The sequence below is a fragment of the Candidatus Poriferisodalis multihospitum genome (assembly GCF_028283155.1).
GTDB classification, from domain to species: domain Bacteria; phylum Actinomycetota; class Acidimicrobiia; order Acidimicrobiales; family Poriferisodalaceae; genus Poriferisodalis; species Poriferisodalis multihospitum.
Genome location: NZ_JAPYOK010000120.1, coordinates 65,894 through 123,564, shown reverse-complemented (window position 1 = coordinate 123,564; position 57,671 = coordinate 65,894). Strand labels below are relative to the sequence as shown.

Genomic DNA, 57,671 nt, shown 5'->3' with positions numbered 1-57,671 from the left:
GTCTGGCGCTTGTGGATCTCGACGTAGGCGAGGCGAATCTGCTGCAGCGCACCTTGCAGCGTGTCGCCGGCCGGCAGCTGGTCGGCGAGGTTGTCCACCAGCAGGCCCAGGGCGTCGATCGGGAGACGTGCCTCAGCCAGATCGGGAGGGTCACGCCGCAGATGCAAGGCCGCAAGCTCGAACAGCCCCATCATGTGGTTCTGCACGATCTCGGCCGCGGGCACCGAGACGAGCTGCTCCTGGGCCTCGCGCAGCTGCTCCTGCATTGCGGCGAGCTCTTCGGGATCGAACGGCTCGCCAGTGCGCGGATCGATCGGGAGCCCGGTCTCGGGGTCGATGTCGAGTTCGCCGGCGAAGGCGCCGCCCTCTCCTTCATCGGCCGGGGGCGGTGGGCCGCTCGGCGGCTCGTCGGCGCTCTCGCGAGGTACCCGATGCTCGCCCTCGGGTGTCCACAACGTGCTCATCGCTGACCTCCCCGCCCCGATTGGCTGTGCTGGCACACGCCGATGCTGCCGTGGCTGTGCTGGCTTTCTCCAGCGCTGTTACCCTACGGCCCCTACAACAGGAACAAGCGGGGTCTGACCCCCACCGGACCGCCCCAGGGCGCGTTCTGGTACCGGGCTCGCACAGGATGCCGCGTGGACGAGGAGCGTCCTTTGGACAAGCGAGTACGGCCATAGCACGCGCAAGTGACGGTGACGCCCGGATCAACGAGGACATCAGGGTCCGCGAGGTCCGCTTGGTCGCACCCGACGGCGAGCAGATCGGCATCAAGTCGGTTCCCGAAGCGCTGCAAATCGCCCGCAACATGGACTTGGACCTCGTCGAGGTGGCGCCCAACGCCGCCCCGCCGGTCTGCCGGATCATGGATTACGGCAAGTACAAGTACGAGGCGGCACAACGGGCGAAGGAATCGCGACGCAAGGCGACTCATGCCGGCCTGAAGGAGATGAAGTACCGGCCCAAGATCGGGACTGGCGACTTCGGCACCAAGACGGCCAAGGTCTGCAAGTTCCTCGAGGACGGCCACAAGGTCAAGGTCACCGTCATGTTTCGGGGACGTGAGGTCTTCCATCCCGAGCTCGGCGGCCAGATCCTCGAGCGGGTTGCGGAAGCGGTTGCCGATGTCGGCAAGGTCGACCAGTTTCCCCGCCTCGACGGGCGCAACATGACGATGTTGCTGAGTCCTGACCGCGTTTCACGTCAGCGTCGCAAGGCCGCAGATCCGCCCAACGACTGAGCCAGGGCGACTGGGCCCCTGAGACACGGCGGCCCGAGAGGCTGAGCGTTCGCCGCGCCGCCTACGGCCACGCAACCAACCCGGCTGTTTCGGATGTGCCGGGCCATTCAGATCGAGCCACCACAAGCAAGGCAGCAACACCATGCCCAAGATGAAAACCCACAGCGGCGCCAAGAAGCGCTTCAAGACCACCGGCTCCGGCAAGCTCGTGCGCCGCAAGCGCAACCGGAATCACCTGTTGGAGAAGAAGTCGTCGGCGCGCAAGCGACGGCTGGCACTCGAAGGCGAAGTGTCGGCGGCCGACGCCAAGCGCGTCAACCGGATGCTCGGCCGCTGAGCGGCACCGCTCGAGACACGACCCGCGGACGAGACGATCCGCAGACAAGCGAGGACAGATCAACGTGGCACGAGTCAAGCGATCCGTAGCCAGCCGCACCCGTCGCAAGGCGACGCTCGGCAAGGCGAAGGGCTACTACGGCAACAAGAGCAGGTCATTCCGGGCCGCCAACGAGCAGGTCATGCACAGCGGGCAGTACGCGTTCCGCGATCGCCGGGCCCGCAAGGGTGAGTTCCGGCGCCTGTGGATCCAGCGCATCAATGCTGCTGCTCGCCAGAACGGCACCACTTACAGCCGTCTCATCCACGGGCTGGATGTTGCGGGCGTCGCCGTCGACCGCAAGAACCTGGCAGATCTCGCCGTGAGCGATCCTGCAGCATTCACTGCGATCGCTGAGCGCGCCGAGGCCGCCCTGACTGAAGCAGCAGCCTGAGCGCACATTCCGGCCCACAGCCGCCGTCAAAAGCCGCTCTGTCGCGGCTGTCGCGCCTGGTGCGCGACCGGCGCCAGCGCGATGCCTCTGGCCTGGCTGTTGTGGAAGGGCCTCGGGCGGTGGACGGAGCGCTGGCCAGCGGGGCAACGCTCGAAGCTGTGTTCGCCCGCCCGGAGCTCATCAGTCGCTACGCGCCGGAAGGTGCGCCCGCTGATCATCCCGACGCCCAGCGCTTGGGCGCCGGTTACCGGCAGCAGATCGGAGCGATCCATCCGGTGCCGGCAGACGTGCTCGACCCGCTCGCCGACGCCATGAATCCCCAAGGTGTGCTTGCCATAGCGCGATTCGCCGACGCACCTCTCGATGAGGCGGCGACGGCAGAGCGGGTGGTTGTGCTCGAAGCAGTACGTGACCCTGGCAACGCTGGCGCCGTCGTACGAAGTGCTGTCGCTGTCGGGTTCGGCGCGGTCATCGCCACGCACGGTTCGACCGATCTGTGGAGCCCGAAAGCGCTGCGCGGTGCGGCGGGGCTCACGTTTGGGCCGCTGGTGTGCCGCGGGCACTCGACCGCCGAGGTGCTCAGCGCGCTGTCCGATGCTGGCCACGTGCGCGTGCGAGCAACGCCCGACGGCGACGTCGGTGTGGACCGGCTGCCGAGCGCTGAACGCATGACGCTCGTGGTGGGCAACGAGGCACATGGGCCGTCGACTGAGGCGGTCGGGGGCACCGACGTGGCTGTCTCCATTCCCATGCAGCGCCCGGTTGATTCGCTCAACGTGGCCGTGGCCGCTGCCGTGCTGATGTACACGATGAGAGAAGCGGCCGGTAATTCCTGACCATTCGGACCTGTTGCGTCGTACCCTGCCTGCCGTGAACGGCCCGGCCACCGACACCCCCGCTGGGGCATCGCCCGAAGCGCTGCTCGCCAGCATCGACGCTGCGCGTGGCCAGGGATTGGCCGCGGTCGCTGCTGCAGCGACCAGCGACGAGCTGACACAGGTCGAATCAACGCTGTTCGGGCGCAAAGCTGCGCTCGGGCAGATCAAGCAAGGCTTGGGCTCGCTGCCGCCTGACCAGCGAGCCGCGGTCGGGCGAGCGCTCAACGAAGCGCAGCAGGACCTGCGAGCGGCGCACGCGGAGGCCGCCGACGAGCTCGCCGCCTCGGCACGCCGGGAGCAGTTGCAGCGCGAGTGGCTCGACCTCACCGAGACGCCGCCGGGGCCCGAGCGCGGCCACCTGCACCTGGTCACCCAGACCACCGAACGCCTCGAGGACGTGTTCGTCGGCATGGGCTTCACGGTTTCCGAAGGCCCCCAAGCCGAGACCGACTGGTACAACTTCGAGGCGCTCAACCTGCCGGCGGCGCACCCTGCGCGCTCCATGTGGGACACGCTCTACCTGGACCTCGGCGAGCGCACCGAACTCGGCGACGGCGAGGGCGGCGAAGCGTCCAACGTGGTACTGCGCACGCACACCTCGCCGGTGCAGATCCGGGTGATGGAAGTGCAGCAGCCGCCGATCTACACGATCTGCCCGGGGCGCGTGTTCCGGCGCGACACCGCGGATGCCAGCCATATGCCGGTCTTCCACCAGATCGAGGGTCTTGTGGTCGACCGGGGCATCTCGTTCGCTGACCTTGCGGGCACGCTGGAAGAATTCACCTCGGCCTATTTCGGCAAGGCGATCTCGTCGCGGCTGCGCCCCTCGTACTTCCCGTTCACCGAGCCGTCTGCCGAGTTCGACATCACCTGCGTGATCTGCGAGGGCGCCGGCTGCCAAACCTGCCAGCGCACGGGCTGGATCGAGCTAGGCGGTTGCGGCATGGTGCATCCCAATGTGCTCGCGAACTGCGGCATCGATTTCGAGGAATGGACGGGCTTTGCCTTCGGCTTCGGCATCGACCGTCTCGCGTTGATGCGCCACGGCATCGACGACCTGCGCGACATGTACACCAACGACATCCGCTTCCTCGGCCAGTTCTGATGCCCGCGGATCTGCTTGGGTATGGGGGACAGCCCCAATGAAGGTGCTGCTGAACTGGCTGCGCGAGTTCGCGCCCATCGAGGGCGACCCCGCTGAGCTGGCCGATCACTTGAGCGACCTCGGCATGGCTGTCGAGGAGATGCGCGTGCTGCCGTCGCTCGACGGTGTCGTCGTTGCCCGCGTGGCCGGCCTGCGGCCTCACCCGGAGGCCGACCGCATCCAGTTGGTGGACGTCGAGTTGCCCGGATCACCGGGTGAGGGAACGGATGGCGCGCTGCAGGTGTGCTGCGGCGCGTTCAACATGTCGGTCGGCGACTTGGTGCCGCTCGCCACCGTCGGCACGACCATGCCGGACGGCATGCAGATCGGTGAGCGCCGCATGCGCGGCCAGCTCTCTCAGGGCATGTGCTGCTCCGCCGCGGAACTTGAGCTGGGAGCCGATGCCGAGGGCATCATGATCCTGCCCAGCGAATTTGAGCTCGGCGCTCCGCTCATGTCGCAGCTCGGCCTGGCCGGTGACGTGCTGTACGACCTGGAGGTCAACCCGAACCGTCCCGACGCCATGTCGGCGGCCGGGGTGGCTCGTGACCTGGCGGCCCGGCTCGGAGTGCCCTTCCGTATCCCCGCGCCGGTCGTCAGCGAGACCGGCGAGGACATCTCGACGGTCGCATCGGTGGAGATCATCGACGCCGATCTGTGCGGCCGGTTCGGTGTGCGCGTCATCCGGGACGTGTCCATCGGCCAGTCGCCGCTGTGGATGCAGGCCCGGCTGACGCTGTGCGGGATGCGCCCGATCAACTCCGTGGTTGACGTCTCGAACTACGTGATGCTGGAGCTGGGCACGCCGAACCACACGTACGACCTGGCGCTTGTGCCCGGCGGTCACCTGGGGACGAGGCGCTCGGCGGGTGGAGAGCGTCTCGTCACGCTCGACGGCAGCGAACGCGAGATGCTCCGGGGCGACGGTCTGATCGTCGACCGCGACGACCGGCCTATCGGCATCTCGGGAGTGATGGGCGGCGAGAACACCGAGATCGGCGACAGCACCACGGCGGTGCTGCTCGAGCTCGCGTGGTGGGATCGCCTGTCCATCAGCCGCACCTCCCAGCGGCTTGGCCTGCGTTCAGAAGCCTCGATGCGCTTCGAGCGCGGCACCGACCATGAGCTCGTGCCGATCGCATTGGACCGGTTCTGCGAACTGCTGGACCGGGTGACCCCCGGCGGCGTGTCGGTGTGCCGCGGCCGGCTCGACGGTCGCGGCGATCTGCCCCCGACCACCCGGGTCCGTGTGCGCCCGGCCCGCATGAGCCACCTGCTGGGGCGGTCATTCAGCGCCGATGAGCTGCGCGGTCTGCTCGATCCCATCGGTCTGCAGTGCACTGTGGCCGATGACGGCGCGCTGGAAGTGACCATTCCCAGTTTCCGACCGGACGTGGTCACCGAGACCGACGTAGCCGAGGAGGTTGCCCGCCACTACGGGTACCAGCGACTGGGCCGCACCGTCCCGCGTTCACCCGAGCCGGGTCGACTGACGCCCGCCCAACGATTGCGTCGCGAGCTGCGGCGTGTGCTGGTGGGGGCGGGCCTGTCCGAAGCCATGCCCAACCCGTTCCTGGCTCCCGATGCTGTGCGCCAGGCCGGGATCGACGGCGCAGAACCAGTACGACTCCTGAACCCGCTCGCGACCGAGGAATCCGTCCTTCGGCCGTCGCTGCTCCCCGGCCTGGTTGCCGCAGCTGCGTACAACTCCTCCCATCGCAACGACTCCGTGTCGCTGTTCGAGATCGGTGTCGTGTTCGGCCCCCCGACGGCGGGAGGCGGCGACGTTGCTGCCGCAGACACCACTGCCGCCGCGGTACTGCCCACCGAGACAGAGCACCTCGGCGCCATCTGGGCGGGCGGCGAAGCGGCCGACGCAGTGCATCTGACTGAGCTCATCGCAACGGCATTCGGTTTCCACCTCTCGCTCACGAACGCGAACGACCTTGACGGCATGCACCCCGTGCGCGCCGCTCAGGTGTTGCTGGACGGGCAGCCTGTCGGCGTCGTCGGCGAGGTCGACCCGGTGGTCTGCGAGCGCCACGGTCTCTCGCAACGCTGCGCCTGGCTCCAGGTGAACGTGGAACCCCTGCTCGCGGCGGCATCCGCCTCCGCCGAGCGGCCCTACCAACTGGTCTCCACCTACCCGTCCAGCGACATCGATTTGGCATTCGCCGTGCCGGACGGCGTCCAAGCGTCACAGGTGCGCAGCACGCTGCTCGCTTCAGGCGGCGACGAACTGCGCTCCGTCGAACTCTTCGACATCTATCGAGGCGACCAGATGGACCTAGGCACTCGCTCGCTGGCCTATCGCCTGCGGCTGCAAGCCGACGATCGCACGCTCACCGACGAGCAGGTAGCCGACATCCGCCAACGCTGCATCGACGCCGTTGAGCACGCCCACAGCGCAGTGCTGCGCTGAGGCATCGAATGCACCGTATCGCTCCCGTCGAATGTGGACGGAACGGCCTCAATAGCCCAAGTCGAGGTACACGGGGCCGACCAGTGGCGCGCCCGCAACGCGCAGCGCCACGTTGGCGGTGACCCGCTCGGCCAGCAGCACGAGGCCCATCTCGGGCGTGTTGCCGATGTGGGGCGTGATGAGGCAGTTCGGCAGGCTCCACAGCGGGTGGCCGTCAGGGAGTGGTTCGGGATCTGTGACATCCAGCGCGGCGCCGCCGATCTGGCCGGCTTGAAGCGCTTCGACGAGATCCTCCGTGACGATGTGCCCGCCGCGTGCCACGTTCACGATCCAGGCGTGATCGGGCAGCGCCGCCAGTTCGGCCGATCCGATGATGCCTGCGGTGTCGGGCGTCAGCGCCAGCGCAAGAAACAGCACATCGGTGCACGGCAGCACCTGTGGCAATTCATCCGGTCCGACGACGCGCGCGGCCCCGCTCATGGTTGTCGGGCGGTTGCGCACCACGGCTACGTCGCATCCGAACGGCTCGAGCAGGCGCAGCAGCGACTCGGTGATGCCGCCGCCGCCCAGCACGGTCACCGACGCGCCGAGCAGGTTGCGGCCTTCGGGGGCTGTCCAATCTGATGCGCGGGCGTAGGTGGCCATGCCCCGCATGCCGGCCAGCGCCAGCATCAGCGCGTGCTCCGCGACGGGCTCCGCGTACACACCCTTGCCGCAGTACCACTCGACGGCAGGTCGTGCGGTCACGATGTCGACGACGGGTTCGATGCCCGCGTAGGGCAGCTGCACCCATTCGATGCCGGGATTGGCGTCCACCAGTTCCCCGATCAGGTGCGCCTGGGTGGGCTCGGCCCACACAAGCGCCGATGCTTCGTCCGGCGTGCAGACCGTGCCGCCGCCCCGCGCCACCGCCTCGGCCAACACCGGGCGCCGCCAGCAGTCGGGCTCGACGGCGACTAGCACGCTCATCGTGCCGCCTTCGTGACGCACCGCGGCAGACGCACCGTCTCAGGCCCGCTCAGCGGATGTCGGCCGCGAGGCCGCCGTCGGCGCAGATGATTTCGCCGGTCACGAAGCTGGCTTCGTCACTGCACAGGTACAGGCAGGCATTGGCGATGTCAGCGGGCTCGCCGAGCCGACCCAGCGGCGTCTCGCGTTCGCGCCCGCGCACCCATTCGTCGCTGTGGGTCATGAATGCCGTCATGGGCGTGCGGATGTACCCCGGGGCGACAGCATTCACCCGGACGCCGTACCGGTCGAGTTCTAGTGCCGCGCAGCGGCTGAGCATCCACACGCCTGCCTTGGATACGCAATAGTCCGCCCCGCCGGGCAGTGCCATCAAGCCGGCCACCGAGGCGATGTTCACAATGGCGCCACCGCCGCTGTCCCGCATTCGGCGCGCAACCGACTGGTTGGTGAGCATGACCCCGGTCAGGTTCACATCGAGCACCCGCTGCCACGACTCGAGCGACTTGTGGAGCAGCCACTGGTCGCCCCCCTGCCAGGAGTCCTGGCCGACTTGGTCGGGGATCTCACGGCTGACGTAGTCGGCATGGGAGATGCCTGCGGCGGCGACACAGGCGTCGAGGCGGCCGAACGCGGCGACCGCGGCATCGGCCATGGCCTCGTTCTGTTCAGGATCGGCCGTGTTCACTTGCGTCCAAGTCGCCTGGCGGCCGCGACCGGTGATCTCGGCGGCGACCGCCTCGGCCCGATCCGGATTCAGGTCGGCCACCACTACCGATGCCCCTTCCTCGGAGAAGCGCAGTGCGCAGGCCCGGCCGATGCCCGATGCGCCGCCGGTGATCACCGCGACCTTGCCGCCCATTCGACTCATCGCGCTAGCTCAGCGGCCGGCGGCCATGACGCCGCCGTCAGGGAAGATGATCTCGCCGGTCACGAAGCTGGCGTCGTCGCTGCACAGGTACAGGCAGGCGTTGGCGATGTCGTCGGGCTCGCCGAGCCGACCCAACGGCGTCTCGCGTTCTCGCGCCTGCACCCACCGCTCGTTGCCCAGCACGGCGCCGCTCATGGACGTCTGGATGTATCCGGGACCCACGGCGTTGACGCGGATGCTGTATCGACTGAGCTCGAGGGCCGCGCAGCGAGTGAGCATCCAGACGCCGGCCTTCGAGACGCAGTAGTCCGAACTGCCCTTGAGCACGTTGGTGCCTGCAATCGACGAGATGTTGACGATGGCGCCCCCATCGTTGTCGCGCATCTTGCGGGCCACGGCCTGGTTCGTGAGCATCACGCCGGTCAGGTTCACGTCGAGCACCCGCTGCCACGATTCCAGCGACTTGTCGATGAAGAACATGTCGCCGCGATCGAAGCGATCCTGCCCAGCCTGGTCTTCGATCTCGCGGCTCACGTAGCCCGAGTGTGAGATCCCCGCCGCCGCGACGCACGCATCGATGCGCCCGAAGGTGTCCACCGCGGCGTCAGCCATCGCGTCGTTCTGCTCCTGCTGCGAGGTGTCGACCTGCACAGCGATGGCGTCGCTGCCGAGCGCGTTGATCTCGTCGACGACGCTTGCCGCACGGTCGGGATTGAGGTCGGCCACCACGATCGACGCGCCCTCGGACGTGAAACGCAGCCCGCATGCTCGCCCGATGCCCGATGCCCCGCCGGTGATCACCGCCACCTTGCCCTCCATCCGACCTGCTGTGTCGCTTGACGCCGCTCCATGCGGCGCTGTGCTTCCTGACGCCATATCCCCTCCACGTGCACTCGAGTGGTCAGTAACGCTGACCGTGAGAGATCATGCCTTACCGGTGTGGCTCAAGTCGGTTGAGGCAGTTGATCAACCCGGGTTGCTCACGCGCGACTTGAGGCTCTCCCGTCGCCCGCGGATGAGCCGCCAGGTGACCCGCTCATGTTTGGGCGAGATGCCCATGGCCTGGCGGATGATGCGTTCATCGACATCTTCGGGTGCCGGGGAGAATCCGATCTCGGTGGCCATCCGGACACCGTTGCGGGCGAAGAACGACGACGCGATGCGCTCGAACTGAGCCAGCACCTCCATCTCGGGCTCCAGCTCGCTGGTCACCGAGCACAGGTAGGCGAAGTTCTTGATGAACAGCATTAGCTCCTTGGGAATGCGTGCGCCGTTCGCCAGCAGCCCCGAGATGAGCGCCCGGAACTCGGCAGTGAACTCGTCTTCGGTGAGCTCGAGTGGGTCGAAACCGGGCCGATCCAAGCGCAGATCGGCAATGACTCGCTCGGGGTTGCTGCCAGGCCCGAACGCACCCAGATCGATCATGCCGGCGATCTGCGACTGCAGGTCGCCTGTGAGCAAGCCCACCACATATCGCAGGAAAGCAACCCGCTTGGGCCCTTCGAGCCGGCCGGTGATGCCGAAATCGACGAGTCCGATCACGGGCGGCTGGCCCGGCGGCGTGCCTTCGGTATCGATGAACACGTTCCCGGCGTGGAAGTCGCCGTGGAAGACACCGGTCATGCACGCACCGTGCAGCAGCGCATCGTTCATCTGGCGGAAGATGGCAGCAGCTTCGCCGTCGGCAAGATCCTCCGAACGGAGCTCGCTCAGCGGGCGGCCTGCTACCGGGCTCATCACGATCACTCGCTCGGTCACGCCGGCGAGCACCGGTTCGGGTACCTGCCAGCGGCCGGTGGTCGTAGCCCGCAGCGCGCGGTCGACTTCGAAGAGGTTCGCCACCTCGACTCGGAAGTCGAGCTCTTCGGTGATGGTCTCTGCGAACAGCTCCACGAGCGCCGGCGGATTGGCCAGCGCCGTGATCGGGATGCGACCCACGAGCTTCGGCGCGAGCCATGCCAGTACCGCGAGGTCGCGCTCGACGCGCCGTCGGATGCCAGGTCGCTGCACCTTCACCATGACCGGTGTGCCGTCCGGCAGCCGCGCCGCGTGGACCTGCGCAATCGACGCGGCAGCCGTCGCCTCGGTGTCGAATTCGGAGAACTGCGAATCGATGTCGCCCAGCTCAGCCTCGACGACGTCGCGGATCGCGGTCCATGACTCGGCTGGCACCTGGTCGCGGCACAGGCGGCACTCGGCCACAAGCGCATCGGGGAATACCCCCTCGCCGGCCGCGATCAGCTGTGCCAGCTTGATGTACGCGGGACCGAGCTTGGTGGCCGCCAGCCGCAGCCGCCGGTAGATCCGCTCCCGCCTCTCGTCGGGATCGAGTCGCCGGTCCAGCAATCGTCCGGCGTAGACGGCCCAGCCAATACGAGCAGCCGTGACTGCAAGGCGAAATACAGGAGGGAACTTCGGGCGCGCGATCAGCTCGGGCACGCCGTCGTGGATCGCCCGGCGGATCGGCGCGATCGAGGCGAGATAGCGGTCGCGCTCGGCGGATGTTCCGAGATCTGTCTCGACATCGGCGGGCGGCAGCGTCCCGGCCGGCACGCGTTCGGCCAGCGGCGGCGCATTCAATCGCAGGTGCATGCGAGACGGCCCCCAGATGCCCAACGAGAGCGGCTTCCACTGCACCGGTTCGCTCAGCTCGAAGCTCTCGACACGCTCAATGAACACGCGCAGCGCCTCCTGTAACTCCGCCCGCGCCAGGAATGCGCCCAGGCAGTGGTGTGCGCCGCTGCCGAACGCAAGATGGGGATGCTCGCGGGGGACAAGCGGGTTGAACTCGTAGGAGTCGAAGCTGTGCCGGTCTGGGTGGTCCTCGTGAGCGACTTCCTCACCGTTGTGGGCAGGTGCCGCAGCGTCGGTTACTGCGTGAGCCGGGCAACCGCCGCTGAGGCTGGCGGCGTGCAGGCCGATCATCACAACAGTGCCGGCCGGGAACAGCAGGTCGTTCACGACGACATCGGTGGTGGCGATGCGCATCGCCGTGCGCACAGCCCCGATGTAGCGCAGCGATTCCTCCACATAGGCGGGGATCCGGTCCGGATCGGCCCGCAGCGCTGCATACTGCTCCGGCCTATCGGCCAGCACCGCCAAGGTGGCACCGAGTTGGTTGCGCGTCGTGTCGGTGCCGGCGATCAGCAACGCCTCGACCATGCCGATGAGTTCGTCTTCGCTCAGCCGGTCGCCCTCGTCAGACACGCCAATCAGCTCAGTGAGCAGATCGTCGGCCGGCTCGGCCCGCCGGCGCTCGATCAGGTCGACCACGTATGCGCCGAGTTCGGCCTGGGCTGTCGCGATGTCGCCGAGCCTGCTCACGACGGCCTCGGCGTCTCCGTCGAAGAGCCCGAAGATGGTCTCGGCCCATCGGCCGAACCGGCCCCAGTCGTCATCGGTCACGCCCAGCAGGCGGCAGATGACCGGTACCGGATAGGGGTCGCACAGCTCCGAGACGATCTCGCCCCCCCCGCCGGCCAACAGCGGTTCGAGCAGTCTCGTCGCGTGCGTGGCCATGAAGGGTCGCAGCCGGTCTGCGGCGGCAGGCGTGAAGGCACGGCCGAAGAGCCGTCTCAGGCGGCGGTGATCGTCTCCTTCCAGCGACAGCACGTTCGGCCGTGCTCGCATGGCCTCGCCGCCGGTGCTCACGGGTGCGTCCCGGCGGGCGCGCGCCATCAGCGCGTTGAAGTTCACCGTCGTACGCCGCGCACTGTCCGTCCCGCCGCTGTCTCGCCCATTGCCGTCGAACCCTGTGCCATCGAGCATGGCGACGCCCGCGAGCATCGAGATCCATGCAGGATCGCGCAGGATTGTCCGGGCCTCGTCGTAACCATGGACGAACAGCCCGAACGGGGTGCCCACGATCCAGTCGCCAGTGCGGCCGAGTTCACGGCTCATTGCCACCAGATCAGCAAACTCGCCGATCGCGAAGTCGGCGAAGGGAACGGCTCCTTCGTCGTCGACCGAGCGGGCCGATGCTTGCTGCGATCCAGGCGCTGTAGCAGTGCTGCTCACAACCCCTATCTCATCATGCACGCCGCCTGGTTCCACCGCGCACTGCCTCGCCACGGGCCCGCCGTCACGACAGACTGACGCCGTGCAGCAATTCCGCCGGTTGACGGCGATGAGCGCCGTCGCGGTGGTCTTGGTGGGCTGCTCGGTCCAGGAATCCACCCGCAGCGGCGGTCTCATCGCGCCAGCCGGCCCTGCCGTGACAGCGACATCGGCTGCGCCGGCGGTGGTGACAGTGGTCGGCGAGTCGATCAACGCGCCTGCCGCGTCATCTCGCGGACTCGTCGAGACGCTCGTGTTGCCGTCTGATCCCGATCCAGTTGCAGACGCTGGAGGGGTGCTTGCCGCCGCCGATCCGCCGGCGGGCTTCGGCGAGGGAGTGCTAGGCGTGACCGGTCCGGCAGGCTCGCGGGTATGGCCGGTCATCGTCGCGGACACCCCGCAATCTCGGCAACGCGGGCTGATGGGTGTGGCCGACTTCGCAGCGCTCGGGGGATACGCCGCCATGGTGTTCATCTTTGAAGGAGACACCTCGGGCGCGTTCTGGATGCGCGACACGCCACTGCCGTTGCGGATCACATTCGTCTCCGCGAACGGTTCTGTGATCTCAGGGACCGACATGGTGCCGTGCCTGGCACCGACGCCATCCAACGAGTGCAAGCGCTATCACCCTGCAGGCCCGTATCGCATCGCGATCGAGCATCCGCTCGGTCCGGCTTTCGACATCGGTCTCGCCGCGGCCGAGTTCGTCGAAGTGACCGTCGAGTAGTGCCGGGGCATGTACGCATGACACACGTGTGGCAGCAACCGGATCGCGCCGCCGGCCAACTACGCTGCGATGCCGCGGCCGATTCGTGCGCCACTGCGCAGCCGACATGACAGGAGTTGGATCGGGACCATGCTGAGATTTGCCGAGGAAATACTGCTCCTGCTGCTGCGAGACGACGACGGCAAGCTGATCCACGTGCCCGAGCGCACGCTGGACCGGGTGATCGCTGGCTCTGTGCTCATGGATCTGGCGATGGAGAATCGGATTGACACCGATCTCGAGAAGCTCATGCTGATCGACTCGACGCCGATCGGCGACGGCCTGCTGGATCCCACGCTGGCCCATGTCGCCGGTCAGCAGGCCGAGAGCGATTCGCGTTACTGGGTGGAGTTCGTGGCCTCGCGAGCTGAGGGCATCCGCGAAGAGGCATTCGCCCGTCTCGTCGACAGGGGCATCCTCGAGCGCAAGGACGACCGCCACCTGTGGGTGTTCCGGTCTCGCCGCTACCCGATGGTCGACGGCAAGGCCGAGCGCGAGGTGAAGCTGCGCATCATGGGCGTGCTGTTCAGCGACGAGATCCCCAGCCCGCGCGACGTCGTGATCATCGCGCTGGTGGATGCGTGCGGCATCTTCGGCGAGCTGCTGTCCAAGTCGGAGCTGGAGCAGGCAGCGCCGCGCATCGAGCAGGTGCGCAAGCTGGACCTGATCGGCCAGGCCATGACCTCAGCCATCCGAGACATCGAGATGTGGCTGGCCAGCTCCACGGTCAGCCGCTTCATGCTCTAGGCGCATCGATCAGCGCGCCCGGCGTGGGCGCACGATCGGCTCAGCCGTCTTCGAGGGTCTCGCTGCCGCGGTACATGGCCTGTCGCCGGACGCCGCTGACGTAGGTCTGCACAGCATCGTCCGCCGGTGTGCGCTCGGGGTCCCAACGTCCCCAGTGGATGAGCTGGTCCAGCGGATGGCGGTAGCGAGATTCGGCACGGCGGTGCGGCCAGCCAATGGGAACAGTGGCGATCGGCACCAGCGGCTCGGGCACGCCGAGCAGTTCACGCAGCTCCCGAGCGGTGGTGTCCTCGCCGCCGCCGCTCAGCCACGCGGTCGTCAAGCCGTACGCGGCGGCCGCCAGGTGCATGTTCTGCGCGGCGGCACCCACCGATGCCAGCAGGATCTTCTCGTTGTTGGCGGCGTACTCGTCGCTCCAGCCGTCGTGGTCGCTGACCGGATACGAGTCGACCCAGCGGGGGTCGCAGAACAGCAGCACGATGGCCAGCGAGTGGTGCAGCCAGTGCTTCTTGTGGACGTGCGGGAAGCCCCGGCAGTGCTCCACCAGCCGGTCAGCCTGCCGCACGAACACATCGGACACGGCCAGCACGTCGGCTCGCTCCGCAGCGACCACGAAGTGCCACGGCTGCGTATTCGCGCCCGACGGCGCCCACCGTCCGGCCTCGCAGACGCCGCGCAGCACCTCGGTGGGCAACGGCTCAGGCGGTGGCTCGAAGCTGCGCACCGATCGCCGCAGCCGGAGCACGTCCATCAGCGCATCGAAGCGCGAGGCCGTCAGATCGTTGTTGCTCGGAACATGCTCCTCCATGCCCGAAAGCTACCTGTGGACCAGATGCGCATCGCCAGTGACGGCCGTGAGCAACTTGTGCAAGTGCCCCCTTCTAGAGTCGCGATATGGCGTCAGACCTGATGGAACCGGAGCGGATCCCGCTCCCCGAACTCGACGCCGCGTTCGCCGCGATCATGAGCGAGATCGTGGCCACCGGCGTGGCGCCTCACTACGCCGAACTGGCCGGCACTCTGGGTATCGCGCCGATACGCGCCAAGGCACTCGTCAAGCGCGTGATCGACCTCACGCCGGGCTGGTTGCATCCGGGCACCGACTACATCGCGTCGTTCCCGCCGTTCAACAACCAGCCCACTCAGTACCGGGTGAGCATTGATGGTGAGCAGCGCTGGTTCGCGCAGTGCGCTTTCGAGGCGTTGGCGATCCGCTGGCTGGTGCCGGGGCAGATCGTCACGGTGGATGCACCGTGCTTGCTGGGCGGCGATCCCTTGCGGATCGTGATGCGCGACGAGGAGATCCTCTCGGTCGACCCACCCACCATGGTCGGTTACACACGCAGCGTGGTCGGTGGCGATGTAGCCACCCGGCCCTTCCGCTGAGCGGGCATGAACCTCTTCCGGTCGGAAGAGCACGCCCGCGACTGGGAGGAATACGACCCCGCCATGGCGCACTTGGTGCGGCCCGTGGAGTGGTGGGCCGACACGTTTTCCGCGCCGATGTTCCGGGAGCGCGGCCGCAGCGATTTCATCTCATGGGTCACGAGCCCCGAGGCCTCGGGGACGTTCGCCGAGCTGCGCGAGCGGATGGCGCCGCCTCGCCCTGACGTGCGTGCCACCACTGCGGCGGCGATCGCGCTGAGCAACGTCGAGGTCAGCGTGGTTGACGGCGCGTCGCCCGACGACCGCAGCGTCGAGCAGCAGCTCTTCGGGCAATGGCCCGCCGCGGTGCCGGTGGAGATCGCCCGCCACTGGCGCAACACCGCCAGAGCGATGATCGTGGCCATACCGGCAGAGCCGCTGTCAGATGTCGACCAGCAACTGTGGACCGAAACTCGAAGGTCAGCGGTACGCGACATCCAGGCTGCCACTGGATGGCTCGCCCGGGCCGACGTAGGAGCCGGCGATGTGCGCCTTACTCATCGGCTGGCGCAGATGGGCTGGCAGGGCCAGGTGGCCGATCAGCCCGCGTGGACGGCCATGGAGCAGTCCGCCCGAGCGATCCTCAAGTGCCGTGCGTTGGCTGAGCTCACGTGAGCAGCAGCTGGCCCGCCAGCAAGAGCACCGCGTTCAACGTTGCCTGCGCGCCCGCGGTTGCGTGCTCAGGGAGGATCGATTCGGCTTCGTTGTGCGATAGCCCATCGGCGCACGGAATGAACAGCATCCCGGCAGGCGCAACCGTGGACACGTAGCAAGCGTCGTGGCCGGCCCCTGAGGTGATGTCGACCGGCTCGAGGCCCGCCGCGAATGCGCCTTCCCGCACCGCATCGACCACAGCGGGATCGAACACGATCGGCGGCGAGTACCAGATCGGGGTGATCTGCGGGCGGGGGAGCGAACGGCTGGGTTGGTCGACGCCGCTCGATGCGGCGCTGGGCCGGTTGACGCCGCTCGATGCGGCGCTGGGCTGCGGTCCGAACGCAGTACTTTCGGCGAACGCCAGCAGCTCGTCGTGCATGGCTTCCAGCTCTGCAGCATCAGGATGGCGCAGGTCGACGGTCAGCGATACAGATCCGGCCACGGTGTTGCGTGAACCGGTGCCGACCGTGAGCGTGCCAACGGTGGCGCGTCCCTCCGGTGCGCGGCGAGCCGCGATCTCGTCGGCCTCGCACACGAGCCGTGCGGCGGCCACCATCGCATCGGCGCGGTGTTCCATCGGCGTGCTGCCAGCGTGCGCGGACTGTCCGTCGATCGACACGTCGTACCAGCGAATGCCCTGGACCCCGGTCACTGCGCCGAGCGTCACGTCGGCGGCCTCCAGGATCGGGCCCTGTTCGATATGCGGCTCGATGTAGTGCCCGATCGACCGGCGGCCTGCTCCGTCAGGAGCTCCGCACGGCTCGTCGCCCGCATAACCGATGCGCTCCAGCTCGCCGCCGAGCGTGGTGCCGTCTACCCCTGGTGCGGCAAGCCCCTCGTCCAGGCTGAACGCTCCGGCATAGACCCCGGAACCGATCATCGCAGGCGGGAAGCGCGCTCCTTCCTCGTTGGTCCACGAGACCACCTCGACGGGTGCCGCAGTGCTGATGTCATGGTCGTGGAGCACCCGTAGCACCTCGAGGCCCACCATCACGCCGTAGGCGCCGTCGTACTTGCCGCCCGTGGGCTGGCTGTCGAGGTGGCTGCCGACCACCACCGGTGCCCGCTGCGAATCGGTGCCCTCGCGGCGTGCGAACAAGTTGCCCATCTGGTCGACATGGACCGTGCAGCCCAGCTTCTGCACCCATGCCACGAACTGGTCGCGCCCCGCCCGGTCCTCGTCGGTCAGCGCCACCCGGGCGACACCGCCAGCGGCAGTAGCGCCGATCTCTGCCAGGGAATGGAGCGTCTCCCACAGACGCTCGCCGTTCACCGGGTACTGGCTCGTGCTCACCGCTGTCACCTCCGTCGCTCAGTTGAGCGGGCGCGCGGAAGGGGGTAGCGGGTACGGGAGTGCCGTATGACCCATGAGGGCCTCGTCGACTGCCGCGGCGCACGCTCTGCCCTCGGCTATTGCCCACACGATGAGGCTCTGCCCTCGGCCCATGTCGCCGCACACCCAGACACCGTCGACGCTCGTGTGGTAGCGGTCGTCGCGCACGACGTTGGAGCGCGCATCGGTCTCCACGCCGAGCTGAGCCAGCAAGCCCTCCTGCTGCGGCCCGAGGAATCCCATGGCCAGCAACACCAGCTCGCACTCGAGCTCGAACTCGGTGCCTTCGACCTTGGCGAACCGGCCGTCGCTGAACACCACCTCGTGTGCCCGCAGCGCTCGCACCGCACCGGTGTCGTCGCTCAAGAACTCTTCGGTGTTCACCGAGTAGACGCGGTTGCCGCCTTCCTCGTGCGCCGAGGATGTCCGGTAGATCATCGGGTAGGTCGGCCAAGGGTTGGCGGAGTCCCGCTCGTCGGGCGGCCGCGGCAAGATCTCGAATTGATGCACCGACGCGGCGCCTTGGCGGTGTGCGGTGCCCAGGCAGTCCGCACCGGTATCGCCGCCGCCGATGATCACCACGCGCTTGCCCGTTGCGTTGATCGGCACGTCGGCCGGGTCGAGGTCTCCTTCTTGGGCCTTGTTGGCCCACGGCAGGTACTCCATCGCCTGGTGGATGCCGTCGAGCTCTCGACCGGGGATCGGCAGATCGCGCCACGCCGTTGCGCCACCGGCCAGTACCAGTGCGTCGAAATCGGCCTGCAGATCTGCCACGCCGATGTCCACACCGACCTCGACGCCCGTGCGGAACTTCGTACCCTCGGCGCTCATCTGGTCGAGCCGCCGCTCGATGTGGCGCTTTTCCATCTTGAACTCGGGGATCCCGTACCGGAGCAAGCCGCCGAGCCGATCGGCACGCTCGAACACTGTGACGTCGTGGCCGGCACGGGTCAGTTGTTGCGCCGCAGCCAGACCGGCAGGCCCTGAACCCACCACAGCCACGCTGCGGCCAGTGCGCACGGAGGGCAGTTCAGGCCGGACCCAGCCCATCTCGAAGGCCTTGTCGATGATCGCGACCTCGACCTGCTTGATGGTGACCGGGTCGGCGTTGATGCCCAGCACGCACGCGCCCTCGCACGGCGCCGGGCAGAGCCGGCCGGTGAACTCAGGGAAGTTGTTGGTGGCGTGCAGTCGCTCGATCGCGTCATGCCAGCGATCGCGGTACACGAGATCGTTCCAGTCAGGGATGATGTTGCCCAGCGGGCAGCCCGAGTTGCAGAACGGCACGCCGCAGTCCATGCAGCGACTGGCCTGGGTGCGCAAGTCTTCGTCGGCGAATGGCTCGTAGACCTCACGCCAATCGCGCAGGCGCACCGGTACCGGGCGCCGGGTCGGCAGCTCCCGGTCGTGCCGCATGAATCCTCGGATATCACCCATGCGCAGCCTCAGTGCTTGCTTTCGAGGCGGCTGCGCCGAGCGAGCGGACGCGGTTCTCAGCCATGCGCAGCCGCCATGACTGCCTCGTCGGGGTCTTGGCCGAGCTCGGCTGCCGCTGCCCGCGCTTCGAGCACGCGCCGGTAGTCCTTCGGCATCACTTTGCGGAAGCTGCGCACCTCGCTGTGCCAGCGACCCAAGATGCGTCCCGCCGGAGCCGAATCGGTCTCGGCGAGGTGATGGCGCAGCACTGCGCGAACCGTCTCGGCGTCGGCATCGTCGAGCTGGGGTTCGAGGTCGACCATCTCGGCGTTCAGGTTCCGCCAGAAGACGTCGTCGGGGTCGTACACGAATGCCGCCCCGCCGGACATACCCGCGCCGAAGTTGCGACCGACGGCGCCGAGCACCACCACCATGCCGCCCGTCATGTACTCGCAGGCGTGGTCGCCCACCCCTTCCACGACGGCGGTCGCTCCGGAGTTGCGCACGCAGAAGCGTTCGCCGACCGTTCCGCGGATGTACGCCTCGCCGCCGGTTGCGCCGTACAGGATGACGTTCCCGGCAATGATGTTGTCCTCGGCCACAAAACTCGGGTGCGTGTCCCTCGAGGGTCGTACCACCAAGCGCCCGCCCGACAGCCCCTTGCCGAGGTAGTCGTTGGCGTCGCCGTAGAGCCGCATCGTGAGACCACGCGGCACGAATGCGCCGAAGCTCTGTCCGGCCGACCCGTTGAACGTGAAATCGACCGTGTCGTCGGGCAGGCCGTCGCCGCCGTGGGCGGCGGTGATGCGGTGACCGAGCATGGTGCCGACGGTCCGGTTCACGTTGCTGATCGGCAGCTCTGCCCGCACCAGTTCACGGCGCCGGATTGCGGGTGCCGCCAACTCGATGAGCTGCTGGTCAAGCGCCTGCTCCAAGCCGTGGTCCTGACTCTGGGAGCAGTAGCGATCCTGTGGCCATGGTGTCTCGGGCTCCGCCAGGATCGGTGACAGGTTCAGCCCGTGCGCCTTCCAATGGGCAACCGCCGCGGTCGTGTCGAGCCGGTCCACCCGCCCGATGGCCTCCGGCAGCGATCGGAGGCCCAGCATTGCCAGGTACTCGCGGACCTCCTGGGCGATGTACTCGAAATAGTTCACGACGAATTCGGGCCGGCCGCCGAAACGCTTGCGCAGCTCGCGGTTCTGAGTGGCAACTCCCACGGGGCATGTGTCGAGATGGCAGACGCGCATCATGATGCAGCCCGAGACCACCAGCGGCGCGGTGGCGAAGCCGTATTCCTCGGCGCCCAGCAGTGCCGCCACGATCACGTCGCGGCCGGTCTTCAACTGCCCGTCGGTCTGCACCACGATGCGGTCCCGCAGCCCGTTCAGCAGCAGTGTCTGCTGCGTCTCGGCAAGGCCGAGCTCCCACGGCGCGCCCGCGTGCTTCAGCGACGTCAGCGGCGACGCCCCGGTGCCGCCGTCGTGGCCGGAGATCAGCACCACATCGGCCTTCGCCTTCGACACGCCGGCGGCCACCGTGCCCACGCCCACTTCGGCCACCAGCTTCACGTGGACGCGTGCGGCAGGGTTGGAGTTCTTGAGATCGTGGATGAGCTGCTTGAGGTCCTCGATCGAGTAGATGTCGTGGTGGGGCGGCGGGCTGATGAGCCCGACACCGGGCGTCGAGTGGCGGGTCTTGGCGATCCACGGCCAGACCTTGGGCCCCGGAAGCTGGCCGCCCTCGCCGGGCTTGGCGCCCTGGGCCATCTTGATCTGCAGATCGTCGGCGTTGGTGAGGTACTCCGAGGTCACGCCGAAGCGTCCTGAGGCCACCTGCTTGATGGCAGAGCGCCGCAGATCGCCGTTGGGGTCCGGCACGTAGCGCTCGGGGTCCTCGCCGCCCTCGCCGGTGTTGGACTTGCCGCCGATGCGGTTCATGGCGATGGCCAGCGTCTCGTGTGCTTCCGCCGAGATCGAGCCGTAGCTCATCGCTCCAGTGGAGAACCGCTTCACGATCTCAGCAACCGGTTCGACCTCGTCGATCGGGATCGGTCCGCCGGGTGCCGGACGCAGTTCGAAGAGGCCCCGCAATGTCGCCAGCTCGGTGGACTGATCATCCACCAGCTGCGTGTACTCCTTGAAGATCTCGTAGCGGCCGGCGCGCGTGGAGTGCTGCAGCTTGTAGACGGTCTCGGGGTTGAACAGGTGGTACTCGCCCTCGCGCCGCCACTGGTACTCGCCGCCCGCCCACAGATCGCGGTGCGCGGCCTCGGTGGGGTTGTCGAGGTACGCGAACCGGTGGCGCTCAGCGACCTCGGCGGCGAGCACGTCGAGACCCACGCCGTCGAGCTTCGATGTCGTCCCGCTGAAGTAGCGATCGATGAGATCCGCTCCGAGGCCCACGGCTTCGAACACCTGCGCCCCGGTGTAGCTGGCCACCGTTGAGATGCCCATCTTGGACATCACCTTGAGCACTCCTTTGGTGCATGCCTTGATGTAGTTGCGCTTTGCGGTGCGCTCGTCGACCTCGGTGATGACGCCGCTGCGCACCATGTCATCGATCGACTCGAAGGCCAGGTACGGGTTGACGGCGCTCGCTCCGTAACCCAGCAGCAAAGCCATGTGGTGCACCTCGCGTGCATCGCCGCATTCGGTCACGAGGCCCACCATGGTGCGGGTCTTGTTGCGTACCAAGTGATGGTGCACGGCGCCCGTCAGCAGCAGCGAGGGAATCGGCGCGTGCTGCTCGTCGCTGTAGCGGTCAGACAGGATGATGATCCGGGAGCCGCCGGCGATGGCTTCGTCGACCTGTTCGCACACGTTCGCAAGTGCCCGTTCCATGCCCGCACCGCCCTCGACCACGGGGTACAGCCCATCGACCGCGAACGGTCGGAAGCGGCCGGCATCGACATCGGGCTGGGCTGCACTGTCCGATGCCGCGCCATTGGCCTGCACGGGCGCTTGCTGCATGTCCTCGTCGATGTAGGCGATCTTGGCGAGATCCTCGTTCGACAGGATCGGGTAGGGCAGCACGATCTGACGGCACGAATCCGGGCCGGGCTGCAGCAGGTTGCCTTCCGGGCCGATCTTGGCCTTGGTGGAGGTCACCAGTTCCTCACGGATCGCATCCAGCGGTGGATTGGTGACCTGCGCGAACAGCTGGCTGAAGTAGTCGAACAGCAGTCTGGGCCGCTTCGACAGCACGGCGATCGGCGTATCGGTGCCCATCGACCCGATCGGCTCGATGCCGGCGCGAGCCATGGGTGCCACCAGAATCCGCAGTTCCTCGGTGGTGTAGCCGAAAGTGCGCTGGCGCAGCGTCACCGAGGAATGCTGAGGAGTCAGGCTGAAGCGCGGCGGCAGGTCCTCCAGGTGTGCCAGCCCATCGGCGAGCCAATCGCCATACGGCTCCGCGCTCACGAGGTCATGCTTGATCTCGTCGTCGCCCACGATGCGGCCCTGCGAGGTGTCCACCAGGAACATGCGTCCCGGCTGTAGGCGACCCTTGCGGATGATGCGGGTTTGATCGATGTCAGCGACGCCGACCTCGGACGCCATCACAACCAGGCCGTCGGCGGTGACCCAATAGCGGGAGGGCCGCAATCCATTCCTGTCGAGCACTGCGCCCACGACGGTGCCGTCGGTGAAGGCGATGCTGGCCGGACCGTCCCACGGTTCCATCAACGAGGCGTGGAATTCGTAGAAGTCGTGCTTGTCCTGGGGCATGCGGGCATGGTTCTCCCATGCCTCGGGGATCATCATCAGCACGGCATGGGGGAGACTCCGCCCGCCGAGATGGAGCAGTTCGAGGACTTCATCGAAGCTGGCGGTGTCCGACGCGCCCGGCGTGCAGACCGGGTAGGTGCGCTCAAGCTGGTTGCGTCCATCAGGGTCAGCGAACACCGGGGTCGACAGCGTGCCCTCGCGCGCACGCATCCAGTTGCGATTGCCCATGACGGTGTTGATTTCGCCATTGTGGGCGAGCATGCGATACGGGTGCGCGAGCGGCCACGAGGGGAACGTGTTCGTGCTGAAGCGCGAGTGCAGCAGGGCGAGCGTTGACTCCATGCGGGGGTCACCCAGGTCGGGATAGAACTCTGCGAACTGGCTGCAGGTCAGCATTCCCTTGTAGATGAGGGTCCGGCACGACAGCGACGGGAAGTAGGGCGGGGGATCGATCTCGTGCTCGGTGCGCTTACGGGCGATGTACACCTGCCGTTCGAGCGCCAGCCCTTCGAGCAAGCCGCGCGAATTGGCGGTCGGGGTGGCCACGAACAGCATCCGGAACACCGGCATGGGATCGGTGGCGAATTTGCCCAGCGAGGAAGGATCGGTGGGGACGTCGCGCCAGCCGAGCACCTCGAGACCTTCGTCGACCATGATCGCTTCGATCGACGCAGCGGCCGCGTCGGGATCGGCGCGGGGCAGGAACGCCGTGCCGACCGCATAGCGACCGGCTGGCGGGAGCTCGAAGTCGCAAACCTCGCGCAGGAACCGGTCGGGCACCCCGATGGTGATGCCGATGCCGTCGCCGACGTTGGCCTCGGCGCCCGTGGCGCTGCGATGGTCGAGGTTGACTAGGCACTGCAGTGCCTGATCGATGACCGCGCGGCTCGGTACTCCGGACATGTCGGCCACGAAGCCCACGCCGCACGCGTCATGCTCGAAGGCAGGGTCGTAGAGGCCTTGTGCGGGTGGCGGCGTCGAGAAGGGGCCGGTGCGTATCGCAGGACGATCTTCGGCACGTGGCGCAGTCGCCGTGTCAGCGGCCGCAGTGTCATTGATGTGCATCGGCGACGTCCCGGTGGGCTGATTGGATTCCCATGTCGGAACCCGGCGGCTGTAGGGACGTCGTTGGCCCTGGAAGCGAGCAGTTTACCGGCGCTGTGGCGAACGGAGACCGCGCGCCTCGTGGATTCATTTGAAATGAATAATTTTGCAATACAATGCATATTCGGGCGGTGAACCTGCTACAGTGGGCATCGATCTGAGAGATAGGCACGCCGCCATGAACACCGATTCCGCACCGGCCTCGCCGGTGCGCATGGACACAGGGCCGGCCGCGCAGGTGCGTGTCGGCATCGTGGGCGCGTCCGGCTACACCGGCGCGGAGCTGCTGCGACTGGCGGCAGCTCACCCGTCGTTTGACGTGGTCGCCGTCACCGGCGACACGCAGGCGGGTGCTGCGGTCCGCGACCTGTACCCCAGCTTGGCGGCCGACTACGGCGATCTTCGCTACTGCGCATACGACCCCGAGATCTTCGTCGGGCTCGACGTGGTGTTCCTGGGCCTGCCGCACATGGCTAGCGCGCCTGTCGTTGCCGACCTGTACAAGCGTGTCGGCTGCGTGGTCGACCTGGGTTCGGACTTCCGGCTGACCGACCCGGAGCTGTACCCGCAGTGGTACGGCGCAGCACATCCGATGCCGGAGCTGCTGGGCGAATTGCCCTACGGGCTTCCCGAGCTCGGCCGTGAGGCACTGCGCGGCGCCGCGGGCGTCGCCGTGCCGGGGTGCTACCCAACGGCTGCTGCCTTGGCCTTGGCGCCGTTCGCCCGCGGCGGCCACATCTCGACGAGCGGGGTCGTGATCGATGCCGCGTCAGGGGTCAGCGGCGCGGGCCGGGCGCCCAAGCCCAACACGACGTTCTCCAGCGTCGACGAAGACTTCGTGGCCTATGGCTTGCTGGACCACCGTCACACGCCGGAGATCGAGCAGGCAACCGGATGCCAGGTGCTGTTCACGCCGCACTTGGCGCCGATGGTGCGCGGCATTCTGGCGACCTGCTACGCCCGACCGTCAGAAGGTCTGTCGACCGATGACGCGCTCGGCGTGCTGGCAGATTTCTATGCGGACGAGCCGTTCGTGGTGGTGCATCGTGACGCCCCCCATACCAAGGCAACGCTCGGTGCGAACACATGCCATCTGAGTGCCAGGGTGGATCCCCGAACTGGCTGGCTGGTCGTGCTCAGCGCAATCGACAACCTGGTCAAGGGTGCGTCCGGCGGGGCGGTGCAGTGCGCCAACATCGCACTCGGACTCCCCGAGACAGCCGGCCTGCCGACGACAGGACTGATGCCATGATTGCCGGCGGCGATCATCGGGATCAGGCCCAGCCCGCCGGAGGCGATCATCCGGAGCCAGCTCGGCCGGAGGACGACCTTCACGCCCAGCAGGTCGAGCGTGCCGAGTTGCTCGTCGAGATGCTGCCGTACATCAGCCGATGGCGGGGCAAGGTGGTGGTTGTCAAGTTCGGCGGCAATGCGATGGTCGACACTGCGCTCACTGACGGCTTCGCCGCCGACATGGTGCTGCTGCGCCAGATCGGCTTGGCGCCGGTCGTCGTTCACGGCGGCGGCCCGCAAATCGGCGATCTCATGGCGCGCCTCGGCAAGACCTCGGAGTTCCGCGACGGATTGAGGGTCACTGACGCGGAAACGCTGGATATCGCACGCATGGTGCTGGTCGGCAAGGTCAACCGCGACATCGTCGGCGCCATCAACGTGCACGGGCCGCTGGCCGTGGGCATCTCCGGCGAGGACGGCCGGGTCATTACCGCCACCGCCCGGAACCCTGATCTGGGATTCGTGGGCGAGGTCACCGATGTGAACACCGACCTGCTGGAGCGCCTGCTCGCCGAGGGGTTGATCCCGGTGATCTCCACGATCGGCGCCGATGCCAAGGGGCAGGCATACAACATCAACGCGGACACGGTGGCCGGCGCGGTGGCCGCGGCTCTCGAAGCCGAGAAGGTCGTGTACCTCACCGACGTGGCGGGACTGCTCGACGATGTCGACAACCCGGATTCACTCGTGCAGCGGACGACGGCCGACTCGCTGGCTGCCCGGCTGGCCAGCGGCACGATCGCAGGCGGGATGATCCCCAAGATCGAAGCCTGCATCAGCGCCGTGCGCAATGGCGTCAACAGCGCACACCTGCTCGATGGCCGCGTTCCGCACGTTGTGCTCGTCGAGCTGTTCACCGATGCCGGTGTCGGAACGATGATCACCCGCGACCGGCCGACAGCCCTGCAAACCGGCCACTAGCCCTGACCGCTGAGTAGCCCCAAACCTAAGTACCCGAAACGCAGAGAGCGAGCCACGATCTCATGACACAGACAACCACGGCAACAGGTGCAACGAACGGGCTGTCGCCCCACGCGGCGGCCATGGGTGCCGCAGAGCTGGGGCACTGCCCGCTCATGCCGACCTACGGGCCGCCACCGGTCCAGTTCGTACGCGGCAGCGGTTGCGAGCTGTACGACCGCGACGGCAAGCGCTACCTGGACTTCCTGGCGGGACTGGCGGTGACGTCGCTCGGCCACTCCCACCCTGCGGTCGCCGACGCGCTCAATGAGCAGGCGCGCACGCTGCTGCACGTGTCGAATCTGTTCGGCACCGAACCGCAGGTCGAGGTTGCCCAGACCATCGACCGGCTGCAGGGCGGCGGCGGGCAGGTTTTCTTCTGCAACAGCGGCGCCGAGTCGCTCGAGGGGGCGATCAAGCTGGCGCGCAAGCACGGCGGCCGCGGCTGCTACGTCGTGGTCAGTGCGCTGCGTTCGTTCCATGGGCGCACGCTGGCAACCCTGCACGCCACAGGACAGCCCGAGAAGCACGAGACCTTCCAACCGCTGCCCGAGGGTTTTCGTCACGTGCCCTACAACGACGCGGAAGCACTGGAGGCGGCGCTGGATCCCAGCTGCTGTGCGGTGCTGCTTGAGGTTGTCCAGGGCGAGGGCGGCGTGAACGTCGCCGACAGCGCCTACTTGCATCGCGTCCGTGAGATCTGCGACGAGCGCGGCATGGTGTTCATCGTCGACGAGGTGCAGACCGGCTTGGCGCGCACGGGCGAGTGGTTTGCCTGGCACCACCACTTCGACCCGGCCGGAGGACCGACCGGCGCTGTTCGACCTGACATCGTGACCATGGCCAAGGCGCTGGGCAACGGTGTGCCGATCGGTGCAGTTTGGGCGCGTCGCGAGGTCGCCGCCGCGTTCCAGCCGGGCGATCACGCGACCACCTTTGGCGGGCAGCCGCTGGCCGCGAGCGCTGCGCGCGCAGTGCTGCGCACTATGGAGGCGATCGGTGCGCCAGCGGTGGCTGCTGCCCGTGGCGAGGAGCTCGCCGGCAAGCTCATGGGCGTTCCCGGCGTTGTCGACACTCGCGGCCTCGGCCTGCTCATTGCGGCCGAGCTCGATACCGATGCCGCCGGTCGCAGCGGTCCCGAAGTCGCTGCTGCGTGTCTCGAAGCCGGCCTCGTGATCAACGGGATCACGCCGACGGCCGTGCGTTTCGCGCCGCCGCTCGTGGTGTCCAGCGAGCAGATCGACGAGGGCCTCGCAATCTTCGCAAGCGTGCTCGCCAGCAACGGGAAGCTGGGCTGATGCGCCACTTCCTGGAAGTCGATGATCTGTCGGCCGACGAGCTGCAGTGGGTGCTCGACATGTCGTCGCGCGCCCCGGAAGCGGCGCCGCCAGTCCTGCAGGGCAGCGGCGTTGCATTGGTGTTCGAGAAGCCGTCGAACCGCACACGCAACTCGATGGAGATGGCGGTCCACCAGCTCGGTGGGCATCCCGTCTACATCCGTCCCGAAGAAGTGGGCATGGACGTTCGCGAGACGGCGGAAGACATCGCGCGGACGCTTGCCTGCTTCCACGACATAATCGCCGTGCGCGTCTTCCGGCACAACCTCCTTGAGCGCATGGCGGCCTGCGCGGTGGCACCGGTCATCAATCTGCTTTCCGACGATGCGCACCCGTGCCAGGCCTTGGCAGACCTGCTCACCGTCTCGCAGTGCATCGGTCTGGACCGCATCGAGCGCGTCGCATTCGTGGGCGACGCCAACAACGTGTGGCGATCACTGGCCATCGGCTGCGCCATGCTCGGCATCCCGAGCACGCTCGCGGTGCCAGACGGCTACGGGCCGTCAGGGGCGACGCTGGATCGCATAGCGGCACTGGGCGGCGAGTGCACCGTCACGGACGACCCCGCTGCGGCAGCGGCGGGCGCCGATGTCGTCTACACCGATGTGTGGACCTCGATGGGCCAGGAAGACGAGCAGGCCGAGCGCCTGGCTGCATTCGGTCCGTACCAAGTCACGCCGGAGCTGATGTCGCTCGCTGCCGACGGTGCCATCTTCTTGCATGACCTGCCGGCGCATCGGGGCGAAGAAGTGGCTGCAGAGGTCATCGACGGTCCGGCCAGCCGCATCTGGCAGCAGGCCGAGAACCGGATGCATGCTGCGCGGGGCCTGCTGGCCTTCCTGGCGGGTACAGCGCTGCATGGAGCAGCGTCGGCCGGATCAGCGCTGCATGGAGCGGCGTCGGCGGGAGCAGCATCATGAGCACTAAGGCGCAGCGCCAACATCTCATTCGCGAGCTGCTGGCCAGCCACGAGATCAACAGCCAGGCGCAGCTAGTCGGCCTGCTGGCGGAGCGCTCGGTGGAGGTCACCCAAGCGACCGTCTGCCGCGATCTCGACGAGCTGGGCGTCGCCAAGATGCGCACCGCAGGGCGCACCGTGTACGCGGTGCCCGAAGCCGACGCACCTGAGGCGCTGCCGCCCAACACCCTGCGCCGAGTGTTCTCGGACTGGGTGCTCGACGTGCGCTCCTCGCAGAACATCGTGGTGCTGCGCACGCCGCCGGGATCAGCGCACGTCGTTGCCTCGGCGATCGACCGCAGTGCGGTTGACGGCGTGGTCGGCACCGTGGCGGGAGACGACACGCTGTTCATCGTGGCCACCGAGGAATTCGGCGGCCCGGCGGTTGCCGAGCACTGCCGAGATCTGGCCGACTTGTGACTGTGCTGTCCCGTGTTTGCTGACGACACACCTGCTCACGGCACTCCTGCCGACGACACGCCCCCGCCACCGATCGGCCCGTCCCGGACCGGCCCCGCCACCCTGTGGCAGGGCCGGTTCACTGGCGCGCCCGCGGATGCCCTAGCGGCGCTCAACGACTCGCTCGGGTTCGACCAGCGCATGTTCGCCGAGGACATCGCTGTATCTCGGGCTCACGTGTCGATGCTGGCCGCCGTGGGTCTGCTGACCGACGGCGAGCGTGACGACATCGTGGCGGCACTCGACGAGGTGGAAATCGAGATCGCCGAGGGCCGCATGTTCTGGGCTCCGACCGACGAGGACATTCACACCGCAGTCGAGCGCCGCGCAACCGAGCTCTGCGGAGCCGCGGCCAAGATGCACACCGGTCGCAGTCGCAACGACCAGGTCGCGACCGATTTGCGCCTGTGGACTCGCCGTGCGATCGACGAGCTGACCGGGCTGCTGCTGGGTCTGGCGCGCACGCTCGCCGCCAGGGCGCGAGAAGCGCAGAGCGCAGGCATGCGACTGCCTGGTTACACGCACCTGCAGCAGGCGCAGCCGGTGGGGCTCGCGCATCACCTGGCCGCGCACGCGTGGGCGTTGCTCCGAGATGTCGAGCGCCTCGGCGACGCCAGGCGCCGCACGGATGTCTCGCCGCTCGGCGCCGGCGCGCTCGCAGGCTCGACGCTGCCGCTGGATCCTTCGGCCACCGCTGCCGAACTGGGATTCGCAGCGGTCTTCGAGAATTCGCTCGACGCCGTCAGCGATCGCGACTATGTCGCCGACACCCTGTTCGCGTTGGCGATGTCGGGGATTCACCTGTCTCGCCTGGGCGAGGAGCTGGTGCTGTGGTCGAGCGCCGAGTTCGGGTTTGTCGTGCTCGACGATGCCTTCGCCACTGGATCGTCGATGATGCCGCAGAAGAAGAACCCCGATGTCGCGGAACTGGCACGCGGCAAGGCCGGACGGCTGATCGGTTACCTGGCGGGTCTGCTGGCGACGCTCAAGGGGCTTCCGCTCGCGTACAACAAAGACCTTCAAGAAGACAAGGAACCGCTGTTCGACTCAATCGACACTGTGCGATTGGTCGTCTTGGCGCTCGACGGCCTGATGCAGACCGTCGAATTCCATGCACAGGCCATGGCGGCAGGCGCCGACGACCCCTTTGCGGCCGCGACTGACTTGGCCGAATGGCTGGTGGCCCGCGGCATGCCCTTCCGCGACGCGCATGGCGTTATTGCCGGGCTCGTGCGTCGAGCGCTGGACGAGCCCGATGTCTCCTCGCGCCCCCATCGCCTGACGGAACTGGTGACCACACACCCGGATCTCGGGCCGGAGGCTGCCCGCCTGCTCGCGCCCGGAGCGGCGTACCTCAGCCGTTCGACGCCTGGAGCGGGTGGTCCCGATGCCGTGGCCGTACAACTCGAGCGTCTCGACGCTGCGCTCGCCGCGGCCGGCGACGCCCAAGCCGGGCGTTGACGGTGCCAGCGGGCGACCCGCTGCCGCAGGCGTTCTACGAGCGCCGGGCAACTGAAGTTGCTCCCGACCTGATCGGCAAGCTGCTGGTGCACGATCCCGGCCGCACAGAGGGAACACTGCGCACGGGCCGCATCGTGGAGGTCGAGGCATATTGCGGCGACGGCGATCCTGCGGCACATTCGCGTGGCGGCCCGACGGCTCGCAACGCCTCCATGTTCGGGCCGCCAGGACGCCTGTACGTGTACCTGATCTACGGCATGCACTGGTGCGCGAACGCAGTCTGTGCGCCGGCCGGTGTCGGCGACGCGGTCCTGCTGCGAGCACTCGAACCGGTGCACGGCACTGATTCCATGGCGGCGCGGCGGAGTCGCACGGCAGGTTCGGTCGGCGGCAGGGACTTGTGCTCGGGCCCCGGCAAGCTCACTCAGGCATTCGGCATAGATGGTGCCCACGACGGCTGCGACCTCACGACCGACGGCGGACTCACCATCCGCGACGACGGCTGGACTGCGGCGGACACTGTGAGCACAGCTCGCATCGGCATCAGCCGCGGCACCGACGTGCCTTGGCGCTGGTATGTCGCCGGCAACTCGCACGTGAGCAAACCGTGACATTGCGGGGCAACCGTTTGCCGGCACGCCACATCGGCACTCGAGAGCCGTGTTGGCACGCGGCTGCCCCGGCGGCGGGGCAGCTTGGTTCATCAGATGCGGAAGCTGGCCTCGCCGTGGCACTTGAGGCCGTGGAGCGATTTGAGCCTCAAGATCGCGTCCAAGCTCAGCACCGGCGACGATTGATCGGCTTCGCCGCCCGTCATCCCGATGCGCTCCATCGCTCGTGCGAGGCCGGACACCTGACGGCATCGGCGTGGGTGGTGAACCACGACGCAACGCAGGGGTTGGTGCTGCTGCACCGCAAGATCGGTCGCTGGCTACAGCCGGGCGGTCATGCCGATGGCGAGGGTTCACTCGCGGGTGTCGCTCTGCGGGAGGCCACCGAGGAGACCGGCATCGACGGCCTGGAGATCTGGACCGAGCCCGTGGACATTGATGTGCACCTGTTTGTCAGCCGCAAGCGCAGCGAGCCCGATCATCTTCACTTCGACGTGCGCTTCCTTGTTCGTGCACCACGCCATGCCGCGACGCGCGGCAACCACGAGTCCGAAGAGCTGAGGTGGATCAGGTACGACGAACTCACCGAGCCCGAGCTGGGACTCGACGCCAGCACGCGCCGTCTGGCCCGATACGGCTTCAACCTCGCCCACACCTTGGGGCAACGCTGCGACGAGTAGGCGCGTTGCTGCTGGCGCGTACGGTGGCTACGTGCATCAGGTGCTGCTGCTGGTAGAGAACATCGTCCTGCTGCTGTGCGGTTTGGTGCTGGGCTGGATCGCCGTCACCTTCCTGCCGGGCTCGGTGCTGCCGGTGATCGCTGTCACCGTGGTCTTGGCTGCCGGCGGACGGCTGCTGTTCAATGGCACGTTCTGGACAGCAGGAATCGGCTTCCTGGTCGCAGGCATCGCCGGTGCCGGGTTCTACATCGCGGACGCCGTGACATCACTGGGCGGATGACCGGTTCGCCCACCCTCAACCGCACGCGACAGCACCGGTAGCGTGACCCGGTGGACTTCGGCACTGTGCTGATCGTCGCAGCCGTCATGGCGGCGCTGATCATGGCCGGCGGCATCGTCGATGTCCTGCGATTGGGTCGCGATCGGTTTGAGCTGGCCGGCAAGCGTCGTTGGCACTGGGTCCTGCTGATCATCTACAGCGGTCCGCTGGGAGTCTTGCTGTACGCAGCGGCGGTGCGGCCACAGGTCATCCATCCCGAGCACTACGCCGAATGACCGCCGAAGCGCGTCTCGCCATCGAGGTCACCGGGCTTCACAAGCGATACGGGGAAGTCGAGGCGGTGACCGGCGTCGACCTGTCGGTCAGGACCGGCGAGGTCGTGGCCTTCCTGGGTCCCAACGGGGCCGGCAAGACCACGACCGTCGAGATACTCGAAGGCCTCCGCACCCGAACATCTGGGGACGTGCACGTGCTGGGCGTCGATCCGGCGGAGGCCACCGCCGACTGGAGAGAGCGCATCGGGGTAGTCCTGCAGGGAGCCAAGCACGAGGGCGACTTCACCGCTGCGGAGATCGTGACGATGTGGTCGGCGTACTACCGATCACCTCGGCCGACCGCCGAGGTATTGGAGCTTGTCGGGCTTGCCGAGGCGGCTGGAACTCGGACTCGCCGGTTGTCGGGCGGGCAGCAACAGCGCCTGGCCGTAGCGCTCGCCCTCGTGGGCGATCCCGAGCTTGTGTTCCTGGACGAGCCGACAACCGGTTTCGACCCTGCTGCTCGCCGCGAGGCGTGGCAGACCATCGACGGTTTGCGGTCGCTGGGCGTGACCGTGCTGCTGACCACCCACTACATGGATGAGGCCGACCGCCTGGCGGACCGGATCGCCGTGATCTCACGGGGTCGCATCGTGGCCGATGGCACTGCCCCCGAACTGGCGGCACAAGTCGCCATGCCATCGCACATCAGCTGGGATGCCGCAGAGCTGAGCACCGAGGCGCTGCCTGATCGGCTGCGAGACCTGCTCCGCAGTCAAGATGCGTGGGAACGGCCTGCGCTCGTCACGCGCGATGTTGGCGGAGTAGTGCGCGAACTGCTCGTTACCGCCGAGGCGGTCGGGACCCGGCTCGACTCACTGGCTGTTCAGCCGTCGACGCTGGAGGACACGTACCTGGCACTGACTGGAGACACATCCTCGGGAGACGGTTCATGACCCGCCTGGGGCAGCTGCGCAGCGAGGCCCGATTCAACTTGCTGGGCTTCCGGCGCAGCCCGGCAGCCACCTTCTTCACAGTGGTCCTGCCGATCATTTTCCTGGTGATCTTCACCTCGATCTTCGGCAACGAGATCATCAGCTCGACCGGAGCGCGCGTCGCAACCGTGTACGTCCCCGGGATCCTGGCGCTGGCGTTGGTCTCGGCGAACTTCATGAACGCCGCCATCGTCACGGTCATCAGGCGCGAGAGCGGCGTGCTCAAGGCCATGCGGGCGACGCCGCTGCCGCCGTGGGTCTATGTGGGCGGGCAGGTCGCCGCATCCCTGGTGCTGACCGCAATCATGACGGCGCTCGTGATCGGCATCGGCTGGCTCGGCTACAGCGTTGAAGTCCAGCCGGGTGCTGTGCCCAGCCTGCTCATCACGCTCGGGGTGGGCGCAGCGGCGTTCTCGGCCTTGGGGCTCGCCATCACCTGCGTGTGCCCCAGCGAGCAGGCGGCACCGGCGATCACGAACATGTGCGTGCTGCCGTTGTACTTCGTCTCCGACGTGTTCATTCCGTCGGAGGGAGCGCCGCGCTGGATGACTCTCATCGGCGACGTCTTCCCCATCAAGCACCTGGCTGTCGCGCTGGGACGCACCTTCGACCCATTCAGCGAAGGTGTGCCGCTGCCGGCGTGGCGCTGGGCGATCCTCGGGGCGTGGGGCGTGTTCGGCGTGCTGGTCACCGTGCGCTTCTTCCGCTGGACGCCCCGCAACTGAGCTGCGGGCAGACTGGCTGTCGCGCCGCAGCTGTGCTGCGGGCAAAATGGCCCAGTGGATGTCCTGGCTGACCTCGATGCGCGTGGTCTGATTCATCAGACCACCGACCGCCAGGCGCTCGCGAAGCGCCTGGAGAGCGGCCCAATCACGGTTTATTGCGGTTTCGACCCCACGGCCGCCAGTCTCCACGTGGGCAATCTCATGGGGCTGCTGACGCTGCGCCGGCTGCAATTGGGCGGCCACCGCCCGATCGCCCTTGCTGGCGGGGCGACCGGCATGATCGGCGACCCGAGCGAACGCTCAGCCGAGCGCAACTTGCTCGATGACGAAGCGCTTGCGGCGAACCTAGAAGGCATCGTGCCGCAGCTGCGCCAGTTCCTGGATTTTGACGACGGGCCCCATGCGGCGAGGCTGCTCGACAACCGTGCTTGGACCGTCGGTGTGGGCGTGCTCGACTTCCTGCGCGAGGTCGGCAAGCACGTCACCGTGCAGCAGATGGTGGGCAAAGAGTCGATTCGCAACCGGCTCGACGACGGCGACGGCCTGTCCTACACCGAGTTCAGCTACATGCTGCTGCAGGCGTACGACTACCTGTGGCTCGCCGAGAACGTCGAATGCGAGCTGCAGGTCGGCGGCTCGGACCAGTGGGGCAACATCGTGCTCGGCATCGACCTGATCCGGCGGCGACTCGGACGTGCCGCACATGCGCTGACGTGGCCATTGCTGGTGCGCCCCGACGGCACCAAGTACGGCAAGACGGCGGGTGGTGAGACGCTCTGGCTCAGCGCGGAGGCCATGAGTCCATACCGCTTCTACCAAGCATGGATCGGTGTCGACGATGCCGACGTGGGCAGGCTGCTTCGCCAGCTCACCTTCCTGGAGTTGGAGGAAGCAAACGAAATCGCTGCGTCCCATGAGGCCGACCCTGGTCAGCGCACCGGACAGCGGCGACTGGCCGCCGAGATCACGCGCATCGTGCACGGCGACGCAGCGGCCACGGCCGCGGCTGGTGCCAGCGAGGTGTTGTTCGGCGGGACCGCGCCGCTGAGCGAAGTACCTGCCTCGGCGCTGGCGTTCGTGGCTGCAGAAGTGCCGTCACGCCCGCTGCGAGTGCTTAATGCGCCGGTAGTGGACGTGCTGATCGATGCCGAATTGGCCCAGAGCCGCAGCGAGGCGCGCAGGGCGCTGGCCGAGGGCAGCGTGTACATCAACGGGGACCGCACCAGCGATCCCGACCGTCGTGTCGGGGCCCGCGACCTGCTGTATGGCCGCTATGTGCTGCTGCGGCGCGGCAAGAAACGCTGGCACGTCGCGACTGCTCCCTGAATCCTGTGCGATCGCGCCGAATCGGCTGCTGAGGATGGTTGCGGAGGTGGGTCGGCCGCTGTAGTCTCATGCGTCCCCCTCAGGGGCGGAAATGCCGTCCAGAGGGGTCCGACACCTCCGGCGGCGTCACCCGCAGCACTCCTTTGCAGAGGGCAGCGGTAGGCGCCGATCGAGTGTCAGCTGCCGGCGGATTCGCCTCAGCAGCGCTCCTTGACAACAGAACAGAGGACGAAAACGCCAGTGCGGGCGATCGGCTGCTGGATTCCAGCCGCTGGTCGAACCACACAGCCGGTCCGCGGTCAACCCATGACCGGGGACCAACTTGTTCGTGCCGTCTCATCGGGCTCGCCTCGTGCGAACCCACATGCGACGGTGCACCAATTCCAGCCGGTCGCCACAGGAAGAGGGATTTCCCTCGGATCGTGGCACAGGCTCTTCGATCGTGCCGGCGATCGATTGCGGCTCTGCCGCACGACATCGCGGGCTTGATCTCGACGGAGAGTTTGATCCTGGCTCAGGACGAACGCTGGCGGCGCGCTTCATCCATGCAAGTCGAACGAACCCGAGACTTCGGTCTCAATGGGAAAGTGGCGAACGGGTGAGTAACACGTGAGAAACCTACCCCGGAGATGGGAATAGCCCAGGGAAACCTGGATTAATACCCGATACCCTGCCTGCACCTCATGGTGTGTTCAGGAAACGCTCCGGTGCTCCGGGAGGGTCTCGCGGCCTATCAGCTTGTTGGTGAGGTAACGGCTCACCAAGGCATCGACGGGTAGCTGGTCTGAGAGGACGATCAGCCACACTGGGACTGAGACACGGCCCAGACTCCTACGGGAGGCAGCAGGAGGGAATATTGCGCAATGGGCGAAAGCCTGACGCAGCGACGCCGCGTGGGGGAAGAAGGCCTTCGGGTCGTAAACCCCTTTCAGCAGGGACGAAATTGACGGTACCTGCAGAAGAAGCGCCGGCCAACTACGTGCCAGCAGCCGCGGTAATACGTAGGGCGCAAGCGTTGTCCGGATTCATTGGGCGTAAAGGGCTCGTAGGCGGTTTGGTAAGTCGGGTGTGAAAACTCAGGGCTCAACTCTGAGACGCCACTCGATACTGCCATGACTAGAGTCCGGTAGGGGAGTGTAGAATTCCTGGTGTAGCGGTGAAATGCGCAGATATCAGGAGGAATACCGATAGCGAAGGCAGCACTCTGGGCCGGTACTGACGCTGAGGAGCGAAAGCGTGGGGAGCAAACAGGATTAGATACCAGGCTAAAACTCAAAGGAATTGACGGGGGCCCGCACAAGCGGCGGAGCATGTTGCTTAATTCGAGGCAACGCGAAGAACCTTACCTGGGTTTGACATGTTGGGGACAGCCGCAGAGATGCGGCCTCCTTATGGTCCCATCACAGGTGGTGCATGGCTGTCGTCAGCTCGTGTCGTGAGATGTTGGGTTAAGTCCCGCAACGAGCGCAACCCTTGTCCTATGTTGCCAGCGCGTAATGGCGGGGACTCGTGGGAGACTGCCGGCGACAAGTCGGAGGAAGGTGGGGACGACGTCAAGTCATCATGCCCCTTATGCCCAGGGCTGCAAACATGCTACAATGGCCGGTACAAAGGGCTGCGAAACCGTGAGGTCAAGCGAATCCCAAAAAGCCGGTCTCAGTTCGGATTGGAGTCTGCAACTCGACTCCATGAAGCCGGAGTCGCTAGTAATCCCGGATCAGCAACGCCGGGGTGAATACGTTCCCGGGCCTTGTACACACCGCCCGTCACACCACGAAAGTTGGCAACACCCGAAGCCAGTGGCCCAACCCGCAAGGGAGGGAGCTGTCGAAGGTGGGGTTAGCGATTGGGGTGAAGTCGTAACAAGGTAGCCGTACCGGAAGGTGCGGCTGGATCACCTCCTTTCTAAGGAGTCACCTCCGAGAATGAGACCACCGTGGTCTCAGATCTCAGATGGAGATTCCCAGTTGGAGCACTGGTGCTGTCTAGAGCCATTTGGCAATAATCAGCTCGTCCTCTGTTCTGCTGCCAGGGAGCGCTGCGTCGCGCCTTGACGCCGTGGCTCTCTGATAACTGCATAGCGATGCACGAGCATCAAAATCCTCTGTGACTGTCACACTTGAGACCGTGGCAGAGGAGATTTGATTCTTCGAGACTGAGTATCGATATACCAAGCTACGAAGAGCCAATGGTGAATGCCTTGGCGCCGAACACCGATGAAGGACGTGATAGGCTGCGATAAGCCACGGGGAGCCGCCGAATAGGCTTTGATCCGTGGATATCCGAATGGGGAAACCCGGCACCTTTTATCGGGTGTCACTCCTGCCTGAATCTATAGGGCAGGTAGAGGGAACGAGGGGAATTGAAACATCTCAGTACCCTGAGGAAAAGAAAGCAACAGCGATTCCCGGAGTAGCGGCGAGCGAAATGGGAAGAGCCTAAACCGAATCCGGTGGTAAAGCCTGGTGGCGTTGCCGGATCGGTGTTGTGGGACATCCCCGACCGAGCACCAGATCGGTCAAGGAGTTACAAAGCAGGCAGATAGCGGAACCGTACAGGAAAGGCGGGCCGCAGAGGGTGACAGCCCCGTACGCGAAATCTGCTTGCCTCCTGGGATTGCTCCCGAGTAGCGCCGGTTCCGTGAAGGCCGGCGTGAATCTGCGAGGACCACCTCGTAAGGCTAAATATGTGTCGGCGACCGATAGCGAACTAGTACCGTGAGGGAAAGGTGAAAAGTACCCCGGGAGGGGAGTGAAATAGTACCTGCAACCATTGGTTTACAAGCAGTTGAAGCGCTACTGGGCACTTGTGTCCAAGCGCGACAGCGTGCCTTTTGAAGAATGAGCCAGCGAGTTACGGTGTGTGGCAAGGTTAACCAGTGATGGGAAGCCGGAGCGAAAGCGAGTCCGAATAGGGCGCACAGTCGCATGCTGTAGACCCGAAGCCGTGTGATCTATCCATGGGCAGGGTGAAGCGGAGGTAAGACTCCGTGGAGGCCCGAACCGACCTAGGTTGAAAACTGGGCGGATGACCTGTGGATAGGGGTGAAAGGCCAATCAAACACGGTGATATCTGGTTCTCCCCGAAATGCATTTTGGTGCAGCGTCGCACGTTCAGCCATGGAGGTAGAGCACTGATTGGGCTAGGGGGCCCACAAGCTTACCGACCCCAGTCAAACTCCGAATGCCATGGCTCCAGAGTGCGGCAGTGAGTCCACGGGGGATGAGCTTCGTTGGACGAGAGGGAAACAGCCCAGAGCGCCGGCTAAGGCCCCTAAGTGTGTATTAAGTGGCAAACGATGTGGGATTGCCCAGACAGCCAGGAGGTTGGCTTAGAAGCAGCCACCCTTGAAAGAGTGCGTAACAGCTCACTGGTCGAGTGGTCCTGCGCGGATAATGTAACGGGGCTAAATACACCGCCGAAGCCGCGCCTTTGAGTTCGCTTTCGAGCGAGCTTGAGGGGTAGGGGAGCGTCGTGCCTGCAGCGAAGCCGGAGCGTGAGCGCCGGTGGAGCGGGTCCGAGTGAGAATGCTGGCATGAGTAGCGAGAGAGGGGTGCGAATCCCCTCCGCCGTAAGCCCAAGGGTTCCTGGGGAAGGCTGGTCCTCCCAGGGTTAGTCGGGAGCTAAGGCGAGGCCGAGAGGCGTAGTCGATGCACAACCGGTTGATATTCCGGTACCACCGCGTGCGCGCCCAGTCCAAAATGCGGTTGCTAAGGGGCTGTCCTCCCTTCGGGGAACGACGAACCGACCCACCGCACCGAGGACAGCAATGAGGGGACGCAGGAGGATAGGTGAACCCAGGCGATGGTAGACCTGGGGTAAGCGAGTAGGACGGGGACTAGGTAAGTCCGGGCCCCATAAAGTCCGAGACGCGATGCCGAGCCGCTACAGGCGAAGTCATTGATTCCATGCTGCCTAGAAAAGCCTCTAGCGAGTTCACGTGGTGCCCGTACCTAAACCAACACAGGTAGGCAGGTAGAGCATACTCAGGCGAACGGGAGAACTGTGGTTAAGGAACTCGGCAAATTGCATCCGTAACTTCGGGAGAAGGATGACCCTGCGATGGTGACGGCACTAGCTGCCCGAGCCGGAGAGGGTGGCACAAAATAGGGGAAAGCGACTGTTTACTAAAAACACAGCAGCGTGCGAAGTCGTAAGACCATGTATACGCTGTGACGCCTGCCCGGTGCCGGAAGGTTACGGGGAACGGTTAGCTCTTCGGAGCGAAGCTGTGAACCTAAGCCCCGGTAAACGGCGGCCGTAACTATAACGGTCCTAAGGTAGCGAAATTCCTTGTCGGGTAAGTTCCGACCTGCACGAATGGCGTAACGACTTTCCCACTGTCTCAACCACAGACCCGGCGAAATTGAAGTACGAGTAAAGATGCTCGTTGGCTACAGAAGGACGGAAAGACCCCGTGGACCTTTACTATAACTTGGTATTGGGTTGTGGCACGTGTTGTGTAGGATAGGTCGGAGACTAGGAAGCGTGTGCGCCAGCATGCGTGGAGTCACCCTTGAAATACGACCCTGCTCATGTCGGAACTCTAACCTAGGACCCTGATCGGGTTCGGGAACAGTGCCAGGCGGGTAGTTTGACTGGGGCGGTCGCCTCCCAAATGGTAACGGAGGCGCCCAAAGGTTCCCTCAGACTGGTTGGCGGGGCTGAAGCAGGTCCCAAGGGTTGGGCTGTTCGCCCATTAAAGCGGTACGCGAGCTGGGTTTAGAACGTCGTGAGACAGTTCGGTCCCTATCCTCTGTGGCCGTAGGAGATTTGAGGAAAGCTGTCCGTAGTACGAGAGGACCCGGATGGACGCAGCTCTCGTGTGCCAGTTGTTCCGCCAGGAGCACGGCTGGTTGGCGACCTGCGGAAGGGATAAGCGCTGAAAGCATCTAAGCGCGAAGCCTGTTCCAAGATGAGATCTCCCACTGGTACAACCAGGTAAGGCCCGTGGCAGATAACCACGTTGATAGGCCGGATGTGTACGCACAGCAATGTGTTCAGCAGACCGGTACTAATCGGCCGAGGGCTTGGTATCGGTACTCAGCCTCGAGGAAGCGCACCTCACGTACGTGCGCTGTGCGTGCATCGCTTTGCAGAATGCTGCATACGGCACGTCCGTACGCAGTGCAGGAATCTGCACCGACAGATCTCCGGTGGTTATGGCGGCAGGGCCACACCCGTTCCCATTCCGAACACGGAAGTTAAGCCTGCCAGCGCCGATGGTACTTGGGGGCAATTCCCCTGGGAGAGTAGGTCGCTGCCGGAACCCTGAACCCCCGTCGTGTTTGCGGCGGGGGTTCTTCGCGCTTGCGGGCCTACGCTCGGGGGGTGACGCAGAAGCGGCGCCCGCCTCGCAAACCGACGCACGGGCGACCCGATCGCGACCGTGGCCAGCAGGGGGATCGAAGCCGTCGCGGTCAGCCTGATCGCGCTCCCCGGGGTCGTTCTGATGGCGATGATCAGCAGCGCCGCAATCGCGGTCGACGGCCCCAGCAGCGCCGCTCGGACGCTCAGCGGCGACCCGATAAGCCCGTCGACGAGGTGGCATCGCGGGCGGCTCGCCGCACCGACTGGGGTGGGGTGGCCCGCAAAGGCGCATCGGTGCTGCGGCCGATTCCCGGCGCCGACCGGGGCGACGCCTACGCGGCAAAGGTGCCTGAACGCCAGAGTCCGCGACCTCAGCAGCCACCGCCGCCCGAGCGCGCCAAGCATGCGCCGCAGGACGCACCGCGCCGTCGTCGCTCCAAGGTGCGACTTGAGGTTCCTCAGCTCGATCCGGTCGGCGTGCGGGGCATGCCATCGGCAGAACAGCAGCGACTGGCGCAGCGATTGCGCGAGGCAGGGGAGGACTTCCTGGCTGAGCGCTTCGGGGATGCCCTCACGACGCTGCGGCCGCTGGCATCACGCTATGCCGCCATCGCCGAAGTGCAGGAGCTGTACGGCCTGACGCTGTACCGACTCGGCCGATGGACTGCCGCGTCGCACCGGCTCGAACAGTACGAGCAGCTGACGGGAGCGGTCGATCAGCTGCCGGTGCTCGCGGATTGCTACCGGGCGCTCGGACGGCTCAACGAGGTGCACGACGTGTGGGATCGGCTGAGGCACGCCGATCCTGATGCCCAGACGATCACGGAGGGACGGATCGTGGCAGCCGGAGCGCTAGCCGATGAAGGCAGGCCGCGTGATGCCATTCGCCTGCTTGAGGCGGGTCCGTTGCGTCCCAAGCGGCCCAAGGAGCACCACCTGCGGCTGTGGTATGCGCTAGCGGACCTGTACGACCGGGTCGGAGACCTCCAGCGGGCCAGGCGTGGATTCGCCCGGATCGCGGATGTCGATCCCGGCTTCGTGGACGTCGAGGATCGGCTTGCAGCGCTCGGCAGCCACGACAGCTGACGAGCTGTTCCGGGTCAGCCTTCTCACGGAACCGCGCGGATAGAGTGAGTCCGTCATTCGGCGTGCGCCGCCCCCAGTACCAGTCCTTGGCACCAGCTCCAAGACCGGCGCCGTCAGACAATGCGAGGCGAACCGTACATCGTGACCACTGACATTGTGCGCCTGCTGGGCGAGCAGGCCTCTTATCTGCTGGACCACAAATGCGAAGGCATCGGGCGCGACTTGCTTACGCTGCCCGGGCCCGATTTTGTAACCGATGTCGTCGCCGGCACCGACCGTTCTCCGCAGGTCATGCGGAGCCTCCAGTCGCTGTTCGACCACGGTCGCCTCGGCGGCACCGGTTACGTTTCGATCCTTCCGGTGGATCAGGGCATCGAGCACTCGGGTGCCGCGTCGTTCGCGCCAAACCCGATCTACTTCGATCCGGCCTCCATCGTGGAGCTGGCGGTCGAGGGCGGCTGCAATGCCGTGGCCACGACATTCGGCGTGCTCGGAGCGGTTTCCCGCCGCTATGCCCACCGCATCCCGCTCATCGTCAAGATCAACCACAACGAGTTGTTGACCTACCCGGCCTCCTACGACCAGATCATGTTCGGCTCCGTCCAGCGAGCACATGAGCTCGGAGCCGCCGGCGTCGGCGCGACGATCTACTTCGGTTCGGCCGAGAGCGGTCGCCAGATCACCGAGGTGGCCGCGGCGTTCGAGGAAGCGCACCGCCTCGGCATGTTCACCGTGCTGTGGTGTTACTTGCGCAACCCCGACATCAACCTGTCCAGTGAGAGCGCCGAGGGCGAATCAACTCAGGTTGACAACCATGTGGCGGCCGATGCCACCGGACAGGCCAACCACATCGGCGTGACCATCGAGGCCGACATCATCAAGCAGAAGCTCCCTGAGCACAACGGCGCCTTCGTCTCTGTACCGGGCTTCGGCAAGACGCACGCTGCGGTGTACGACCAGCTGACGACGGATCATCCGGTGGACCTGTGCCGCTGGCAGGTGGCGAATTGCTACATGGGACGCGTCGGGCTCATCAACTCCGGCGGCGCCAGTTCGGGGGCTGCCGACTTAGCCGAAGCTGTCACCACCGCAGTCGTCAACAAGCGAGCCGGCGGCATCGGGCTGATCTCGGGACGCAAGGCGTTCCAGCGGCCCATGGCCGAAGGCGTCGAGCTGCTCGGTGCCATCCAGGACGTCTACTTGGACCAGGCGGTGACCATCGCCTGAGGTCTGGGGCGCCTGAGGCGCGATCCGACCCGGCTGCATCCACCCAGCCGCGGCTAGCGTGGTCGCCTGGAGCGGCCGCATTCCCCCCCAAGGCCCTACTACAGCGGGCCCATTCCCGCCAGGAGCCCTTCCCCTAGGAGACACAGTGACCGACACCGCATCGCGCGAACTGCCGCTGCAGGAGATCGACGAGGTCATCATTCGCTTCGCCGGCGACTCCGGCGACGGCATGCAGCTCACCGGTGACCAATTCACGAGCATCTCCGCAGCGCTCGGCAACGACCTGTCCACGCTGCCGGAGTTCCCTGCCGAGATCCGCGCCCCGCAGGGCACGCTCGCCGGTGTCTCGGTGAACACCGATGCCTTCAACGACCGCAATCTGGAGAAGGCCGGCTACTCCAGCAATCCGCTCGACGACGGCACCTTGGACGACTACCGCTCGTACCCGGTGCCGATGAGCCAGATCACTCGAGACGCTGTGGCCGAGCACGGCGTCAAGCCGCGAGATGCAGAACGCTCCAAGAACTTCTTCGCACTCGGCCTGATCTCGTGGATGTACACGCGGCCGGTCGAGCCGACGCTCGAGTTCATCAACACCAAGTTCCGGGGTCGCGAACAGGTCATCAACGCCAACACCGCAGCGTTCAAGGCCGGCTACAACTTCGGCGAGACGGCCGAGATCTTCGAGGCCCACTACGAGGTGAAGCCAGCTCCGCTGGCACCTGGTGAGTACACCAACGTGAACGGGAATACGGCGCTGGCGTGGGGCTGTGTCGTGGCGGGCCAGCTCGCGCGCTTGCCGGTGTTCCTCGGCTCATACCCCATCACGCCGGCCTCGGACATCCTGCACGAGATGTCGCTCAAGAAGAACTTCGGCGTGCGGACCTTCCAAGCCGAAGACGAGATCGCCGCTGCGGCATCAGCAGTGGGGGCGGCTTTCGGCGGCGCGCTGGCCTTTACCTCCACATCAGGGCCCGGCTTGGCGCTGAAGGGCGAGACGCTCAGCCTTGCCGTGAGCCTCGAACTGCCGATGGTGGTGCTCGACATCCAGCGCGGCGGCCCGTCGACGGGCTTGCCGACCAAGCCCGAACAGGCAGATCTGATGATGGCCATGTACGGGCGGCATTCCGAGTCGCCGCTGCCGGTTGTGGCGCCGCGCAGTCCGGCCGACTGCTTCGACATCGCGATCGAGGCGTCTCGCATCGCGCTGAAGTACCGCACTCCCGTCATCGTGCTGTCCGACGGCTACCTGGCGAACAGCTCCGAGCCGTGGCTGCTGCCCGATGTCGATGAGCTGCCCGACATCGGCGTCGACTTCGCGACGGATTTCAACGGCACCAACGAAGACGGCGATGGCATCTTCCTGCCGTACCTGCGGGATCCCGACACGCTGGCTCGCCCGTGGGCCATTCCCGGCACACCCGGCCTGATGCACCGCGTGGGTGGCATCGAGAAAGAGGACGGCACCGGCAACATCTCCTACGAGCCCGAGAACCACCAGCTGATGATCGATCTGCGGCAGGCGAAGGTCGACGGCGTCGACGTTCCCGATGTCGAAGTCGCCGGCGACGCAGGAGCCGATCTTGCGGTGCTGGGCTGGGGCTCCACGTGGGGCGCCATCGACGCGGCAGCGGGACGGCTGCGCGAGGCCGGTTTCGAGGTGGCGCATGTGCACCTGCGGCACCTCAATCCGCTGCCCGCAAATCTCGGCGACGTACTGCGTCGCTACCGGGCCGTGGTGTGTCCCGAGATGAACAAGGGCCAGCTGTGCGATCTGGTGCGGGCGAAGTACCTGATCGACGTCGAGCACATCGGCAAGATCGACGGCGTGCCGTTCACAACCGGCGAGGTGACCGCAGGAGTCCGCAAGCGCCTTGAGGAGCTGGCGGGCAGCTAGGCGCCGACGAGACGATGATCAGCGAATCCAGGACCCCTGAGTTCAGCAGTTACAGGTTCAGCAAGTACAGACAGAGGCATACAGCACGATGACCGACACCTCGATCACGCCGACCACACAGCCCGGTGACTGGGCCTCCGACCAGGAGGTCCGGTGGTGCCCGGGCTGCGGCGACTACTCCATCCTCACGGCGATGCGGATGCTGATGCCGAGCCTCGGCACCGAACCGCACAACACGGTGTTCGTGTCGGGCATCGGCTGCGCTGCCCGGTTCCCCTACTACATGAACTCCTACGGAGTGCACGGCATCCATGGCCGAGCACCCGCCATCGCCACCGGTTTGGCGATGGCCCGGCCCGATCTCGACGTCTGGGTGATCGGCGGCGACGGCGACATGCTGTCGATCGGCGGCAATCACCTGATCCACGCATTGCGCCGCAATGTCAAGATCAAGGTGTTGCTGTTCAACAACCAGATCTACGGCCTGACCAAGGGCCAGTTCAGCCCCACGAGCGAAATCGGCAAGGTCACGAAGAGTTCGCCGATGGGCTCGCTCGATGCGCCGTTCAACCCGCTGGCCGTGGCGCTCGGTGCCGAGGCGTCGTTCGTGGCGCGCACGCACGACATGGACCGCCAGCACATGATGGACACGTTCCGGCGGGCGCACGAGCACGACGGCGCCGCGTTCGTGGAGGTGTTCCAGAACTGCAACGTCTTCAATGACGGCGCTTTCGAAGGGGTCACCAAGAAGCAGAACCGCGATGCCAACCTCATCCCGTTGACGCACGGCGAGCCCATTCGCTTCGGGGCCGACGGCGAGTTCGGGGTCGTCGACGAGTCAGGCTGCGCCCGGGTTGTCCACACCGCCGATGTGAGCACCGACGAATTGCTCACCCATGACGAGACGAAGCACGATCCCTCGACCGCATTCATGCTGGCTCGTCTCGCTCGCGGGCCCTTCGAGCCCACGCCGGTCGGCGTGTTCCGTGCCGTGCGGCGCAGCGAGTACGCCATGGCCTCCACTCGGCAGCTGGCGGCGGCTCAGCAGAAGCAAGGTGCCGCTGACATTGCGCAGCTGCTGCGCTCGCGCGGCACCTGGTACGTCTGAAGACACCCCTTTCGTCGCGTAAACCACTGCGGTGCGCTGCGGGCGCGCTGGTACTTTCGGCTGCATGAACGCCGGCCGACGACGCTTGGACAACGAGCTGGTGCGCCGTCGCATGGCCTCGTCTCGCGCGGCGGCGCAAGCACTCATTTCGGACGGCCGGGTTCTCGTGGGCGGCTCGGTCGCGCAGAAGCCGTCTCGCATGGTGTCGGCCGCCGAGCCAGTCCGGCTCAGCGGTGAGCCGGCACGGTTCGTCTCCCGCGGCGGAGAGAAGCTGGACGCTGCGCTGGACGAATTCGGGGTCGCCGTTGCAGGGCGGCGCGCCGTCGACGCCGGCGCTTCGACGGGCGGCTTCGTGGATTGCCTGCTGCAGCGGGGTGCGGCGGAAGTCGTTGCGATCGATGTCGGCTGGGGACAGCTGGATGTCCGCCTGCGGGCCGATTCCCGGGTCACCGTGTGGGAACGGTGCAACGTGCGCCATATCGGACCTGCCGACATCGGCGGCCCTGCGGACATCACCACCGCTGACTTGTCATTCATCTCGCTGCGCGCGGTGATGGGGAACCTGGCGGCGTGCACGGCAGGAGGTGGCGAAGCAGTGCTGCTCGCCAAGCCGCAGTTCGAAGCCGGCCGGCACGAGGCCTCGCGAGGCAAGGGAGTGGTGCGCGACCCGGACGTGTGGCGACGAGTGCTCAGCGACGTGGCATCGAGTGCCTTCCGCCATGGCCTCGCACCCATCGGTGTCGCCGCATCGCAGTTGCGAGGGGCCGCAGGCAATGTCGAGTTCTTCTTGCACTGCCGTCGCCTACAGGCTGAGCCCCGGGCCCGAGCGGCCCGCGAGCTCAGCGAGCATGAGCGGGAAGCATGGCGAGAAACTGCGCCGCCGCGGTCGTTCGATATCGACAGCGCCATCGCGACTGCTATCGAGACTGCACCCCGCGCTGCTTCCGAGAGGGAATCGGTATGAGCGACGTGCTGATCATCGCCCATGCGGAGCGCGCGGAGGCCCTGGCAGCTTCGAAACGGCTGGTGGCGTGGCTTGAGGGCGAGGGTCATGCCGTGGAAGTGGGCAGTGTCGAGGCCACGGCAATCGGTCGTCCTGAACTCGGCGTCGACGAACCGATCCGAACAGTCCCGGATCTCGCTGTGAGCATCGGCGGCGACGGCACCATGCTGCGCTCATTCGATCTGGTTGCAGCGGCGGGCGTGCCCGTACTCGGCGTCAATGTCGGCCACCTCGGCTACCTGACCGAATTCGAGCCGGCACAGCTCACCGACATGGTCGCTGCCGCGCTCGGAGGGTTTTTGGATGTCTCGGAGCGGATGATGGTCAGCGCCCGCGTCCGGGACACAGGCGCTCACGACGTGGGCGCCCAAGACTCAGAGACGTGGACTGGGCTGAATGAAGTCGTGCTCGAGAAGCGCGATCCGGGGCACACGGTCAGGCTGGAAGTGTGGCTCGACGGTGACGTGTTCGCGACCTACGCGGCAGACGGCCTCATCGTGTCCACGCCGACGGGTTCGACGGCGTACAGCCTCTCGGCTGGTGGTGCGGTGGTGGCGCCGACGCACTCGTCGTTGCAGGTCACTCCTGTCGCGCCGCACATGCTCTTCGATCGCTCGCTGCTGCTGCCGCCGGACACCGAGATCGGCATCCGGGTGATCAGTGAACGGCCTGCGCTCGCCGCTGTGGACGGGCGCTCGGCCGGCTTGCTGGCGACCGGCGATGAACTCGTCGTGACGCGCGCGCCGTACGACGCACGGTTCATCACCGCCGGCGGCGACAGCTTTCATCGCGTGCTGAAGCACAAGTTCGGCCTCAAGGACCGTTGATGCTCGTCGAGCTGGCGGTGCACGATCTCGGCGTCATCTCCCATGCCAACTTGGTGCTCGGCGCAGGCATGACGGCGTTGACCGGCGAGACGGGCGCCGGCAAGACGCTGGTGGTGCAGGCGGTGCAGCTGCTCATGGGCGGGCGTGCCGATCCGGCGATGGTGCGCGCCGGCGCGGTCGAAGCAGTTGCCGAGGGCAGGTTCGTGCAGGCCGACGGCAGCGAGCGTGTGCTGCGCCGCGTGATCCCAGCAGCCGGTCGCAGCCGCGCCTACGTGGACGGCGGCATGGCCTCGGCTGCAGAGCTCGCAGAGCTCGGGTCCGGGCTCGTCGATCTGCACGGGCAGCACCAGCATCAATCACTGTTGCGCTCTCGCACCCAGCGTGAGGCGCTCGATCGATGGGGCGGCATAGATGTGCGCCCGCTGGCGGCAGCGCGTGCCGAACTGAGAGCGCTCACGGAGAATCTGGCCGCGCTCGGCGGTGACGCGCGAGCACGGGCGCAGGAGATCGATCTCTTGCGTTATCAGGCGGACGAGATCGCATCGGCGCAGCTGGACGACCCTGACGAGTTGAGCTGGATCGTCGAGCGTGAGGACCTGCTGGCCGATGCTGCGACCCACCTCGCCGATGGTCATGCGGCCCGCCAGGCACTTTCCGGAGACGAGGGCGCGATCGACAGGCTGGGCGCTGCGGTGGCCTTGCTGGCCTCCCGGAAGGCGTTTGCCCTCGTGAGCGGCCGCTTGGGCGCTGTGGCCGCGGAGTTGGATGACACCGTTGAGCAGCTGAGAGGTGTGCTCGAGACGATCGAGGACGACCCGCAGGCGTTGGCCGACGTCCGTGCACGGCACCAGCTCCTGCGCGAGCTGACTCGCAAGTACGGCGACACGCTCGCCGACGTGCGCGCGTTCGGTGCCCAGGCAGCAGAGCGTCTGTCGCAGCTTGAACGTCACACCGAGCTGGCAGCCGAACTGGAGGCCGGCATCGAGGCGGCGCAGCGCCATGTCGAAGCCGAGGCTCATGTTGTGGCTGCAGCTCGTCGAGCGGCTGCGCCTGGCCTCGCCGCTGCGGTGAGCGAGCACCTGACATCGTTGGCGTTGGCGGGCGGCACGCTGGAGGTCAGCGTCACCGGCGATGCGCCGAGCGACAGCGTCGAACTGCTTTTCAGCGCGAACCGCGGCGCTCCGCCCGGCCCGCTGTCGAAGGTGGCATCGGGTGGTGAGCTGGCGCGCGTCATGCTGGCGCTGCGGCTCGTGCTGACCGCTGGCCCACCGACCCTCGTGTTCGATGAGGTCGATGCCGGCATCGGCGGCGAGACTGCGTTGGCGGTGGGTCGGGCACTGGGTTCGCTGGCCGGCCAGCACCAGGTGCTGGTGGTCACGCATCTCCCACAGGTCGCGGCGTTCGCGCACCACCAAGTGGCCGTTCGAAAGACCGACGACGGCAACGCAGTGGCTTCAGATCTTGTCGCCGTGACGGGACCCGATCGCGTCAGCGAGCTGGCGCGGATGCTCGCGGGTCAGCCTGCATGGGCGAGCGGCCGCCAGCACGCGACTGAATTGCTGGAGGTGGCCGCCGCAACGCGGGGCGGCGCCCGAGAGTGAGCATGTTTCGCTTGCGTTCGCTGTGGAGACGCCAGCGCTCGCGCCGCGGCCACGGTGGCAACCACGCGGAGATCGCGGGACGGTGCCGTGTGGACCGTCGCACCAAGAACCTGCTGCGCCGCTTGGAACGCGGCGATATTGCGGTGATCCACCACGCAGATCTCGATCGGGTCGCTGCCGACGGGCTTCTGGCCGCGGGTGCGATCGCCGTCATCAACGCAGAGTCGACGATGACCGGCCGGTACCCGGCGCTGGGCGGTCTGACGCTCGCGCAGGCAGGAGTGCCGGTGCTGGAGGACGTCGGCGAAGGGGTGTTCGCGTCGCTCCAAGACGGCGAGGAGCTGGCCATCGCAGGCGATGAGGTGATGCGCGGCGATCAGGTGATCGGGACCGGGTACCGGCGCGATGCCGAGCACTTCGAACGCGTGCTGGAATCGGCGCGCGTGGCGGTGCGCAGCGAACTCGGGAGCTTTGCCCGGAACACGCTCGAGTACCTGGAGCGGGAGCCGCAGGTTCTCACCGATGAGCTGGAGATCCCGCCGCTGCGGCACCAGTTGCGACGCCGCCACGTGCTGGTGGTGGTGCGCGGCATCGACTATCGCGAAGATCTGGCGGCACTTCGCCGGTCGGGCTACATGTCGGATATGCGGCCCGTGATCATCGGTGTGGACGGAGGTGCTGATGCACTGCTTGAGGCCGGTCTCGTGCCCCACATCATCATCGGCGACTTCGACTCGGTATCGCCGCGGGCACTCGAGTGCGGGGCGCAGCTCATCGTGCACGGTTATCCCGAGGGCGGCGCGCCGGGTGCGGTCCGCCTCGACGACGCCGGCTTGAGCTACGACGTGATCGCCGCGCCCGGAACCAGCGAGGATCTTGCATTGCGGCTTGCGTTCGAGCAGCGAGCCGAGCAGATCGTCGAGGTCGGGTCCCACACGTCGATGGTCGACTTCTTCGACAAGGGCCGCCGAGGCATGGCATCGACCTTCCTGACCCGGATGCAGGTGTCCCCGGCCCTTGTGGATGCGAAAGGCGTGAGCCGTCTTTACCGCACCCAGGTGCGCAAGCGCGACATGGCGATGCTGATCGTTTCGGCGCTCGTCACCATCGGCGTCATTGCCGCAGTGACCGAGCCAGGTCGGCTCTTGCTGCGCACCCTGTGGATCAACATGGGCCTGTAGATCGGTCGGGCGTATGGTCAACCTCCGCTACCACATTGTGTCGATCGCGGCAGTTTTCCTGGCCTTGGCGATCGGCCTGGCGCTGGGCTCGACGTTCGTGGACTCGGTGCTGGTGAGCAACCTGGAATCGCGCGTGGACCAGTTGCAGGCCGACACCGAATCGGCGATCGAGCGACAGGCCGAGGCCGAGGCGGAGCTCGGCGAGGTCGAGGCAGCACGCGACGCAGCGCTCGCGAGCGTTGAAGCGGCGCGGTCCGTGCGGTTCGAGGTGGAGGATCTCGTACGGCCGTACCTTCCCCAAGGACGACTGAGCGGCACGACAACGCTCATCGTCGCCCCGGAATCCACGGACCGGGCCGCAGTAGCGGCCATTCGCGCACGCCTCGATGCAACGGATGCGCGCCATGGCGGGGTGCTGTGGCTCAGCGACGACCTCCGCCTGCGCGATCCAGGTGTGCGCCAGAGCATCGCCGACGCCTTCTCGCTGGCAGGTGACAGCCGCAATGCAGTGCGCAGAGCGCTTCGCTTCCTGCTGCCTCAAGCGCTGTTCAGGCCAGCAGAAGCCGGGTCCAGCCAGATACTCGCCGACGATGTCAACGCAGTCACCGACTTCGGGGCGCTCGACGGTTTCTCTCGCGGCTTCTCGGCGGTCCCGCCGACACGTACGGCGCTGACCTTGCTCCGTGACCTGGAACTGGTGACTCATGACGGCACCGGCGCCGTCGCTCTGCACCTGCTGGGAGGGGAGCAACTGCGACTCGTGGTGGTCACCGACGCGGCAGCGGCCGGGTTGAATCAGGAATTTGTATTCGATCTGTTGAGGTCTGCCGTCGATGACGGGCACTCGGGCACCGGCGTCATCGTCGAAATACCTGCGTCCGGGGCAGCAGGAGTTGGCTACGGCGCAGTGCTGGAGCGAGTCCGGTCCGACCCCGTGCTCGCGGAATCGTTCGCGAGCGTCGACGATGTCGAGACGTTCTCGGGCGATCTGGCGCTGCTGGTTGCGCTGGAGCGGCTGCCTGCCGTCAATCACTTCTCGGGAGCTGATGTCAACCACGGTCTGGGCCCGTCATGACCCACGCCGTGGCGGTCGTGCCCGCCTTCGACCGGGCGGACACGGTCGGTGCCACGGTGACGGCGCTGCGAACGGTGCCCGATGTGCTCGACGTCATCGTGGTCGACGACGGGTCCCGGGACCGAACTGCGGCTGCGGCTGCGGCCGCAGGAGCACGAGTCATCGAGCTCGCACGCAACCGCGGCAAAGCAGCGGCGGTCGCCGCGGGCGTCGCCGCGTCGGGTGCCCCCGACGTATATCTCCTCATCGATGCCGATCTGGGCAGTTCAGCCGCGCTGGCTGCTGATTTGCTGCAGCCAGTTGCGCTGGGCGAAGCCGACATGACGATCGCCATCTTCGGAGGCGCCGAGAGCCCGAGCGGGTTCGGGCTCGTCAAGGCGTTCGCAGCACGCGTCCTGCGTTCTGAGACGGGACTTGAACTGGCCGAACCTCTCTCGGGTCAGCGCGCCGTGCGGGGTCCGCTGATGAGATCACTGCAGCTCGCGCCCGGGTTCGGACTCGAGATCGGTCTGACGCTCGATGCGGCCGACCGCGGCGCCCGTATCAGCGAGGTCGAGATCGGATTCAGCCATCGCCAGACTGGACGTGATTTCAGCGGCTTCGCGCATCGAGCGCGCATCGGGCGACATGTGTATCTCGCCGTGGTGGCTCGCACCGGCTGGCCGAAGGCGGTCTATTCCCTCGCCGCCTCGCTGCTGGGCCGCGTCATCTCGGCTGCTCGCGGTGTGCCGGTGCGTGACCGGGGGCAACAGCTCGGGGGGGTGGCACGCCAGTCATGGCAGCGAGCACGACAGCTCCGATTTCCGCGCTCGCTTCGGGTCCGGCAGTCGTGGCGGTCATGGCGACCGTGGCGTCGCCGCACCGCGCAGGGGTCGTGAACTCCCCTCGCCGCGCCTGCATCGATGATGATCTGACATGACTGCCGATCTCGCTCTTCGCACCGGTGCAGCGCTGGCATCGGCCCTCGCCGCATCAGCCCTCGCGGCAGCCGGGCTGTGGCGTTGTGCGAGATCTCGGATGCAGCGGGAACGCTGGATGCGGGCCAACTACCGAGGCGAGCGGATCATTGCAGTCTCAGGTCTGCTGGTGGTCGCGATCGGCGCCACCGTCAGCGTTGGCGTCGCCGTCTTCGCATACCGGAGCACGGGCTGGTTCGCCTACTACTCGGTGCAGATTGACGAGTCACGCTGGGTGGATACGATATGGGAGTTGCTGCCCGATGACGGGTTCCGCAACCCGGCGATGGCCAGCGCCACAGGTGCCCTCGCAGCCGCGCTGGCACTCGCTGTCTTCGGGTTGCTGGGCTATCGAGACGACGTCCGGGGCGATGACGAAGCAGGCGGGTTCGCCGCGCACATTGCAGACAGTTGGCGGCAGCGACGGCTGACAACGGGAGCCCAGAAAGCCCTCGGCGGGGGTGCCGCGGCGATCTTGTGCGTGCAGATGGCGCTGTTCGGCAATGTCGCCTCACTGTGGAGCAGTCACGGATGGAGCGACGGCACCGCCATCGTGCGGTCGCTGCAGGACCTCCTCGTGGGCACACATGAGGGCTGGTCAGTCGTGCCGCTGCTGCGCGGAGCGCTGATTGTTGCCCTCGGTGCGAACATGCTGAATCTGTTCGATCGAATGCCGGGCCGGGCCACCAAGGTCGCGTTGGCGTGGTGGCTCTTGGCACTGGTGCCCGCCTCGCTGTTCAGCTCGGCGTGGTCGCCCGGGCCCTATGAGACAAGCACCGGCAGCGGGTGGTTCGAATGGCATAGCGCGGCATTGTGGGCGGCAGGCGCAGTGGGCGCGTCGGTCGGGCTGCTGGGAAGCGAGATGCGCGAGGAACACATGCTGGGTGACACCGGCGTCAATCCTGTAGGCGCCGTCTTGGGCATGGCCACGGTTGTCGCGTATTCGGCAGCCGTCGAGTGGGTGGTGCTGGCGATTCTGGCGGTCCTGAACCTGGCGAGCGAGCGCTGGTCGTTCAGCCGGATCATCGATGCGGTCCCGCCGCTCCGCTGGCTGGACCGGCTCGGCTCGCCTTACCGCAACTGAGTCTCCAACACCTATGCCCGTTGCATCGCAACGGCGCAGTGGCGATGCTCGGTCAAGCGCTCGTCGAGGCTGGGATGAATGATCTGGCCGCCGGAGACAACCGGGCGACCAGCCACGATCGTGTCCCGGGCGGACAGGGGGCCGCAGCGCAGCCATGCCTCGATGGGATCGGAGAGGGCGCCTGCGAACGCCGGCCCGTCAAGCTGCCACACCACGAGGTCACCGCATGCACCGGGCGACAGCTCGCCGATCTCGCCCTCGCGGCCGAGACACCCTGCGCTGCCACGAGTCGCCAGGTCCAGGGCCTCGCGGGCCGAGAAATACGTCGTGCCGCCCCGTTCTGCATCGCCTCCTCCGGCGCCATCGACGTTCTGTCCTACGGCGCCGTCGGCAGGGCGGCCGCTGTCGAGGCCCTTGTCGGCGCTGAGGTGCCGCTGGCCGTCGCGCAGACGGCCGACCAGCAGGGCGTTGCGTGCCTCGGTCCACATCGATGCCGAATCGGTGCTGGCCGAGCCGTCCACCCCCAGGCCCACCGGCACGCCCGCAGCCCGCAGATCGCGCACCGGCGCCAACCCGACGCCGAGCAGCAGGTTCGAGCTGGGACAGTGGGCCACACCGGTGCCCCAGGATCCCAGCCGTGCGATCTCGGCCGCATTGGGCTGCACGCCGTGCGCGATCCACGAACGATTCGAGCCCCAGCCGCAGTGCTCGAAGTAGTCCACCGGGCGCATCCCGAACATCTCGATGCAGAAGCCGTCCTCACCGGGGTCCTCGCACAGATGGGTGTGCAGGCGGACGTCGAGGCGCTCCGCCAGTTCGGCCGTCGCCGTCATCAGCTCGGTCGAGACGGAGAAAGGCGAGCACGGCGCCAGCGCGATCCTGACCATCGCGTCGGGCGAGCGGTCATGGTGCACGCCGACCAGCCGCTCCGATTCCGCCAGGATTTCCTCAGGCGATTGGCAGACTTCATCGGGCGGCAACCCGCCGTCGGACTGGCCCAGCGACATCGAGCCGCGGGTCGGGTGAAAGCGCATGCCCAACTCGGCGGCCGCGGTGATCTCGGCCGAGATCAGGTCGCCTGCACCCCGGGGATGCACATAGAGGTGGTCGGTGCTGGTGGTGCAGCCGCCCAGCGCCAGTTCCGCCAGACCTACCCAGGCAGACAGATACGCGCCCTGCTCATCGAGGCGCGCCCACAGCGGGTACAGCGTGGTGAGCCAGTCGAACAGCCCGCCGCGCAGCGCCGGCGCATAGGACCTAGTGAGGTTCTGGTACATGTGGTGGTGGGTATTGACAAGCCCCGGCGTGACGAGGCACCCACCGGCATCGATGCGGCGGCTCGCCGCGGGCGGCGTCTGCGAGGCGTCGCCGACCGCGCTGATGAGCCCGCCAGTGATGGCGACCCAACCGCCTGCGATCTCGCGGCGCTGGTCATCGCACGTCGCCAGCAGATCGGCACTGTGCACCAGCAGGTCAGCCGGCGCGCGGTCGCCTCCGGTCTGCTGTGCGTCCTCACCGGTGTCGCTCATGGCTTCCCTCCGGCATCAGCCAACCCTGTATCAGCCAACACCGCCCGGAGCGACGGTAGCTTGATGACACATGCGAGTGAGCCCATCCAAGATGCCGCGTGGCTAAGCACATTTTCGTCACCGGTGGAGTAGCCAGCTCCCTTGGCAAGGGACTCACAGCGGCATCGCTCGGGCGACTGCTTGCGGCTCGCGGACTGCGGGTCACCATGCAGAAGCTGGACCCGTACATCAACGTCGACCCCGGCACCCTCAACCCGTACGAGCACGGTGAGGTATTCGTCACCGACGACGGCGGCGAGACGGACCTCGATCTCGGCCACTACGAGCGGTTCATCGATGTGTCGCTGACCCGCGACTCGAATGCGACGACCGGCTCGATCTACCAGAAGGTGCTCGCCGACGAGCGCCGGGGGGAGTACCTGGGCCGGACCGTGCAGGTCATCCCGCACATCACCGACGAGATCAAGGAGCGCATCCGCAAGCTGGCCGACGGCGACGTGGACGTTGTCATCACTGAGGTGGGCGGCACCGTCGGCGACATCGAGATCCTGCCGTTCCTTGAAGCAATCCGGCAGATGCGCCTCGAGGTCGGCCGTCAGAACGTCTGCTACGTCCATGTGACGCTGGTGCCGTTCATCGGCCCGTCGGGCGAGCAGAAGACCAAGCCCACGCAGCACTCGGTGACCGAGCTGCGCAGTCGCGGCGTGCAGCCCGACGCCATCGTGCTGCGCAGTGAGGGTCCCATCGAGGACGGCTTGCGCAACAAGATCTCCAACCTCAGCGACGTCGAGCTGGCCGGCGTGGTGAATGCCCCCGATTCGTCGGTCCTCTATGAGATCCCGATGGTGCTGCGGTCCGAAGGTCTCGACAGCTTTCTGTGCGGGATCCTCGGCTTCGAAGACGTCGAGCCCGACCTTGCCGACTGGGAGGCCATGCTCGCACGCATCAAGGCGCCTCAGGCGACGGTGCGCATCGGCATCATCGGCAAGTACGTGGCGTTGCCCGATGCCTACCTGTCTGTAGTGGAGGCGCTCCGCCATGCGGCCTCCTACCACGGTGTCGCCCTCGACATCGAGTGGATCCACTCCGAGGAGATCGAGGGGTTGCTTGCTGCGGGGCGGCTGCGCCACCTCGACGGGATGGTGATCCCGGGAGGGTTCGGCTCGCGGGGCATCGAGGGCAAGATCGCCGCGGCTGCGTACTCACGCGAGCACGACATTCCGTGCCTCGGTCTGTGCTTGGGGCTGCAGGTCATGGTCATCGAGTTCTGCCGCAACGAGCTGGGCCTGCTGGGTGCCAACTCGACCGAGTTCGACGCCAACACGTTGCACCCGGTGATCGATCTCATGCATGCGCAGCGCGGTATCGAGGACAAGGGCGGCACCATGCGGCTCGGCGCGTACGTGGCCAGGCTGGCGCCGCGCAGCCGCGTGGCGGCGATGTACGGCGACACGCTGGTCAACGAGCGGCACCGGCATCGTTACGAGGTGAACAGCGCCTACCGGCAGCGGATGGAAGAGGGCGGCCTGCAGTGCAGCGGGTTGTCGCCCGACGGGCGGCTGGCAGAGTTCATCGAACTGGACGGCCACGCGTTCTGGGTGGGCACCCAAGCCCATCCGGAGTTCAAGAGCCGTCCCAACCGCCCGGCCCCGCTGTTCTGCGGACTGGTGGGCGCCGCGTTGGCGCGGGCCGAGGGACGCAATCCTCAGCTGCTGCCGGCATCGACTGGAACAGGGCCGCTGGGCACCGAATCGCTGGGCTGACGATGTCCGCTGCGCTGGCGGTCGAAGCCGAGGACTACTTGGGCTGGCTGTCGAACGAGCGAGGCCGAGCACCGCGCACCGTGGCGTCGTATCGGGCCGACCTCGGTGGGTTTGCGGCATGGCTCGAGGCACGAGGCACCGATCTGCTGGGTGCGAGCTCCGCTGACATCGCGGCCTACCTGGCGCACTTGCGCGACGATCTCGGGCGGGCAGCTTCCACCGCCGCCCGGGCTGCGGTCAGCCTTCGTGGCCTCTACCGGTTCCTGGTGGCCGAGGACCTGGCCTCGACCGATCCCGCCGGTGCGCTCGACATGCCTCGCGCGCCTGCCGGGTTGCCCCGAGCATTGCGGCGCGACCAGGTCGAGCAGCTCCTGGCATCGCCCGTGGGCGACAGCCCGCTGGTGCGGCGAGACCGGGCGATGCTCGAAGTGCTCTACGGCATGGGCCTGCGGGCCAGCGAGCTGGTGGCGCTGTCGCTGGGCGACGTCGACCTCGACGAGAGGCTCATGCGGGTGTGGGGCAAGGGCGGCAAGGAGCGCGTCGTGCCGGTGGGGCGTCACGCCGCCGATGCCGTCGGCGAATGGCTCAGCGGCGCCGGGCGCGGGGCGCTGGAACCTGCTGCGTGGCGGTCGAGAGACGACGCCGCAGCTGTGTTCCTGAATGCCCGGGGCCGCCGCATCACCCGCCAGGGTGTCTGGCTGATCGTGCGCCGCCACGGCGACCGCGTCGGTCTCGGACCCGACCAGCTCACCACCCATGTGCTGCGCCACTCGTGCGCAACGCACATGCTCGACGGCGGTGCCGACATCCGCAGCGTGCAAGAGCTGCTCGGCCACGCGTCGATCTCCAGCACGCAGCGCTACACCGCTGTCTCACAGGAACGGCTGACCGAGGTCTACCGCCAAGCCCACCCCCGCGCCCGCTACTAGCGGGCGAGCCTGCTACTTGGCGCTGGTGAGGAGATGGGCAAGACTGATCGGGTGAACGACCGGGATCGCGTGCGCAAGCAGTTGCGAGACTGGCGTGACGAGCTGATCGATCTCAGCCGCAGGAATCGACTGCTCTACTATCGGCACTTGCGGTCGGGCTCGCTCGGGTTCGAGCAAGACGCAGCGGACGTCTCGGACCGTCTCTTGCGGGGAGGCCGATCGAACGATTGGCGGGT

The 57,671-nt window shown here is 66.8% G+C and carries 47 protein-coding genes and 3 rRNA genes (1 of these 50 cut by a window edge); 40 read left to right on the top strand and 10 right to left on the bottom strand.

From position 1 onward, the window contains the following. On the bottom strand, positions 1-464 hold the 5' portion of the coding sequence (locus VI480_RS14870; RefSeq protein WP_323673643.1) for a hypothetical protein. The gene continues 13 nt to the left of window position 1, outside the view; only the first 464 of its 477 coding nucleotides appear in the window; its start codon is at positions 462-464; its stop codon lies beyond the left edge, outside the window. Between the two features lie 212 nt (positions 465-676). Between VI480_RS14870 and infC the strand changes: the two genes are divergently transcribed. From infC to pheT, 6 genes are all read left to right on the top strand, one after another. Beyond that, a complete protein-coding gene (gene infC / locus VI480_RS14865) occupies positions 677-1,240 on the top strand; it encodes a translation initiation factor IF-3 (protein ID WP_323673646.1) in 564 nt (187 codons plus the stop codon). A gap of 142 nt (positions 1,241-1,382) precedes the next feature. After that, positions 1,383-1,577, top strand: a complete 195-nt coding sequence (gene rpmI / locus VI480_RS14860; protein WP_323673642.1) for a 50S ribosomal protein L35 — start codon at positions 1,383-1,385, stop codon at positions 1,575-1,577. A gap of 64 nt (positions 1,578-1,641) precedes the next feature. Next, entirely contained in the window at positions 1,642-2,010 is a 369-nt protein-coding gene (gene rplT, locus VI480_RS14855; RefSeq protein ID WP_323673641.1) for a 50S ribosomal protein L20, read from the top strand. Positions 2,011-2,069: 59 nt separating this feature from the next. Then, on the top strand, positions 2,070-2,846 hold the full coding sequence (locus tag VI480_RS14850; RefSeq protein WP_416246704.1) for a TrmH family RNA methyltransferase: 777 nt from the start codon (positions 2,070-2,072) through the stop codon (positions 2,844-2,846). 94 nt (positions 2,847-2,940) lie between these two features. Then, positions 2,941-3,993 (top strand): phenylalanine--tRNA ligase subunit alpha, encoded by a 1,053-nt coding sequence (pheS, locus tag VI480_RS14845; protein WP_416246707.1) that lies wholly within the window; start codon positions 2,941-2,943, stop codon positions 3,991-3,993. A 37-nt stretch (positions 3,994-4,030) separates the two neighbouring features. Next, positions 4,031-6,454, top strand: coding sequence for a phenylalanine--tRNA ligase subunit beta (gene pheT, locus VI480_RS14840; RefSeq protein WP_323673638.1), 2,424 nt, complete (start codon positions 4,031-4,033; stop codon positions 6,452-6,454). 48 nt (positions 6,455-6,502) lie between these two features. On the opposite strand, the gene VI480_RS14835 is transcribed toward pheT, so the two are convergent. From VI480_RS14835 to VI480_RS14820, 4 genes are all read right to left on the bottom strand, one after another. Next, the gene (locus tag VI480_RS14835; protein ID WP_323673637.1) at positions 6,503-7,423 is read right to left on the bottom strand and encodes a D-isomer specific 2-hydroxyacid dehydrogenase family protein; all 921 of its coding nucleotides are present in this window, start codon (positions 7,421-7,423) and stop codon (positions 6,503-6,505) included. Positions 7,424-7,472: 49 nt separating this feature from the next. Then, complete coding sequence (locus tag VI480_RS14830; protein ID WP_323673636.1) at positions 7,473-8,291, bottom strand: glucose 1-dehydrogenase; 819 nt, start codon at positions 8,289-8,291, stop codon at positions 7,473-7,475. A 9-nt stretch (positions 8,292-8,300) separates the two neighbouring features. Continuing rightward, positions 8,301-9,110: a glucose 1-dehydrogenase gene (locus VI480_RS14825; protein ID WP_323673635.1), complete on the bottom strand. Its 810-nt coding sequence runs from the start codon at positions 9,108-9,110 to the stop codon at positions 8,301-8,303. A 147-nt stretch (positions 9,111-9,257) separates the two neighbouring features. Next, positions 9,258-12,308, bottom strand: coding sequence for a cytochrome P450 (locus VI480_RS14820; RefSeq protein ID WP_323673634.1), 3,051 nt, complete (start codon positions 12,306-12,308; stop codon positions 9,258-9,260). Positions 12,309-12,390: 82 nt separating this feature from the next. Between VI480_RS14820 and VI480_RS14815 the strand changes: the two genes are divergently transcribed. Beyond that, positions 12,391-13,074, top strand: a complete 684-nt coding sequence (locus VI480_RS14815) for a DUF192 domain-containing protein (protein ID WP_323673633.1) — start codon at positions 12,391-12,393, stop codon at positions 13,072-13,074. 129 nt (positions 13,075-13,203) lie between these two features. Then, positions 13,204-13,860 (top strand): GOLPH3/VPS74 family protein, encoded by a 657-nt coding sequence (locus VI480_RS14810; RefSeq protein ID WP_323673632.1) that lies wholly within the window; start codon positions 13,204-13,206, stop codon positions 13,858-13,860. A gap of 40 nt (positions 13,861-13,900) precedes the next feature. Here the strand turns inward: VI480_RS14810 and VI480_RS14805 are convergent, their stop codons facing one another. Then, positions 13,901-14,668, bottom strand: coding sequence for a nitroreductase family protein (locus VI480_RS14805; RefSeq protein WP_323673631.1), 768 nt, complete (start codon positions 14,666-14,668; stop codon positions 13,901-13,903). A gap of 86 nt (positions 14,669-14,754) precedes the next feature. Here VI480_RS14805 and merB point away from each other — a divergent pair, with 86 nt between their 5' ends. Both merB and VI480_RS14795 read left to right on the top strand, forming a co-directional pair. Further along, entirely contained in the window at positions 14,755-15,246 is a 492-nt protein-coding gene (gene merB / locus VI480_RS14800) for an organomercurial lyase (protein WP_323673630.1), read from the top strand. 6 nt (positions 15,247-15,252) lie between these two features. Continuing rightward, complete coding sequence (locus tag VI480_RS14795; protein ID WP_323673629.1) at positions 15,253-15,900, top strand: hypothetical protein; 648 nt, start codon at positions 15,253-15,255, stop codon at positions 15,898-15,900. Here the strand turns inward: VI480_RS14795 and VI480_RS14790 are convergent. The 3 genes from VI480_RS14790 to gltB are packed head-to-tail and all read right to left on the bottom strand — an operon-like array spanning position 15,893 to position 23,481. Beyond that, complete coding sequence (locus VI480_RS14790; RefSeq protein WP_323673628.1) at positions 15,893-17,236, bottom strand: M20 family metallo-hydrolase; 1,344 nt, start codon at positions 17,234-17,236, stop codon at positions 15,893-15,895. The genes VI480_RS14795 and VI480_RS14790 overlap by 8 nt on opposite strands. A gap of 18 nt (positions 17,237-17,254) precedes the next feature. After that, positions 17,255-18,712: a glutamate synthase subunit beta gene (locus VI480_RS14785; RefSeq protein ID WP_323673627.1), complete on the bottom strand. Its 1,458-nt coding sequence runs from the start codon at positions 18,710-18,712 to the stop codon at positions 17,255-17,257. A gap of 56 nt (positions 18,713-18,768) precedes the next feature. Next, entirely contained in the window at positions 18,769-23,481 is a 4,713-nt protein-coding gene (gene gltB / locus VI480_RS14780) for a glutamate synthase large subunit (protein WP_323673626.1), read from the bottom strand. 217 nt (positions 23,482-23,698) lie between these two features. Here gltB and argC point away from each other — a divergent pair, with 217 nt between their 5' ends. The 27 genes from argC to VI480_RS14645 all read left to right on the top strand — a co-directional run bounded on the left by argC (position 23,699) and on the right by VI480_RS14645 (position 53,214). Continuing rightward, positions 23,699-24,772 carry an N-acetyl-gamma-glutamyl-phosphate reductase gene (gene argC, locus VI480_RS14775; RefSeq protein WP_323673625.1) on the top strand — a complete coding sequence of 358 codons (1,074 nt, stop codon included), beginning with the start codon at positions 23,699-23,701 and terminating at the stop codon, positions 24,770-24,772. Beyond that, entirely contained in the window at positions 24,769-25,734 is a 966-nt protein-coding gene (argB, locus tag VI480_RS14770; RefSeq protein WP_323673624.1) for an acetylglutamate kinase, read from the top strand. Before argC ends, argB begins: the two co-directional genes overlap by 4 nt. Positions 25,735-25,796: 62 nt before the next feature. Beyond that, positions 25,797-27,071, top strand: a complete 1,275-nt coding sequence (locus tag VI480_RS14765) for an acetylornithine/succinylornithine family transaminase (RefSeq protein WP_323673623.1) — start codon at positions 25,797-25,799, stop codon at positions 27,069-27,071. After that, a complete protein-coding gene (gene argF, locus VI480_RS14760; RefSeq protein ID WP_323673622.1) occupies positions 27,071-28,030 on the top strand; it encodes an ornithine carbamoyltransferase in 960 nt (319 codons plus the stop codon). The genes VI480_RS14765 and argF overlap by 1 nt, the downstream gene beginning before the upstream one ends. After that, the gene (gene argR / locus VI480_RS14755) at positions 28,027-28,488 is read left to right on the top strand and encodes an arginine repressor (protein WP_323673621.1); all 462 of its coding nucleotides are present in this window, start codon (positions 28,027-28,029) and stop codon (positions 28,486-28,488) included. Before argF ends, argR begins: the two co-directional genes overlap by 4 nt. A gap of 12 nt (positions 28,489-28,500) precedes the next feature. Next, positions 28,501-29,988 (top strand): argininosuccinate lyase, encoded by a 1,488-nt coding sequence (gene argH, locus VI480_RS14750; RefSeq protein WP_323673620.1) that lies wholly within the window; start codon positions 28,501-28,503, stop codon positions 29,986-29,988. A gap of 2 nt (positions 29,989-29,990) precedes the next feature. Further along, positions 29,991-30,599 carry a DNA-3-methyladenine glycosylase gene (locus tag VI480_RS14745; RefSeq protein ID WP_323673619.1) on the top strand — a complete coding sequence of 203 codons (609 nt, stop codon included), beginning with the start codon at positions 29,991-29,993 and terminating at the stop codon, positions 30,597-30,599. A 116-nt stretch (positions 30,600-30,715) separates the two neighbouring features. After that, a complete protein-coding gene (locus VI480_RS14740) occupies positions 30,716-31,279 on the top strand; it encodes an NUDIX hydrolase (protein WP_323673618.1) in 564 nt (187 codons plus the stop codon). A gap of 31 nt (positions 31,280-31,310) precedes the next feature. Next, positions 31,311-31,559: a hypothetical protein gene (locus VI480_RS14735; RefSeq protein ID WP_323673617.1), complete on the top strand. Its 249-nt coding sequence runs from the start codon at positions 31,311-31,313 to the stop codon at positions 31,557-31,559. 50 nt (positions 31,560-31,609) lie between these two features. Further along, positions 31,610-31,834, top strand: coding sequence for a hypothetical protein (locus VI480_RS14730; RefSeq protein ID WP_323673616.1), 225 nt, complete (start codon positions 31,610-31,612; stop codon positions 31,832-31,834). Then, the gene (locus tag VI480_RS14725) at positions 31,831-32,769 is read left to right on the top strand and encodes an ABC transporter ATP-binding protein (protein WP_323673615.1); all 939 of its coding nucleotides are present in this window, start codon (positions 31,831-31,833) and stop codon (positions 32,767-32,769) included. Before VI480_RS14730 ends, VI480_RS14725 begins: the two co-directional genes overlap by 4 nt. Continuing rightward, on the top strand, positions 32,766-33,533 hold the full coding sequence (locus tag VI480_RS14720) for an ABC transporter permease (RefSeq protein WP_323673614.1): 768 nt from the start codon (positions 32,766-32,768) through the stop codon (positions 33,531-33,533). Before VI480_RS14725 ends, VI480_RS14720 begins: the two co-directional genes overlap by 4 nt. Before the next feature lie 54 nt (positions 33,534-33,587). Beyond that, complete coding sequence (gene tyrS / locus VI480_RS14715) at positions 33,588-34,859, top strand: tyrosine--tRNA ligase (RefSeq protein WP_323673613.1); 1,272 nt, start codon at positions 33,588-33,590, stop codon at positions 34,857-34,859. Positions 34,860-35,350: 491 nt separating this feature from the next. Next, positions 35,351-36,764, top strand: a 16S ribosomal RNA gene (locus VI480_RS14710). Positions 36,765-37,027: 263 nt separating this feature from the next. Further along, positions 37,028-39,897 (top strand): 23S ribosomal RNA (locus VI480_RS14705). 114 nt (positions 39,898-40,011) lie between these two features. After that, a 5S ribosomal RNA gene (rrf, locus tag VI480_RS14700) occupies positions 40,012-40,128 on the top strand. The 16S, 23S and 5S rRNA genes sit together here, the layout of an rRNA operon. A 275-nt stretch (positions 40,129-40,403) precedes the next feature. Then, positions 40,404-41,255 (top strand): hypothetical protein, encoded by an 852-nt coding sequence (locus VI480_RS14695; RefSeq protein ID WP_323673612.1) that lies wholly within the window; start codon positions 40,404-40,406, stop codon positions 41,253-41,255. A gap of 141 nt (positions 41,256-41,396) precedes the next feature. Next, a complete protein-coding gene (locus tag VI480_RS14690) occupies positions 41,397-42,482 on the top strand; it encodes a class I fructose-bisphosphate aldolase (protein ID WP_323673611.1) in 1,086 nt (361 codons plus the stop codon). Between the two features lie 145 nt (positions 42,483-42,627). Continuing rightward, positions 42,628-44,379 carry a 2-oxoacid:acceptor oxidoreductase subunit alpha gene (locus VI480_RS14685; RefSeq protein ID WP_323673610.1) on the top strand — a complete coding sequence of 584 codons (1,752 nt, stop codon included), beginning with the start codon at positions 42,628-42,630 and terminating at the stop codon, positions 44,377-44,379. Between the two features lie 88 nt (positions 44,380-44,467). Beyond that, entirely contained in the window at positions 44,468-45,487 is a 1,020-nt protein-coding gene (locus tag VI480_RS14680; protein ID WP_323673609.1) for a 2-oxoacid:ferredoxin oxidoreductase subunit beta, read from the top strand. Positions 45,488-45,551: 64 nt separating this feature from the next. Continuing rightward, complete coding sequence (locus VI480_RS14675) at positions 45,552-46,451, top strand: TlyA family RNA methyltransferase (protein WP_323673608.1); 900 nt, start codon at positions 45,552-45,554, stop codon at positions 46,449-46,451. Beyond that, on the top strand, positions 46,448-47,317 hold the full coding sequence (locus VI480_RS14670; protein WP_323673607.1) for an NAD(+)/NADH kinase: 870 nt from the start codon (positions 46,448-46,450) through the stop codon (positions 47,315-47,317). The genes VI480_RS14675 and VI480_RS14670 overlap by 4 nt, the downstream gene beginning before the upstream one ends. Next, the gene (recN, locus tag VI480_RS14665; protein ID WP_323673606.1) at positions 47,317-48,918 is read left to right on the top strand and encodes a DNA repair protein RecN; all 1,602 of its coding nucleotides are present in this window, start codon (positions 47,317-47,319) and stop codon (positions 48,916-48,918) included. The genes VI480_RS14670 and recN overlap by 1 nt, the downstream gene beginning before the upstream one ends. A gap of 2 nt (positions 48,919-48,920) precedes the next feature. Further along, positions 48,921-50,099, top strand: coding sequence for a putative cytokinetic ring protein SteA (steA, locus tag VI480_RS14660; protein WP_323673645.1), 1,179 nt, complete (start codon positions 48,921-48,923; stop codon positions 50,097-50,099). 13 nt (positions 50,100-50,112) lie between these two features. Then, entirely contained in the window at positions 50,113-51,174 is a 1,062-nt protein-coding gene (locus VI480_RS14655; protein WP_323673605.1) for a copper transporter, read from the top strand. After that, positions 51,171-52,052: a glycosyltransferase gene (locus tag VI480_RS14650; protein ID WP_323673604.1), complete on the top strand. Its 882-nt coding sequence runs from the start codon at positions 51,171-51,173 to the stop codon at positions 52,050-52,052. Before VI480_RS14655 ends, VI480_RS14650 begins: the two co-directional genes overlap by 4 nt. A 37-nt stretch (positions 52,053-52,089) precedes the next feature. Next, positions 52,090-53,214, top strand: coding sequence for a hypothetical protein (locus VI480_RS14645; RefSeq protein ID WP_323673603.1), 1,125 nt, complete (start codon positions 52,090-52,092; stop codon positions 53,212-53,214). An 11-nt stretch (positions 53,215-53,225) separates the two neighbouring features. Here the strand turns inward: VI480_RS14645 and VI480_RS14640 are convergent, their stop codons facing one another. Next, positions 53,226-54,743 (bottom strand): amidohydrolase family protein, encoded by a 1,518-nt coding sequence (locus VI480_RS14640; RefSeq protein ID WP_323673602.1) that lies wholly within the window; start codon positions 54,741-54,743, stop codon positions 53,226-53,228. A 98-nt stretch (positions 54,744-54,841) separates the two neighbouring features. Between VI480_RS14640 and VI480_RS14635 the strand changes: the two genes are divergently transcribed. The 3 genes from VI480_RS14635 to VI480_RS14625 form a co-directional block, all read left to right on the top strand. After that, entirely contained in the window at positions 54,842-56,506 is a 1,665-nt protein-coding gene (locus VI480_RS14635) for a CTP synthase (RefSeq protein WP_323673601.1), read from the top strand. Positions 56,507-56,508: 2 nt separating this feature from the next. Further along, positions 56,509-57,435, top strand: coding sequence for a tyrosine recombinase (locus VI480_RS14630; protein WP_323673600.1), 927 nt, complete (start codon positions 56,509-56,511; stop codon positions 57,433-57,435). Between the two features lie 33 nt (positions 57,436-57,468). Then, positions 57,469-57,671 (top strand): hypothetical protein (locus VI480_RS14625; protein WP_323673599.1); only part of this gene is annotated, 203 nt, incomplete at its 3' end.

Bases quoted from the DNA above. Each gene is read 5' to 3' on its own strand.
- rpmI (WP_323673642.1), top strand. From the start codon at position 1,383: ATGCCCAAGATGAAAACCCACAGCGGCGCCAAGAAGCGCTTCAAGACC.
- pheT (WP_323673638.1), top strand. From the start codon at position 4,031: ATGAAGGTGCTGCTGAACTGGCTGCGCGAGTTCGCGCCCATCGAGGGC.
- VI480_RS14835 (WP_323673637.1), bottom strand. From the start codon at position 7,423: ATGAGCGTGCTAGTCGCCGTCGAGCCCGACTGCTGGCGGCGCCCGGTG.
- VI480_RS14830 (WP_323673636.1), bottom strand. From the start codon at position 8,291: ATGAGTCGAATGGGCGGCAAGGTCGCGGTGATCACCGGCGGCGCATCG.
- VI480_RS14825 (WP_323673635.1), bottom strand. From the start codon at position 9,110: ATGGAGGGCAAGGTGGCGGTGATCACCGGCGGGGCATCGGGCATCGGG.
- VI480_RS14810 (WP_323673632.1), top strand. From the start codon at position 13,204: ATGCTGAGATTTGCCGAGGAAATACTGCTCCTGCTGCTGCGAGACGAC.
- VI480_RS14805 (WP_323673631.1), bottom strand. From the start codon at position 14,668: ATGGAGGAGCATGTTCCGAGCAACAACGATCTGACGGCCTCGCGCTTC.
- merB (WP_323673630.1), top strand. From the start codon at position 14,755: ATGGCGTCAGACCTGATGGAACCGGAGCGGATCCCGCTCCCCGAACTC.
- VI480_RS14795 (WP_323673629.1), top strand. From the start codon at position 15,253: ATGAACCTCTTCCGGTCGGAAGAGCACGCCCGCGACTGGGAGGAATAC.
- VI480_RS14785 (WP_323673627.1), bottom strand. From the start codon at position 18,712: ATGGGTGATATCCGAGGATTCATGCGGCACGACCGGGAGCTGCCGACC.
- gltB (WP_323673626.1), bottom strand. From the start codon at position 23,481: ATGCACATCAATGACACTGCGGCCGCTGACACGGCGACTGCGCCACGT.
- argC (WP_323673625.1), top strand. From the start codon at position 23,699: ATGAACACCGATTCCGCACCGGCCTCGCCGGTGCGCATGGACACAGGG.
- argB (WP_323673624.1), top strand. From the start codon at position 24,769: ATGATTGCCGGCGGCGATCATCGGGATCAGGCCCAGCCCGCCGGAGGC.
- VI480_RS14765 (WP_323673623.1), top strand. From the start codon at position 25,797: ATGACACAGACAACCACGGCAACAGGTGCAACGAACGGGCTGTCGCCC.
- argF (WP_323673622.1), top strand. From the start codon at position 27,071: ATGCGCCACTTCCTGGAAGTCGATGATCTGTCGGCCGACGAGCTGCAG.
- argR (WP_323673621.1), top strand. From the start codon at position 28,027: ATGAGCACTAAGGCGCAGCGCCAACATCTCATTCGCGAGCTGCTGGCC.
- VI480_RS14725 (WP_323673615.1), top strand. From the start codon at position 31,831: ATGACCGCCGAAGCGCGTCTCGCCATCGAGGTCACCGGGCTTCACAAG.
- VI480_RS14720 (WP_323673614.1), top strand. From the start codon at position 32,766: ATGACCCGCCTGGGGCAGCTGCGCAGCGAGGCCCGATTCAACTTGCTG.
- VI480_RS14680 (WP_323673609.1), top strand. From the start codon at position 44,468: ATGACCGACACCTCGATCACGCCGACCACACAGCCCGGTGACTGGGCC.
- VI480_RS14675 (WP_323673608.1), top strand. From the start codon at position 45,552: ATGAACGCCGGCCGACGACGCTTGGACAACGAGCTGGTGCGCCGTCGC.
- VI480_RS14670 (WP_323673607.1), top strand. From the start codon at position 46,448: ATGAGCGACGTGCTGATCATCGCCCATGCGGAGCGCGCGGAGGCCCTG.
- recN (WP_323673606.1), top strand. From the start codon at position 47,317: ATGCTCGTCGAGCTGGCGGTGCACGATCTCGGCGTCATCTCCCATGCC.
- steA (WP_323673645.1), top strand. From the start codon at position 48,921: ATGTTTCGCTTGCGTTCGCTGTGGAGACGCCAGCGCTCGCGCCGCGGC.
- VI480_RS14655 (WP_323673605.1), top strand. From the start codon at position 50,113: ATGGTCAACCTCCGCTACCACATTGTGTCGATCGCGGCAGTTTTCCTG.
- VI480_RS14650 (WP_323673604.1), top strand. From the start codon at position 51,171: ATGACCCACGCCGTGGCGGTCGTGCCCGCCTTCGACCGGGCGGACACG.
- VI480_RS14645 (WP_323673603.1), top strand. From the start codon at position 52,090: ATGACTGCCGATCTCGCTCTTCGCACCGGTGCAGCGCTGGCATCGGCC.
- VI480_RS14640 (WP_323673602.1), bottom strand. From the start codon at position 54,743: ATGAGCGACACCGGTGAGGACGCACAGCAGACCGGAGGCGACCGCGCG.
- VI480_RS14630 (WP_323673600.1), top strand. From the start codon at position 56,509: ATGTCCGCTGCGCTGGCGGTCGAAGCCGAGGACTACTTGGGCTGGCTG.